Genomic DNA, 47,900 nt, shown 5'->3' with positions numbered 1-47,900 from the left:
TATTTCCTCTGCTTTCGCGGGTATTTCCTCTGCTTTCGCGGGTATTTCCTCTGCTTTCGCGGGTATTTCCTCTGCTTCCGCGGGTATTCGTCCTGCTTCCGCGGGTATTGCTTTGCTTCGCGGGTATTCGTCCTGCCTCCGCGGGTATTTCCTCTGCTTCCGCGGGTATTTGCCTTGCTTCCGCGGGTATTTGTCCTGCTTCCGCGGGTATTCGCCTTGCTTCCGCGGGTATTCGCCTTGCTTCCGCGGGTATTCGCCTTGCTTTCGCGGGTATTTCCTCTGCTTCCGCGGGTATTCCTCCTGCTTCCGCGGGTATTGCTTTGCTTCGCGGGTATTCGCCTTGCTTCCGCGGGTATTTCCTCTGCTTCCGCGGGTATTTCCTCTGCTTCCGCGGGTATTCGTCCTGTTTCCGCGGATATTTCCTCTGCTTCCGCGGGTATTGCTTTGCTTCGCGGGTATTTACCTTGCTTCCGCGGGTATTCGCCTTGCTTTCGCGGGTATTCGTCCTGCTTCCGCGGGTATTGCTTTGCTTCGCGGGCATTTACCTTGCTTCCGCGGGTATTCGTCCTGCTTCCGCGGGTATTTCCTCTGCTTCCGCGGGTATTCGTCCTGCTTCCGAGGGTAAGTAGATTTGTAAGATATTCTCTTTTTATATTGACATTTACCAATTTTCATCTTATAGTACATTACAACACTAATGCACTATGTTACGTAGGAATGAAGGGGGGTTTTTCGATGCACGTTCATCTAGATGGTACAACACCGATTTATATTCAAATTGCTGAATGGCTACAGCACGAAATCATTGCCGATCGATTACAGGCTGACGAGAAGGTCTATTCACAGTATCAACTAGCTGAATTATTCAATATAAATCCTGCTACAGCTGGTAAAGGGCTGACAATTTTACTTGAAGAGCAACTTTTATATAAAAAACGGGGGTTAGGTATGTTTGTCGCTACGGATGCAAAGGAACGAATTTTAATGAAACGTCGAAACGAAATATTGACGAAAATGGCACAAGAAATCGTATTAGAGGCAAAACGTTTACTTGTATCTGATGAAGAATTGCTAGTGCTTATTCGAAAAACACAGGAGGGATTGGCATGAATATTATTCAATGTGAGGAGTTATCTAAAAGCTTTGGACGTCGTCATGCACTACAGCGCGTAACTTGCGCTATTGATGCAGAGAAAATTATCGGTATTATTGGTCGCAATGGTGCTGGTAAGTCGACATTACTTAATATTTTTGCAGGCTATATAAAGCCTACAACTGGGTCATGCAAAGTGTTTAATGAAAATCCCTTTAATAATATTCAAACTGCTGCCAATATGATTTTTATCGATGATCGATTAAGTTTCTCTGATTACTTATCGCTCGAAGATATTCTAAAGATGGGGGCCGATTTTTATCCTAATTGGCAAAATGAATTAGCTTATCGCATGCTCGATTATGCAGGGATAGATCTCACAGCAAAGCATCAGCAACTATCTAAGGGGCAATTGGCAACCTTTAACCTTGTTTACGGATTAGTAAGCCGCTGTGCACTAACGATTTTAGACGAACCGATGAATGGCATGGACGAAGTGATTCGTACAGATTTTTACAGGGCGATTTTAAAGGAATACCTAGCCTTTCCACGAACGTTTTTAATTACTAGTCACCATTTGCAAGAGATGGAATCTATTTTAGAAGAAATATTATTGATGGATGAAGGCTCTGTCATTGCCCACGCGCCATTAGATGAATTTAAGGAACAGCTCATATCACTTAGCGGACCAAGTGATGCACTTGCAGATCTGCTCTCTGAGACGGAAGTATACGCTCAAAAGATTATGGCAGGAATGACCTCAGCAATAATAGATGCTAGTAAACTATTCGTCTCAGAAGAAATACTTCGAGCAAAAGGCATTACGGTATCATCCCTTAACGCAAGTGAAGTCTGCAAGTATTTAACAAGTAAAAAAGGAAGTGATATTGATGCAATCTTTGACTAATATTTCACTGAAAACAATTGTAATAAAACAGGTGAAATGGAAAGCAAAATTATATATTTCTGCCCTCAGTTCCTTAGTTATTGTACAAATCATTTTTGGCATTTTAACATTTGGCTCTGGGAGTGGGTCTTCTGGGAGTGGGCAGGGAAGTTTAAATGTTCAGTTCTCTAATTATTCACTCGATATGATTCTTATAATTTCAGCAATTTGGGCATTTATTGTAGCACTTCTCTTTACGACAAAAGCGCATCGCATTGATGATTTATCCGTTATTTCTAGTCGGACATCTAGCGCCATTGCAAATATATTTGTCATAATTATTTACAGTTTTTTTGCAGTCATCATTATGATTTCCACTTACTATTTACAAGCATTAGGAATTGCATTAGCAGAAAAGAATTCTTTAGTAATAGACAATCTATTTATTTCACCATCAATATTAATATTATGTTTCAGTAGCATTTGTTTATTTGGCGCAATGGGCTTACTACTAGGCACCATTTTCAAGGGACCAGCAGTTATAAAAATATTTGTATCTATGTTTATATTGTTAGGCCTCATATTAATTTTTATGTCACCAGGGTCTATTAACCTTTTGCCAATAATAATGTTATCCAATCTTATGATTAGTGTTCTTTATTTGTTTGTGGCTGTATTATGCTTTAGCCTCACTATTCGGATTGCTGATAAATCGGAGGTGTCTCGCAAATGACAACGACATTCTTCTTATTTTTTATACCACTGCTATTCATAGCGGCTATTGTTCTATTACTTGGTAAATTAAGTAAAAAAATTAAAATTTGGACCCCTAAGCGTATTATAATTGGCATTACTAGCTATATCGTACTTGGACTTATTGCTTTCCTTTATATTAGCTTTTTTTCAGAATCAAAAATACCATTACTTTCCTTTTCTAAAATTAAACAACTTGAGATAAAATTAGATCAAATACAAAAGTACGATCAAGAAGACGATTCTTCTTATTTAACAGAGGAGTACAAAAAGAAAACATGGGACTTGAAATATGAAGGAAATACATTACCTGTTGTTATAAATGAAGGTGACAGTGGTTCAAGCATTAATTTTCGAGTGCGTTATAATGACAATATTGAATCTGGAAAAGCTCTTGTTACCTATTATCAATTTCCTGTCATTGTAGAAGGTATTGATCTTTCAGACGAAGTACCGCTACCGAACGTATACGTGGCACAAAACCAATTATTTATTGAAGCTCTTTCTAAACAACAAATAAATTATTATCGTATAAATGCAACATTAGGTATTTTAGATATGAATCGTGAGATAGAGCATAAACCATATGCAATGTTCTATTCAAATGTCATCGTTATCGACATTCCACGAAGTACAGTTCTGGAAGATTCCCAAGGTCTTTTTTAGATAGTAAAAAAACAAGGACAGTCCTAAGTGATTTTTCATCACATTTGGACTGTCCTTGTTTTATTTTCTACTTGTTTTTGCTTTAATAGCACCAATAACAGCTGGTACAACTGAAAGCAAGATAATTAATATAAGAACCGTTGAGAAGTTATTTTTAATAATAGGAATATTACCAAAGAAATAACCTAGTAATGTACAGCTGAGTACCCATAACACTGCACCTACAACATTATACATGATGAAGTAGCTATACTTCATTTTACTAGCCCCTGCAACAAATGGTATGAATGTACGGATGAAAGGCATAAAACGTGCGATGACGATCGTTTTTCCACCGTGTTTATTAAAGAACTTTTCTGCTGCTTCCATACGCTCTTTTTTAACGACTCTACCAAGAAAGCTCTTTGGTGGAATGGATGTTCCCACTTTTTGACCAATATGATAGTTCATCGTATCCCCTAAAATTGCAGCCGCTAAAAACACGGGAATTAATATCCACATATTAAATGCGCCCATTGCTGCTGCTAATGTACCACTTGCAAAAAGCAATGAATCACCTGGTAGGAATGGGAAAATTACGACACCTGTTTCAACAAAAACAATTGCAAATAAAACGAGATAACTCAAATTACCAAATTTATGAATGATCTCCTCTAAATGCACATCAATATGCATAATAAAATTTATTAACTCCTTGATGAGTTCTATCATTTTTTCGTATGCTCTCTTTCAATTGAATTTTCTAAAGGCTTTGACGTAGCTAGACACCAAAGGGTTCCATTTTTGTTTACTGTCTATAGTGTTACTTCTCCCTCACTATATGACAAGCCCTTAAAAAGTATGTAGATTTCACAAGTTTGATTTTATCACTTACAGACATACACACTCAACTTATTTAAATAAGAGGCCATGTTTTTTTACATTGCTGTAATATTTGCCTCAAGTGAATTCTCTTAAATCTTGAACTGTGAATCTAACTGTTCATTTATGCTGGATAAAAAAAGCTACTATTTTTCAATAGTAGCTACAGTTTCTTATACTTTTTCTTTTAATGACCGACGTAAAATTTTTCCTGTCGTATTTTTTGGTAATTCATCGATAATCTCAATTACTTTAGGCACCTTGTATTTCACCATATGCTTTGCACAGTATGCGATAAGGTCTTCTGCTGAAGTTGCATCTGTATCTTTTAAAACAACATATGCATGAACTGCCTCACCTAAGTTAGGGTCTGGGTAACCTACAACTGCCGCTTCAACGATATTATTATGAGCAAAGAGTACTTCTTCAACCTCTCTTGGATAGACGTTAAATCCGCCTACAATAATCATATCTTTTTTCCGATCAACGATGTAAAAGTACCCTTCTTCGTCCATTTTTGCTAAGTCCCCTGTGTATAACCAGCCATCACGTATCGCCATCGCTGTTTCTTCAGGTAACTTATAATAGCCCTTCATAACGTTAGGCCCTCGTACAATCAGCTCCCCTACTTCGCCAACGGGCACTTCTTGACCATTAACATCCACCACCTTATTTTTAACATTGGAAATGGATGTCCCAATAGAACCTGCCTTACGCTCACGTTCCAACGGGTTAAAGCACGTTACTGGTGAAGCTTCCGATAAGCCAAAGCCCTCTGAAACACGCACATTAAATTTCTTCTCGAAATTATGTAATAGTGCTACAGGTAGAGACGCGCCACCTGAAATCGCTAAACGTATTGTTGAGAAATCTTCAGGATTACTTTCAGGTAATTGATACAAGAAGTTATACATAGTTGGCACACCAGCGAAGACGGTTGCCTTTTGTTCCTTCGTTAATTTAAAGATTTCAGTTGGACTAAAACGTGGTTCAAGTAAAACCGTTGCTCCACTCAATAAAGGTGCATTGACAACGACAGTTAACGCAAATACATGGAAAACTGGTAATGTCGCAATAATACGATCATCTGCTTGATAGCCTAAATAATGTGCTACATCTCGTGCATTTGAATAGATATTTTTATGAGTCAGCATTGCACCCTTTGGAGTACCTGTCGTTCCTGAAGTATATAAAATAATTGCATTATCATCGTCAGCTACTTCTACTGGTTGTACAGAGTCCGATGCACTAGCAATTACTTGTGAAAATAAATGAATTTTCGCCTTTGCCTCTTCGGATAAAGTCGTTACTTTTTCAGCAACATCTGCTGTTGTTTCACAAACAACAAATGTTTTTATTTTTGGAAAAGCATGTACACCCATTTCTACTAATGGAAGAAGTGCATCAAGTGCAATAACAGCTTTTACATCACCATTATGCAAAATATACGAAATTTCATCCGGTGTATAGATTGGATTAATCGGAATTGCCGTTGCCCCTAAACGCATTGTTGCATATAACGCAATTAAATAATGTGGTGTATTGCCGAGTAAAAACGCCACATGGTCCCCTTTTTCTACCCCTATATCTTCTAACCCCTTTGCAAAGCGACCAACTGTGTGTTCAAACTCACCGTACGTCGTATCTTTCCCCATAAAATGATACGCAATTTTATCCGGTTGCTCTAATGCTTGTTGACGAACACTTGAAACTAAATTCAATTACACCATCCCCTTTATCGTATCAATTTCGCCTTGGCGTAATTGAAGTCCGGATTTTGAATTGTGTCCAGGCCTGCACGAGGGCCGACACGATGTCGGTCATTTCGGTAATGCCACAGGACGTGGCGCTTTTACCGATGCAGGTCAGTTAGCCGTTTTCGCAGGATGCGAAGGTTTTAGGCTAACATCCTTTGTGCATTCCTTTTAAAATCCGTGACATCCGCCGGAGGCTTTATCTTCATTCAGTAGACATATGGACATCCCTTAAAAAGGAATCACACCCGAATCCACCTCACCACCTTAGAGGTGGGAGTCTTCTACTGAATGGAGATAAAATGAATCATTATTCAGTAATATTATATAAGAAATATATGTAAAAGACAACGAAACTTTTTATTTCATGTCTAAAATTACGTCAAATAATTCATTTTTTTCTCTTTCGTACATTTTGATCACGAACGAATATGCGAGATGTATCGCCAACGAATCAAATAAAAATAGACCACTTGTATTAAAACAAAAAATCCAAAAGCAAAGACAACTTCTTTGACAATGGAAATATTAGCAATATCCTTCAAGATACCTTGAACCATAAGAAATGCAAAGGCACTATGCATCATTGCAACACCCCATGGCAAGAAAAATTGTGGGAATAAATGACGATTCACAAGCTTTTTGAGCTCTGTATCTGTTAAGCCCATTCGCTTTAAGACATCGAATTTACGCTTTTCTCTTTCTAGAGAGGTATGCAGTTTAAAGTAAACGAAGCTACCTGCTGCTAATAAAAATACCGTTGCTACTAAGACCCCTACTAATGTGAATAATGAGTAGGTAGCTAATATATAAGAATAATTTAATCCTGCATTTTCAAAGTAAAATGGGCTAAATCTATCCTTCTTATTAAAATATTGAGTTGCTGCTAACTCGTCTATGTCTTTGCCAATATCTTTCGTTTCCATCCACTGTGGAATATAGAAGGTAAATAAATGATAGATTGGCTGTGCAACGTCTTTATCAGCAATCGGCTTTCTAAGCTTACTAAAATCCTCATCGCTGATCACTATAGAATTCACACTAACGATAGACCCTGGGAATACTATTTTAGGATATACGCTATCAATTGTTATCGGGATAGCGTTTTCCTCTAGTACAGTATGCACAACTTTATTTTTTAGTTTTTTTAGAGATTCTTCCGAGTATGGTATAAATACTGCCTCTCCTGAAGCCAAATCAAGTAATGGGTAGCTATAGGAAGAAAGCAATACATTCATATCGGATTCCCTAAAAACCTCAACCTCATTGTGAGTATATGAAGAGGTTTGCTTGATCACAACAAAACGAGATAGATGATAGGACAAGCCCTTTTCCTCTAATTCAATTCGTAAAGAGGCGATATGATTTCGCTCATATGGATTGTCGACATCTCCCTTATAGACAAGCCCTAGTGGATTTAAACGATCATATTGTATTGTATAGGAAGACATCGTTGCTAAAACACCGACTGATAAAAAGGCCAATGTTGACACCATCGTTACTACAAAAAACATTTTCACATTGTCCATCATAATATGAGTTTGCTCAGCTAACGAAAGAAGGCGATAGCGTTGCCAATGAAATTTACGTTTGCCCCGTGCTTTATCCAAAAAACAAGGTAAAGAATCACTGAAAAAATAATATGTTCCAAAGGTTGCTAAAAACGGGATTAATAGTGTTAAACCAATGAAAGATGTTTTCGGTACGATAAATGATAGTAAGTATGCTGATAAAATAAGAGCAATACCAACTACTGCGCGGATTTTAGAATAGGTTGAAACACTATTTAAATATTCACTTCCCCTAAGGAGATCGCGTAATTTTCTTTCACGTGTGAAATACACACTAATAAAGGAAATGACCACAAAAGCACTTGTAAAGACACCAATCGTTAGTAGAAATGGCTGCCATGAGACATATAAGGGTAAACTATCTAAATGTAAAATTTCTCGAACAATCATGAAAAAGAATTTCGAAAATGAGAAACCAAATATAATCCCAACAAAAATAGAACCCGATCCAATAATCATTGTCTCCAAAAAGACAAGTTTATTCATCTGGCGTTTTTCCATTCCTAAATGTAATAAAATTGCAAACTCATGTGATCTTGCCTCTAAAAAGGCACTCATCGAATAATATAAAAAGAATAATGTAAAAAGGACAAGTACGATTTCCGCACCTATCATCCCAATTAACGAAGCCTCTCCTAAAATTCCTTGTTCAATATCCGGGTGAAACATGAGCATTGAATAGATAAAAAACACAGCCACAGAAAAAAAGCTTGCCATGAAAAAGGCACCGTATATACGGCTGTTCCGTACGACATTACGGTAAGCGAATTGTCGAAAGGTCACCTACTTGTCCTCCTCCTAGTAAGCTCAACACATTTAATATTCGCTGGAAAAACATTTGACGACGGTCATCTTTGTAAATTTCATTGAAAAATTCCCCATCTTTAATAAATAACACGCGATCACAGTAGCTAGCTGCAATTGGATCATGTGTTACCATGACAATCGTTGTTCGTTTTTCCTGATTGATTTTTGTTAAAAGTTCAAGTACATCACGCGAAGAATTCGAATCCAAATTTCCGGTCGGCTCATCTGCTAAAATGAGACTTGGATTATGAATAAGTGCCCGACCAATAGCTGTTCTTTGTGCTTGTCCACCTGATATTTCATTTGGGCGTTTATGCAAGAATGAGGTTAAATCGAGCTTTTCCACAATGCTTGCAAGACGCTCCTCCATTACTTCTAACGGTTGTTGATCTAATGTAAGTGGTAGCACAATATTCTCTTCTACTGTCAGCATATGCAATAGATTAAAATCCTGAAAAATAAAACCAAGTTGTCTTCTTCTAAAGTAGGCAAGCTCAGTTGCTTTCAGTGTATGAGGATTCATGTCATCTAAAATGATTTCTCCACTCGTTGGTTCATCAATCGTAGAAATGATATTCAATAATGTTGTTTTTCCACTTCCTGATGGACCCATGACTGCTAAAAACTCACCTTCCTCCACGTCAAAGCTTAGTTGATTTAGCGCACGATGAGTTACTTTACCTTCATACACCTTCGTCACGTCTTTTATTTGTAAAATAGGCATACCTTGTTCACCTTATTTCTTGATTAATTCCATGGATTCTGGCAAAAGCCACTGCAATACTACCTCAAAGCCAATTTGAAAATGCGGCTCTGTTAATGATTCAGCTGACTGATTACCATCCTCCTCCACTAGACTAAAGCAATGCGACCCAATAATTACATCCCAGGCATCCATTTCACCTTCAATTACTTCTCCACAAATCGTATAATGCCCACTGTACATCACCTGTTCACCTTCTACAGGAAAAGCATTAAGTGAAGTCGGTTTATGTAAGTCTAGCCCAAGCTTATTCGAAAAATGCATTACTTCTTCATTCAGCAAAAGACTTGCTGTACGAAAATTTTTGCAAGATAAACAATCACAAACATCGTTATGCGACTCGTATAATGCCTCTGTTTTTTTTGTCTCTACATGTAAAACCCATTCATCCAAGCGTACTTCTGTCATTTCTAATCCCCCTAATTCGTAAATGTCACTGTAACAACAGTTCCTTTACCAACCTCTGATGTAATGTTTAATTCGTGACCGAGCTTTCCACAGATTTCTTTCGCTAAATACAAGCCCATCCCTGTGGATTCTCCAGTTTTACGGCCATTCTCACCAGTAAAAAAGGCTTTAGTGACACGAGAAAGATCGGAAGCTGGAATACCAATACCTTCATCACAAATGGCTAATTGTACGTAGTCATTCTTTTTAATGGCGGAAATGATTATTTTTTTGTTTGCCTCAAACGTATATTTTACCGCATTCGTAACGAATTGCCCGATAATAAAGCGGAGCCATTTTGAATCACTTGCTACGATGATGTCATCCTCAATATGGATTTCTGGGAAAACACGTTTCGTAATAAATAAACGTTTATTTTCATTAACAGTTGCAGTCACAATCGTTTTTAAAACAACCTGTTCTACTTGCATATCCTCTTCAAAATTTTCTAATCGAGCATTCACCAACACCATATCCAAGCCTCTCCTCAAGCGATCAATTTCCTCTTGTACATTCTTTTTATCAAGAGGACGCTCATCCTGTAATAAGAGTTCAATAACAGAAATTGGTGTTTTCATCTGATGTACCCATTGATTCATAAACTGATCATGTCGTTTTTGGCCTGCATATAACGATTGCAGCTCATGTTTATATAGTCGATATAGTTCATGCATATATTTCTCAACCTGCGTCGCCTCAGGTGTTTTAGCATTTTTTTGCAACACATCCTCCATAGTTTTAGGAAGCTGCGATATTTTCAATAAATAACGTTGACGCATTAAGTAACGGATAAGTAAAAACGAGGCTAGCAACACTAAACTAATACAGAAGGAATAAATAGCCGTATCAACATTTCGAAAGCCGTCCAGCCAGTATAGAACCATGATGAAGCCGACTAAAAAGAACTGGAAAACGATGAACGATGCGTAATCACGTAAAAATAATTTCCAGTCCACTATAACTCACCTGCGCTTAATATAAAGCGATATCCTGCCCCGCGCACCGTTTCAATTGATGACGTAATATGATAATCCGCTAGTTTTTTACGTACTCGTGTCATATTGACGTTCAATGTATTTTCATCAACAAATGCCTGATCGTCCCAAAGCTCTTCTAATAGTTGCTCACGCGTCACTACTTTTGGCGCATTTCCCATTAATAGTTCTAAAATGATACATTCTTTTTTCTGAAGTGGAATCTCTAAATCATTTTTATGAAGTTCCATTCTTTCTAAATGAAGAACAAGCTGTCCTTGTTTAATTGTCCGTTCCTCTTGTCTTGCTGAATATTCGCCATATGTACGACGCAAGTGACTACGGATTTTAGCCAGTACAATTTCGTAATTAAATGGTTTCGTAATGAAATCGTCGCCCCCATTTTCTAGCGCAAAAATTTGATCCATTTCCCCAGAACGAGCGGAAATGAAAATAATTGGACAAGTTGTATGTTGACGTAGTTGGCGACACCAATAGTAGCCATCGTACGAAGGTAAATTTATATCAAGCAACACCATATGTGGATTAAATGCTGTAAATTCTTCAATGAGATGATCAAATTCTTTGATCGTTTCAACTTCGTATTGATATTTTCTAAGCGTTTCTGCGAGCAATGACGCAATCTTTACATCATCTTCGACAATAAATATTCGATGCTTCTCCATACCAACACTCCTTTCTATCCTATATTGTATCAAAAAAAGGTTCGATGACATAACTGTCAACGAACCTTTTGTAGCAAAAGTTAACCCGAATCATCAGCTAGAGATTTTTGTGTCAAAACATACCTGCCTCAATAAGGACATTTGCCAGTTTCTACATAAGCTTTTCTTAATAAATTAATTGTAAAAACTCTTCTGTTGCAATTCCACCAAAGTATGTTGGAATATCAATATCCGTTAATGCCTCAGCAATTGCAGTTCGATCATAGTTTGTCCCAACTAATCGTTGTTCAACATCTGCCATGTCGCCTACACCGAAGAAATCACCAAAAATATGCGCTTCCTCTATAATTCCGTGATTCACCTCTAAGCGAATATCAATGCCTCCTGTTGGGAAACGATGTGTTTTTTGAATATTAAAGCGTGGTGATTTGCCAAAATTCCATTCCCATACTTGATAACGCTCAGCAGAAAGCTTGTGAATATTAGCCCAATCTTCCTCCGTCAGCTCATAATAGCGAATATTTTCTTCTCCACCGAAAATCGATTTTAAAATTTCTAAGCGGAATTCTTCGACTGTCATCTTATCCTTCAAAAACTCAGAAATATTAGCTACACGTGAACGAATCGATTTAATGCCCTTTGATTCAATTTTATCTTTCTTCACCTTTAATGCGGATACAACAGCATCAATTTCTGTATCAAACAGTAACGTACCATGGCTAAACATACGGCCCTTTGTAGAAAACTGTGCGTTCCCCGAAACTTTACGTCCTTCCGCTAAAATGTCATTGCGGCCTGAAAGCTCAGCATGAACGCCCATTTTTGCAAGTGCATCTACAACAGGCTGCGTGAATTTTTTATAATTCATAAAGCTATCGCCATCGTCTTTAGTAATAAAACTGTAGTTAAGATTCCCTAAATCATGATACACTGCGCCTCCACCAGAAAGACGACGTACAACGATAATGCCATTATCCTCCACGTAATCTGTATTAATCTCTTCGATAGTATTTTGATTTTTACCAATAATGATTGAAGGTTGATTAATGTAAAAAAGTAGCACTGGCTCCTTCTCTACATCCATCGTTTTTAATAAATACTCCTCAATGGCAAGGTTAATGCGTGGGTCATGAATCCCTTTATTATCAACGAATATCATAAAATACGTTTCCTCCTTCACAAAATATCCATATTTATTTTAACGTAAATTAGGCATTTTGTGTTGACGAAATACTTCTGTTATAATACACTAGGAAATATCAAAACAGTAATAGTACAGATGAACTTAAAGGAGGAGTCCACAATGTTAGAAAATGTAGTTGAATTTTTCAAGAACCTACCTGCAAAGCAATGCACAGAATGCGGTGAAAAAATTGAAGAACAAAGTGAATGCTACAGCAACACTTGTGAAAAATGTAACCACCTATAAGCATTTGCCTATTCTGTAATTGTCATATACGTGCCCCACACGTACTAATAATGACACCCCTCATCATATTTTGATGAACCATTAATTAAATCTCTTACACTTACAAAACAGCAGCTGATACGCTCATATCGGCTGCTGTTTTTTTGTATGTTTTTTTGTAAGTGGCGATTTTTTTTGGAGGCGAGCAGTTATTCCTGGCACCTGATCAGTTTTCGGGGATACCCGAGCAGTTTTTGGGGATACCCGAGCAGTTCTCATTTAACCACAAAAAACACCCACCAATATTGGTGGGCGTAAAAATTCCTATTTTTAGTTTTCTTCGGCTACTTTTGAGTAACGTTTTGTGTGTAGTAACATGAAATAACCGAAAGTAATAGCTAAGAATGCTACTAGGAAGCCTGCTAGAATTCCGTAGTTTTGCATTAAGAATGATGTATCACCAGTTGAGATACTTGCTTTAAATGCTGAAACAGTATATGTCATTGGTAATCCTTTATTAAACCATTGTAATGGTGTTGGGATTAACTCAAGTGGGAATGTACCCGCACTTGTTGTAAGTTGTAAAATTAATACAATTATCGCAAGGAAGCGTCCTGGATCACCGAAAATAGATACTAACATTTGAATTAAAGCTAAGAAAACATAGCTTGTTAATAATGCTGTTAGGAAGAAGTATCCTAAACTGTATACTTCAAGGCCTAAGCCCCATTTTACAATAATCACTGTTAATATAGTTTGAATTAAGCCGACTATTGCTAAAACTGAGATTTTACTTGTAAACCAAGCTGCCCCATTTTTTGGACGAATCGCTGGTTCCACAAATGGGAAAACGATAGAGATCATTAAAGCACCAACGAATAAGCCTAAAGAGATAAAGTATGGTGAGAAACCTGTTCCATAGTTAGGTACATGGTTAACAGATTCTTTCTCAACCTCAACCGGGCTACCTACCATATCATATGTGTCTTTACCTGCATGAACTCCTTTTGCTGTTTCACTAGCTTCACCTAGTTTACTAGATAAAGTTGATGTACCATCTACTAGTTTAGTTGTACCATCAGCAAGCGTTGCAGAACCTGCTGCTAATTCACCTGATTTAGATGCAAGCGTTGATGTACCTTTATTTAATGTTGTTGAACCACTTGCTAGCTCATTTAAACCTGAAGCCAATGTTTTAGAACCTGTTACGGCTGTCTTAACACCAGTATTTAATTCACCTAATTTTTGAGCAAGTGTTGCGTTACCAGCTTGAAGACCTTTTGCTCCTTGGACTAACGCACCACTTTTTGATGTTAACTCATTAGCACCTGCTAACACTTGTGATTGACCTGCTGCAATTTGTGATGCACCAGAACTTACTTGTTTAGCACCAGCTTGTAATTTTTCTGTACCAGCAGTTAAAGAACCTAAGCCATTATGCACACTTGCACTTCCTGCTTGTAGCTCTGCTAATGTTTGTTTTAATACTGCAGCTTGTTCTTCTGGCAATGAAGCCATCATGCCTTGTAATTGATTAGATAAAGCAGTGATACCTGCTTCTACTTTTGCAGAACCCGCTGTTAGTTGGCCGGCTGCACCATTTAATGCACCTGCATTATCAGCAATTGATGCTGCACCTGCACTAATTTGTTGTTGTTTATCGTTAATTGTAGCTAAACCTGCTTGAACCTTTGATACACCCTGTGTATATTGTGATACACCTTGCTCAAGAGATGTTGCTCCAGATGCTGCTTGCTGTGCACCTTGGTGTAGCTGTCCAGTACCGTCTTGTATTTTTACTAGACCAGTAGATAAGTCATTCGCACCTTTTGCAGCGGCTCCAGCACCTTTAGTAATTTTATCTGTACCATTTGACAATTCAACTGTACTTGATGCTAGTTGCGCAAGATAACCTTTTAAATCTTTTGCTCCATTTGCTACAGACTTAGCACCTTCATCTAGCTTATTCGAGCCATCAGCAGCCTCTGTAAAACCATTTCCAAGTTTTGTAATAGAATCAAATAATTTTTCAGCATAAGTAGTTGAAACTTGTTTATTCACTTCCGCACGTATTTTTCCCATTGCTGAATCACCAATTTGTGCACTCAGGAAGTTTAATCCTTCATTAGGAATATAATTCATGACTAATTTAGAAGGTTTTTCATCTAATAACGTAGTCGCATGCTCAGAGAAATTTGTTGGAATTTCTAGAGTCATATAATACTCTCGACCATTTAGGCCTTTTTCAGCTTCTTCTTTGGATACTTCAACGAATTTAAATTGCTCACTCTTGACAAGATTTTTAACCAAGTCTTTCCCTATATCTAATTTAACGCCTTCCATTTCAGCGCCCTTATCTTGGTTGACAACTGCTACTGGTAAATTCGGCAGGCCTGCATACGGATCCCAGAACGCCCATAAAAACATGCCTGCGTACATGACTGGGATAAATAATACAGCGATTATTGAAACAAGCATTTTTCTTGTTTTAAAGATATTCAGCCACTCAGCTTTAATCATAAGTTTTCTTCACTCCTATACTATTTGACCAAAAACGTCAGTCGGTCATTTTTATTCAAAAAAAAACCTAAATCCTCACTAGACTGTCCTTGATTCACCTTTTAGCTCAGCAAATCAAGTTAAAACTAGTCCACGGAAAATTGTTTCCTTGAAAAGATTTAGTATCTTTTCTTCAGGAATAATGTCGCCATGTAGCTCATGCCAATCAACGACAAATGCTAGATACGCCTTTAACAACAGAAAGCTTACTAATTCTGCATCACAATCTTTAATTTCTCCTTTATCGATACGTCTTTGAATTAATACAGTAACGTAGGATAAAATTTCAGTCTCAATGCGAACTAAAACTTGTTTAACTGCCGGCGTTCGTAGCTCCTTTTCTTCCTCTAATAACTTCGCAAATAAAAGATGTTTTTCACGGAACTGTAGCATTTTCATTAAAGCATTGTGCGCATTGTCCATAAAGCTAGCTGATGCATCCAACACTGCATTTGCTTCTGCTTGCATCTCTCGTATAAGTGACATAGCTATCTCTTGAAATAAAATTTCTTTATTCGCAAAGAATGTGTAAATCGTCCCTTTACCGACATTGGCGATTTTAGCCACTTGCTCCATCGTTGTTGCCTTGTAACCAAACAATGTAAAGGATTTTGCAGCTGCTTCAAGAATTTCCTGCCTACGATCCATTAGTAACATCCTTTCTTGTTATGTTATGTACATGCCTTTGTACACGAAAACGATAATGACCAGAAAACCATTTCGGTCATCTGGTCATTATCATATTCCTATTTTAAAAATAATGCAAGCATTTAATGGGTATTTTTTTTATTTTTTTTCATGATCACTATGCTCAGAATTATCATTACCGTGATTCATCATATTATGATCCATGCTGTTGTTATTTGCTTTTTCATCCTCTGGTAAAACTTTCGTCATATCAGGGCTACCAGCAGTAATTTGTTGCTTCGGCATACTATGAACACCATTGCCTGTAGTAGTATGAGCATACATATAATATACCCCATCGTGGTCAAATTTAGTCGTCGCTTTATAAACGCCATCTTTCTCTAATTTACCGTCAATCATTTGCCCTTGATCACGTTTACCAGATTCCCATACCTCAAATTGTACAACTGCATCATCAACTTTTTTGCCACCTTGTTCAACCTGCGCAGCAAGATCAATCGTTTCATTGATCGCTACTTCTTTCGGTGTTAAAATTTCAACTTCTGGTATTTGAGCCACCTCAGGCTCTGGTAAAGCTGCTGGCTCTTTCTTTTCTCCGCAACCTACTAATAATGCAGGTACTGCGACTAATGCCAATAACCATTTTTTCATGTTTTTTATTCCTCCATTAACGGCAACGTAATTTTTACAACTGTGCCTTTTTCAACTTCACTCTCAATCTCTATCTTGCCATGTAACTGCTTCAACAATTGTTCAACAATCGACAAGCCTAGTCCACTGCCACCATCTGCTCGGCTCCGCGCTTTGTTAACACGATAAAAGCGCTCCGTTACATGCGATAAATCCTCTTGTGGGATACCCATGCCATAATCCTTAATGAGTATTTGTGCACTGCCATTGTCCTCAAAAGCAGTAATTTCAACCTTTGACAGCTCATACGAGTAATTAATGGCATTTTCAATAATATTAATAAAAATTTGTTTCAGCTTTACTTCATCAGCTTGGATGATTAATGCATCATCAGCATCCAAATGGAGTGCAATGCTCTTCTTCTTTGCCTGATGCGTTAATATTTTTTGAACCTCACGTAATGTTTCGGCAAGAGGAATTGGATATAAAGTAATTTCTGTTTGTTCATTTTCCATACGAGCAAGTTGAAGTAATTCATTCGTTAAGCGTTCCATTCGATTTGCCTCACGCACAATCAGCTGGATCGTTTCCTCTTTTTGGTTTTCTGGTATAATGCCATTCTGCATTGCTTCACTATACCCTTTTACATAACTAATGGGTGTCCGTAGCTCATGTGAAACTGTCGCTAAAAACGTTTTTTGAGCTTCATCCTCTTGTTGAATCGCCTCTGCCATTTGATTAAAGGTGCTCGATAGCTTTCCGATTTCATCTTTTGAATGAACTGGCACACGTGTTTCATAGTTTCCGTATGACATTTGCTCAACGGCTCTTTGTAAATTACTTAATGGTCGCATAATGTGACGAATTCCTTTATAAATTAAATAGCTGATGACAATTAAAAATATAAAGGCACTGACAAATAAGAAAATGACTTCATTATTCGCTAACTCACTAATTTTTGCTAGAGGGAAGTAAATATAAATAATCCCTTCAAGCCTATTTTGATCTACTAGCGGAAGTACTACCGAAATTAGCTGTCTATCAAATCGGGGTTCATACCCAATTTTTTGTACGTATTCACCTGCAAGTAATTGCTGGCGCTCTTCTGAGCCAATTAATGTTTCGAAATCAATATCAAATGGTACACAGGCACTTAGTTCTCGCGGATTTCTTACTGCAAAAATATTCAAATTCGAATAATTAGCAAAATGTTCAATGTCTGCAATAAATTCATCCTTCACCTTACTACCGGTATACATCGTTTGTAGCTTTGTCCCTACTTCTACCATCATCTCTTCCGTGTCTTCTACATATAACCGTTCATATAAATAATTAGTTAGGACATACATAAAGACAACGGTAATGATTAAAAATGCAAAGATTAATAGCCAAATGCGTGTTGAAATCTTTTTCATTCGCCAGGATCAAAACGGTAGCCCACTCCCCAAACGGTTTGAATATGCCCTGCCGCTTCCTTTCCAAGCTTTATACGCAAGGTTTTTATATGAGTGTCAACAGTTCTTGTGCCCCCTACATAATCAATATCCCAAATGCGTTCAAGTAATTGCTCCCTCGTATAAGCATTTCCAGGATTTTTCATAAATAAATGTAATAACTCAAATTCCTTTAAAGTAAGCGGAACACTCTTTCCATCTACAGATACCTTGCGTGCTGTCTCATCTATTTTAATAGGGCCAAGCATCACATATTTTTGCTGCAACTCTTCAATATTAGTACCACTTCTTCTTAACACAGCTTGGATTCGCGCAACGAGTTCATCGTTTGTAAAGGGTTTTACAATATAATCATCTCCGCCAATTGTTAGGCCTTTAACTTTATCCTCATTCGCATCACGTGCTGTCAAGAAAATAATTGGTATATTCGACATCGCACGTATACTTTGACACACTGCAAAGCCATCTTCATGCGGCATCATCACATCAAGTAGTACTAAATCGATTTTTTCACGTACAATAATATCATAGGCTTCTGTTCCACTCGCTGCTGTTAAAGTCTCAATTTTTGCATTATGGAGCATCATTTCTATTAAATTACGCATATCTTGCTCATCATCAACAATTAATATAGTTGTCACATTTTTTCCTCCCTCACTAACAGTTGAAATGCACCTTTCCCCACATCAACTGTTTTCTTCACCTGACCTTCTTTTATGAAATACAAAGTATGGTCATCATAGCCAGCGACAACAATATAATCTTTAAACTGATTAACGGCAAATGGATTAGCTCCTACCTCTTGCTGCCATTTCACATTTCCATCAAAGTCGGCAACATACAAATCATTATGGCCATGACTTACAACGAGGATTGCATCCTTTGTTTTTGTTAATCCAACAGGCATTAAAGGCATTTTTATCTCCCCTTTTTTTACGCCTGTCATAAGATCATATTTTTTAACAGAGCTATTCGGTTTACTTCCTTCTCCATGACCGCCAAGCCATAGTTCATTTTTCTCTTCAAGAATGGCTATTCCATGTGATGATTTTTGAATCGGCCACTCTTGCTCAACCTTTAGATTTTCTATATTTAACACCGATAATTTCGTATCTTTATAATTAATCACATATAGCTTATCTTTATAGGCTGCCATTGACATAGGATAATTACCTAGCTTCTGTGTTGCCAGTTCGTTACCCTTCTCATCAAAGCTTGTCACTGTATTTGTTTTGCTATTCGTAATAAAAAACTGTTTTTTATTTTCAGCATAATATACATTCGTTGTACCAAGCTGTACTTTTTTGGAATAGAGCTTCTTTCCGGTTGAAAGTGTATAGACGTCTATTTCATTTAATTGATGACCATACAATAACACACGATCATTCTCGAGCAGTATTGCCCCTGAGTAAGCTTTGTCAAATAACCATGTTGCCATCACATTCCCTTGTCCATCTATAAAATCTAGCGAAGGCTCTTGTATATTTAAGGACGCAATAAAATTCTGATCGCGTTCAATAGGCTCAAACGATTTCTCCGTACACCCTGCTAGCCATAAAAGCTGTACTAAAGCAAAAATGAAGAATACCCATTTTTTCAACATCATCACCTCTGTTTCTTAACTATACTTCACAATTGTGAAATTCGAGTGAAACTTGAGAGGTAAATTTATGACAAAGAAAACTAGCAAATTTCACGATTATTATGATGTTATGCTACATCTACGAGCATTTGTTCAACCAACAAATTAGTTGCACATTTACTGCATCGATTATAGTAAGGAGTATGTTGTCAATTAGCTTATGTATGCATGTGAGAAATGAAGAAGTTGTCGTCGGTAGATGTCTAGCATTACCGAATTTCCTATAAGCAATAAAAAAGTAGTACAAACATTGATTTTCATGTTTGTACTACTTTACTAGTAACCATTTATTCCTTACAAATCCGCAAACATTTCCTTTACTATTTCGTCAGCAACATTTTTGCCTTGCTCAACGCACTCAGGTATTGATATTCCTTCGAAGGAACTCCCCGAGAGCTTGACAGTCGGAAAATGTTCACGTAATTCTTGTTTTACACGCTCTACCTTCGCCTCATGTCCTACCGTATACTGTGGCATGGCATTTTTCCAGCGGGAAACGACTGTCATTAACGGTTCTCCATCTACACCAATTGTTTTCATTAAATCCTGCAATACGGTCTTTTCAATTTCTGTATCAGATAACGCTACAATTGCTTCGTCGCCCACTCGGCCAATATAACTGCGTAACAGCACGTAATCATCTGGCGTTGTGCCAGGCCACTTTCGATTAATCCACGTACAAGAGGTTATTGAAAAATCACTATTTCGAGAGACAAAAAATGATAACGCATCTAAATCGCCTAACTGTTCTTTTTTAAATGCCATTGTCACAGTAGCAATAGTAGCTGCCTTCATCGTACTCAATTCCGTTAATAACTGGTGTTTACTGAACATTTTTCTTGCTACATTAAATGGTGTAGCAATAATAACAGCATCTGCTTTTAATTGTGTAAAATTGTTAAACACAACTTGGACAGCCCCATCCTTACCATGCTCAATTTCCTCAACTTTAACACCCTTCATAACTGTCCCGGGAAGTAGTGATTCTTCAAGTTTTTCGATAAGTGTCTCCAGACCATTATTAAATGTTTGAAAAATCCCCTTATCTTTCGTCTTGAGATTGTTACTTAAAAAATTCGTACCAGATTTTTTCATACCAATTAGTAGGCTACGATATTTTTGTTCTAATCCATAGAGCTGTGGGAATGTTGAGCGCATGCTTAACTGCTCAATATCACCAGCAAATGTTCCTGCAAGTAATGGCTCTACTAGATTTTCTACGATTTCAGCACCGAATCTTCTTCTAAAAAATTGCCCTAATGGTTGATCATCATCCTGTGCAGAGCGAGGAATGAAAAAATCCCCCGCTGCACGAACTTTCCCGCTAAGTGAAAACAAACCTGAAGCAATAAATGACGAGACATGTGGTGTTGCCCCGGACAAAAGATTGCTCGGGATTGGATACAATTGACTACCAACGGCAATGTAAGTCGGTCCTGTATTGCTTGTAATCATTTCCTGCTCAATGCCTAAATCCTTTGCCAAAGCATATACATAGTTCTCACGATCAAAAAAAGATTCTGGCCCGCGCTCGATAATTAAGCCATCTTTTCTCAGTGTTTGTATTTTTCCGCCAAGACGTAATGACGACTCGACAAGTACGATATCTAACGGCAATTTTTTTGCGCTTGCTTCTTTTTGCAAATAGAACGCAGCTGTGAGGCCAGTAATACCACCGCCTACAACAACTACCTTTCGTCTTTTCTGAGTCACCAACATCATCACTTTCTTTTCGCTTAGCTTAATTTTTTATGAATGGCATCCACCATTGCATCGATAAATAACGGGTGTGTATTTGGCATTGCCGGACGATAATATTTCGCGCCAAGTTCATCACAAACAACTTTACATTCATAATCGTTGTCATATAAAACTTCTAAATGTTCTGTTACAAAGCCAACTGGCGTATAAACGAATGAACGGAAGCCCTTTTGCTCGTAAAGTTCACGCGTTAAGTCCTGAACATCTGGACCAATCCATGGCTCAGGTGTTTGACCTGCTGACTGCCAGCCAACTTCTACATTCTTTACACCTGTCGCTTCTTTGATTAGTTGAGCCGTCTCAATTAATTGATCTTCATATGGATCGCCCAGCTCTTTAATTTTCTCTGGAAGTGAATGTGCAGATACGATTAAACATGCTTTTTCACGTTCTTCATCAGACATTGCATGAAACGTTTCATTCACTTTGATTTTCCAATACTCAATGAATTTTGGTTCATCATACCAAGATTCTACAGAAGTAATTGTTAATCGATCTCCAGCTGCTTCTGCTGCACGACCATTATATGATTTAATAGAGAATGTTGAGAAGTGAGGAGCTAATACGATAGAAACCGCTTCTTTAATACCTTCCGCTACCATTCCTTCTACAGCATCTTCAATGAATGGGTGAATATGTTTTAATCCGATAAATAATTTGTATTCCACATTATCTTGTACTTCATTTAAACGTGCACATAAAGCCTCAGCCTGCGCTTTCGTAGCAGCAGCAAGTGGCGATAATCCACCGATCGCTTCATAACGACTGCGTAAATCTTCTAAATGCTCTTCTGAAGGTTTGCGACCGTGGCGAATATGCGTATAGTAAGGTTCGATGTCTTCTTCTTTGTAGGGTGTTCCGTATGCCATAACTAATAAGCCTTTAACTTCTTTCATTAACCTTTTCACCTCTAAATAATAGTTAAATATATCTTTAATCGTACAGTATGTGACAAAAAGAAGCTGTCCAATTCATTAGGTTGGACAGCACCCTTTCTAGGATGAAATCGAGATATCATTCTAGAAAAGAATATGAAAATTTATATCTTGTTCACTTCTACATTAAGAACGTGCTTGGATTTGTTGAGCGCTATACTCATGAACAAGAGCTGTTAAACGTTTTAACACCGCTGGGTCTACCTCTGGGAATACACCATGACCTAGGTTAAAGATATGCCCTGGCATTTCTAAGCCTTGATCGATAATATCTTTCGTGCGTTTTTCAATAATTGACCAGTCCGCAAGTAATAGTGATGGATCTAAATTACCTTGTACGGGTTTAGTTATACCGTTTGCACGTGCTTCTTTAATTGGTAAACGCCAATCTAAGCCAACAACATCAACCGGTAAATCATTCCACTCTTTCGCTAAATGACTTGCACCGACGCCAAACTGAATAAGTGGCACATTTTCTTTTCTCAGCTCCGCAAAAATACGTGTCATAATCGGTTTAATGAAAACACGATAGTCTTCAACATTTAAAGCACCGACCCAAGAGTCAAATATTTGGATAGCTTTTGCCCCCGCTTCTACTTGAGCAGAAATATCAGAAATAATCATGTCAGCTAACTTGTCCATTAATGCAAACCAAGCTTGAGGCTCTGATACCATAAATGACTTTGTTTTATTATAGTTTCTTGAAGGACCACCTTCAATCATATAGCTTGCAAGAGTAAATGGCGCACCTGCAAAGCCGATTAGAGGTACATTCAATTGTTCCTCTGATAACATTTTTATCGTTTCTAAAACGTACGGTGTATGTTCTTTCGCATTGAATTCGCCTAATTTTTCTATATCAGCGATTGAGCGAATAGGATTTGAAATGACAGGACCTACGCCTGCTTTGATTTTTACATCTACCCCAATACCAGGGAGTGGAGTTACTATATCTTTGTATAAAATTGCCGCATCAACATTGTAATTTTCTACTGGCAATCGTGTTACATATGCACATAGCTCAGGTTGAAGTGTTATTTCCTCTAAAGAATACTTTTCTTTAATCGCACGATATTCAGGCTGAGAGCGTCCTGCTTGTCGCATATACCAAACTGGTGTATGTTCCGTTCTTTCTCCTCGTGCAGCACGTAGAAGAGTATCATTAAAAGTTGTCATGAATAATTCCTTCCCCTCAATAAAATTCATATCGTAAAATTCTTTTGTTTATTTCGTTATTATTGATATCCGTTTTCAATAGTAAACGCTTCCTCTGTTATTGTATAGTTTTCATAGGGAAATGTCATAAAATTGTTCTTTCTAAGGGATTTCTTTTTGACAAAGCTATAGACTTTCATTTTAATGGAGATAATCACGCTATAGTACGAAAATCCATAAGGAGGTCAATTTTATGTATATTTATTTAACTTCTGGTACAGGTGATTTTTTAGAACAACTAAAGAATAAATATCCAAACGAGGCAATGATTTTAATACACGGAGAAGGAAACTCTGTGCTTATACATGAAACCGAAAGAAAATCTGTCTTTGCCACACCACGTAAATTTGAAGTGCTAGATTCAGTAAATGATTTAGAAGAACGTGGCTTCTTTGTATTCAACAATATTCCCGTTACAGATGAAGGTCGACCAGTTTTTGAACATCGCTTTTTAAATCGAGCACGTGCTATTGAAGATGAACCAGGCTTCGTAGCATTCCGACTACTTCGTCCAATAAATAGTGAAACATACATCGTCATGACACAATGGAACGGTCCTCATTCATTCGAAGCATGGAAGAGCTCAAAGGCCTTTGCATCAGCACATGCCGAACGTAAAGAACCAACTGGTGTGAATCAGCAAAACATGTTCTCAGCAGCTTCCTATGTTACAACCTATAGCGCTGCTCCAAAAGAAGAAAACGAAGCTTAGTTAGGGTGGGCAGGGATTCACTAGCTTTCCGGGTATTCTTCCGGGGGCGCGGGTATTTGTTGTTCTTCCGCGGGTATTCTCCGAGGGCGCGGGTACTCGCTGTTCTTCCGCGGGTATTCTCCGAGGGCGCGGGTATTCACTGCCCTTCCGCGGGTATTCTACTCAGTTTCGCGGGTATTCTACTCGGTTTCGCGGGTATTCACTGCCCTTCCGCGGGTATTCTACTCGGTTTCGCGGGTATTCGCTGTTCTTCCACGGGTATTCTACTCAGTTTCGCGGGTATTCACTGTTCTTCCGCGGATTTCTCCGGGGGCGCGGGTATTCGCTGTTCTTCCGCGGGTATTCTCCGAGGGCGCGGGTATTCACTGCCCTTCCGCGGGTATTCTACTCAGTTTCGCGGGTATTTACTGCTCTTCCCCGGGTATTCTACTCGGTTTCGCGGGTATTTACTGCTCTTCCGCGGGTATTCTACTCGGTTTCGCGGGTATTCACTGTTCTTCCGCGGGTATTCTACTCGGTTTCGCGGGTATTTACTGCCCTTCCGCGGGTATTCTCCTCGGTTTCGCGGGTATTCGCTGTTCTTCCGCGGGTATTCTCCTCGGTTTCGCGGGTATTCGCTGCCCTTCCGCGGGTATTCTACTCGGTTTCGCGGGTATTCACTGTTCTTCCGCGGGTATTCTACTCGGTTTCGCGGGTATTTACTGCTCTTCCGCGGATATTCTCCGGGGGCGCGGGTATTTACTGCTCTTCCGCGGATATTCTCCGGGGGCGCGGGTATTTACTGCTCTTCCGCGGGTAATATCCTCGGTTTCGCGGGTATTCGCCGCCCTTCCGCGGGTATTCTCCTCGGTTTCGCGAGTATTCACTGTTCTTCCGCGGGTATTCTACTCGGTTTCGCGGGTATTCGCTGCTCTTCCGCGGGTATTCTACTCGGTTTCGCGGGTATTCACTGCTCTTCCGCGGATATTACTGCCCTTCCGCAGGTATCCATTTCCTCTCCCAGGACGCGCGGAATTTATTACTCTTGCCAAGAATATTTTATGGTGAGGAGTGCTGACCCGCTGTTTATCCAGTTAGTGAAACTATTATGTTGTTAATAAAAATATAGGATAATCTGTTTAAGGAGGTTTTACTTTGAACCAACATTTACTTGAAAAGATTGATGCCCATTATGATGAAATGGTGGCGATTCGCCGTCATCTACATATGCATCCGGAGCTGAGCTTCCAGGAGCAAGAAACTGCTAACTATATTATTCAATTTTATAAAAATCTGGGCGTACCGCTTGAAGCGAATGTCAGTGGCTACGGTTTAATTGCCCGCATTAAAGGAAGCAAGCCTGGCAAAACGATTGCCTTACGCGCAGACTTTGATGCACTGCCTATACAAGATGAAAAAGACGTACCATACAAATCAACTGTGTCTGGCGTTATGCATGCTTGCGGGCATGATGGGCATACAGCTACTTTGTTAATTATCGGTAAACTATTGTGGGAAATGCGCGATGAATTAGCAGGACAATATGTACTAATTCATCAGCATGCTGAAGAAGTCGATCCAGGTGGAGCAATTGGGATGGTACAGGCTGGAGCTTTGAATGGCGTCGATGCTATTTTTGGTACTCATCTATCTTCCAACCATCCGACAGGCATGATTGGCTACCGCGTAGGGCCGATGATGGCCGCTGTTGATAGTTTTGAAATAAAAATCCAAGGTCAGGGTGGGCATGGTGCTCATCCGCATCAAACAAAGGATGCCATCGTTATTGGCTCTCAGCTCGTTATGAATTTACAACAACTTGTCGCACGTCGTGTTGACCCAATCGAATCGGCTGTGTTATCGGTTGGTTCATTCGTAGCATCTAATGCTGACAATATTATTGCCGATACAGCCTATTTAAATGGCACGATTCGAACATTTGATAAGGATGTTCGTGAAACGATGGAGCGTGAGTTTAAACGGGTTATCCAAGGTACAGAAATTGCACATGATTGTACAATTGAGCTTGATTATCGTCGTGGCTACCCTGCAGTTGTCAATCATGAGAAGGAAACATTATTTGTGCGTACTATCGCACAGGATATTTGTGATGTTGCTGAGGTTGAAGCTACTATGGGGGCTGAAGATTTCTCTTACTATTTAGAAGAAAAGCCAGGTACATTCTTCTTTACTGGAGCCGAACCAACTGAATATGCACCACATCATCATCCAAAATTCGATATAGATGAAAAAGGCATGCTCATTGCTGCAAAGGTATTATTAACAGCAGCACTAGACTATCAATTTGTTGAATAAAAAATAAAGCTCATTTCTCCAATTCTTTTATCGGAGAAATGAGCTTTTGATTTCATTATCAAGATTTTGAGACCTTAGCAGTCAATTCACTTACAACTAGTATGATAATAAAGATTACATAAAACATTGGCTGTGTGATACCACATAGACCAACTATAATAGCTTGAGTGATCATCGCAAGACGCACAATTTGATTGACTGCTACCTTGCGAGCTTCATCAGGTAAAGGATACAGCATGTCCATACGGAATTCACCGCTGGATAATAAAGCCTGCTTTAATTGAATGGTTGTCGCAAAACTTAATGCACCTGCAACAATCCATGTAACGACTGGGATATCTACAAAGGCTGCAATAACAGCTGAAATCACTGTTAATCGGAGCCATAAATAAAAATGATCATCTGTTCGGACGAATGTACGGAACACCAAGTACTTTTGAGCATTGCCCTTGTTGTATGGCACAGATTTGTAAAGCCAGTCAAGCCAACCACGACGACGGATGCTACCACGTAAATGCGGAACGTCTGTGAAATAATTAGCGAAACGATAGAAACTCATCATGCGATTTTGTTCCAGCTTCACAAAATGCTCGTATGGGACAGGCTCACCCGCACATTTTTTCTTAAATATAACAATATACACACAGCCAATAACAACAGCAACAAGTGCTAAGATGAGTTGCATATTGAGCCCCATGTACACAGCAACACTAAAGATAACAGCTCGAATTAGCTTGTCCACCCAAATCATTTGACCACGTTCACTATAACGATAACTAAATTCACCCTGAACGCTCAAATACTTCAATATAATAATAAGTAAAAACACTGACCAAATTTCAAATGTTGTTAATTCAGTAACAGCCTTTAGTAAAGGGATACTAACAATATAAACAATTGCCACAATCCATACCTGTGACCAAAATGTCCACGCTAACGCCTTTTTAAAATACTGTGACATTTTTGATTCTAAAGGTAATAAATACACTTGGTCTGGCTCTCTCAAAAGTGAAGTTGGACGACTAAATGCAAGTAAAATCCCCACAAACACTGCGATTAATACTTCTGCCGGAAAATCAGACTGTACAATTTTCAGCCATTCACTATATTGATAGCCCCCTGCTCCGATAAGAAATACTAGTACAATCGCTAAATGCCCTGTAAAAATAAATCGCATATATTTTTGTACTTCACCTATATAGTGCATGAAGCGAGAGGACCATACATCACGCAAGTTCTTCATGGTCGCGCTCCTTTGTCATGGCAATATATAAATCATCCAATGTCGCATGTGGCATCGCAAATGCCTTGCGTAAATCCTCCATTGTTCCTTGTGCTCGCACACGTCCTTCATGCAATAAAATGATGCGGTCACAATGCTTTTCTGCGGTCGATAAAATGTGCGTGGACATTAATATAGAGGCGCCCTCTTTTTTCTTTTCATCCATCTGATCAAGCAATGATTGAATCCCAAGTGGATCAAGCCCCACAAAAGGTTCATCAATAATGTAAAGACTTGGATTGACTAAAAAGGCACACATAATCATAACCTTTTGACGCATCCCCTTTGAGAAATGCGAAGGGAACCAATTAAGTCTCTTTTCCATTCGAAATTCTTTTAATAATATTTGTGAACGAGCTGCAAGTGTTGCTTCATCAAGACCGTAAGCCATTGCGGTTAATTCTAAATGTTCACGTAATGTTAGCTCATCGTATAATACAGGTGTTTCAGGAATATAGGAAAATGCCGTACGATACTTGTCTGTATTTTCCTTTAACGTCACACCATTTAAACGAATGTCTCCTTCTTTTGGAAGCATTGTTCCGATGATATGCTTGATCGTTGTACTTTTACCAGCGCCGTTCAAGCCTATTAAGCCAACAAGCTCTCCTTTTCCAATCGTAAATGATAAATCTTTAATAACAGGCTTTCTTGTATAACCACCTGTCACATGTTGTACCTCTAATACCGTCATGCCCTCACTCCTCTTCTAGTTTATATTTTATCAAAAATTAGCAAATGATACAGTTATGAGTATGATAGAATGTACTTACATATAAAATAAGGAGGAATTTTCAAATGAGCGATTGCCTATTTTGCAAAATCATTGATGGATCTATTCCAAGTACAAAAATTTATGAAGACGAGCATGTCTATGCATTTACTGACATTTCGCCCGTGGCAAAAGGTCATACACTATTAATTCCTAAACATCACTGTAAAGACATATTCGAAATGCCTGAGGATGTAGCTCGTAATTTATATGCAGTAGCACCGAAAATTGCAAATGCTATTAAGGCTGCTTTTAATCCAATTGGACTGAATACCATTAATAATAATGGTGCTGCAGCTGGACAAACTGTTTTCCACTATCACTTACATTTTATTCCTCGTTACGATGAAAAAGAAGGCTTGGGCTTAATTTGGCAAACACAAAAATATTCATCAGAGCAATTAACTGAAGTTGCGGAAAGCATTAAAGCTAACCTTAAATAATCGATGTTCTGACCACTCGAATTATCAGAATTGTCTATTGCAATTTTCAAATTTATAGCGTACAATCACAAATAAGTTTCGCTAACGGTCATGAGGACACGTTAGGAGACAAAAAAGATTAGCATAGTCGAGGAGAGATTAGAAATGAATACAAAGAATTTAGTATTAATGGCACTTTTAGTTGGTGTTGGTGCTACCCTTTATGTGGTCACACCAGGTATGGTAAACGGCATGAAGCCTGATTTCATGCTAACGATGATGTTTATTGGCATTTTATTGTTCCCTACTATTAAAGAAACGTTCTTACTTTCTTTAGCAACAGGTGTACTTTCAGGATTATTTACAACGTTTCCAGCTGGCCTTGTTCCAAATATGATCGATAAAGCAGTAACAGGCTTTGTCTTTTTAGCTGCCTTCATGATATTGAAAAAATTGGCAAGCAATTTCGCAGTATCTGCTGTCTTAGTTGGTTTAGGAACAATTTTATCTGGAATTGTCTTTTTAGCAGTGGCACTTTTTGTATTCAATGCAAATGTTGGTGCAACATTCGCTGTTCTGTTTGTAGGCGTTGTATTACCTGCTGTAGCATTTAATGTTATTGCTTTTGCAATTATTTATCCTATAGTTGCAAAATTAGTCAAACGTTCTAAATTCCAAACAGCTATTTCAATTTAACTTCTAAAAGGTGCATAAGTTTAGAAAATGCACGTTTATCTCAAAGGAAACTAAACCGTGATACAAAATCACTCGTTTAGTTTCTTTTTTCTTTTTGTAAATGTGCTTTTCATGGTTTAATAGTAAGTAACAATGATCATTACAGAAATGAGGTATTCAATATGAAAGCAAAACCATTTTTATTTGGACTGACAGCTGGGATTGTCGGTGGTACAATCGCTGTACTTTTTTCAACTCCTCAATCAGGACAACAATTACGTGCCAATTTGCGAGCAAATACTGCAAGCACAAAGGACAAGCTTTTAGATGTAAAACAGCAAGCAGGCACAGTTAAACAATCCGTTGATTCACTCACAAATGAAATAAAAAATAATATACCACTAATAATAAATGATTTAAAACAAACTATTACTACATTTACTGAAGAAATCGAACCATCAAAAAATAACTTACAACAAGAAATAGAAGCATTACAGAATTCATTAAGCGAAATCGAGAAAAACGTTGCACAATTTACAGAAAAAAAGAAAAAACCGCAAGAAAAAATTGGCGACTAAAGTCCTTGCACACTGATAAAAAATCATATTTTCATCAAATTCAATCTCTATAATATTATTTTTTAGCCACTTTTCAATTTTTTAATTTTTCTAACTTTAAACTTTTTTCCTTTATTGCTATAATATTTTTAAAATGTTAAAGAAAGCAGTAGGTGATGGCTTTGTCAGAGGACTTATACACTCAAAAAGAAGCGATGCTTTATAGTCAAAGAATTGCGCAATTATCAAAAGCCTTATGGAAAGCAGTTGAAAAAGATTGGCAGCAATGGATTAAACCCTACGATTTAAATATTAATGAACATCATATTTTATGGATTTCGTATCATTTAAAAGGGGCTTCAATTTCTGATGTGGCAAAATTCGGGGTTATGCACGTTTCCACAGCATTTAATTTTTCAAAGAAATTAGAAGAGCGTGGATTCCTTAAGTTTTCAAAGAGAGATGACGACAAGCGTAATACGTACGTTGAGTTAACAGAAGCAGGTACAGAACTTATTGTTGAAATGAATAGTAATTATCATAATACGTATCATTCTGTGCTAGAAGGCTCACTAGCTTTAAAAGACCTATACGGCCGCTTCCCAGAATTTTTAGATGTTATGGCTGTTATTCGTAATATCTATGGAGAGGACTTCATCGACATTTTTGAACGTTCCTTCCAGCACTTCCGTGATTCCTTTGACACGATAGAAGAACGTTCAGCTGTAAAAGGATGAAAGTGAAACTATTAGGCATTTAGGGTCAGTTGTTCGTAAACTATAACTTAATGGCCGTAGTAGCTTATAAAATCATGCTAAAAGAGGTACTTCAGAAATTTTTCTGAGATACCTCCTTTTTCTTGCAATCTAACATAAATCAATTTACATTAAATAGGACCATTCATATTACGGAGTTGATAAACATGCATTGTTGGAAAATATTAAATCTTGAACATCATTACGGAACAACGCGTATTATGATCATGTCTATATTTGTTTTTTTTACTGTCTTTTCTCTTTCCTATGTGACATTAAATTTATTTAATGACGAGCACTATAATGATCAGTTGTTTTGGTTATTTGTTATTACTATATTTGCAATCTATCCAATCCATAAATGCTTACACTTTCTAGCATTGTATGATTTACGTCAACATTTAAAATTGCGTGTGCGTACTCAATTTTATGTTATTCCGGTTCTACACATGCGTATCCGTGAACCTTTATCGAAAAATCGTTATGTTTTAGCTTTACTCACACCATTTATTGTTTTAAATACAAGCATTTTATTAGGTACACTACTATTCCCTGCGTATACCCATTATGGTACGTTACTTTTAGCTTACCATTGTAGTCTATGTGTAATTGATATTCTATATGTGAAATATTTATTGAATTCACCTAAAGACTCCCAGATTGAGGAGACGCCTAAAGGTTATGAAATTTTAGTGCCGCCTACTGTTCACTAAATTGCTTGTACTTGTGTTTTATTGACGTTTTTTGTTATGCTAATAATACTGAAAGAGGGGAGGAATAGACTTGCTTTTAATGATTGTAGTTCTATTCTCGGTATTCTATTTATTTCAAATAAACCGCATGACTTATGCGCTGTGCATGCGACGTGAGATTCCCGAAGAAAAACAACCAAAAGTATTCCGAACTATAAATATACTTATTACAATTTTACTTGTCTCATTTTATATTGAAGTTTTATATGCAGTATAGTTAAAAAGAAAAGTGCATCTCGCACGTATAGAGATAAATTGTACACCTTATGTGACAACTCAGCCTGACCAATCATATTATTGCGGACGTGATCTCAAGCATACTGCGCGAATGCTTACATTGTAAAGAAAAGCTAAGGACGTTAAACCCTTAGCTTTTCGCCATTTTTATTAATTAGTATAGGAACGCTGCACCAACAATAATTAATAAAATAAATAACACAACTAATAAAGCAAAGCCTGAGCCGTAGCCACCGCCACCGTATCCTCCGCTGCTCATAACTTCACCCCCTTTCTTTTCTATATCCTATGCGCTTGAAAATTTGAAATATAGGCTATACTCAAGGGGGAACCATTTTGTTTTTAAAACGTTTATGTTATAGTAAAAAATGGACGAAACCATTGTAAGGAGAGAATATCCACTATGAAAAAGACAGTTTTATCTTTAACATTAGCTGCTTCGGTATTAGCGCTTGGTGCTTGTAGCGGAGGGGACAACAAAACGATTGCAACTTCAAAAGTGGGCGACATTACAGTTGCTGACTTTAACAAAACATCAAAATCTTTAGCAGGTTCTAAGATACTTGAACAAATGTTGACTGAAAAAGTATTAGCGGACAAATATAAAGTATCAGATAAAGAAATCAAAGAAGCATATGACGCAACTGCTTCACAATTCGGTGCTAACTTTGCCGAAACACTTGCTCAGAACGGCTTGACTGAGGAAGGCTATAAAGATGCTTTACGTATTCAGCTTCTTTCAGAAAAGGCTTTAAAAGATAAAGCATTTACAGAAAAAGATGTAAAAAAACATTATGAGCAAATGAAAACAGAGTTAAATGCTCGTCATATTTTAGTAGCAGATGAGAAAACAGCTAAAGAAGTTATTGCCAAAATCAAAGGCGGCGCTAAATTTGCAGATGTAGCAAAAGAATACTCAACTGATACTGGCTCTGCTCAAAAAGGTGGAGAGCTTGGTTGGTTCTCTGTTGGTGCAATGGTAGATGAATTTAATGATGCTGCTTATGCCCTTCCTGTAAATACATTAAGTGAACCAGTTAAAACAAACTTTGGTTACCACGTTATTGAAGTTACGGACAAGCGTGATGTAAAAGGTGTTGGCTCATTCAAAGACGAAGAAGCAAACATCCGTTCACAAATGCTACAAAAATTAGTGCAAACAGGTCAAGAACAACAAGTTCTTAAAGATATCGTTGCAAAAATGGCTAAAGATGCTGATGTAAAAACATCTGATAAAGAATTAGAACCAGCTATCAAGGCCCTTACAACAACAAGTGAAGAGCAAGCTAAAGCTGCTGAAGAAGCAGCTAAAAAAGCTGAAGAAAAAGCTAATAAAGAAAGTAAAGACGACAAAGCTAAAGATACTGAAAAGAAATAATCTAAACAGTTGTTATTTTACTATATGAAGAAGGGATACGCTTATACAGGCGTATCCCTTTTCTATATTGCCGCTTTGAAATAATATTGATCAAAAGTATCTTAAAAACACGTATGTAATGCAAAAGAAGAGGATTCATTTTGAATAAATTTTTGTCAAAATGAATCCTCTTTCTTTTTACATGCTATTTCATTTTTTGATTTAAGGGATAAAGCTTACATCTTTTTCACATTTACTAAATAGTCGGCTTATAAAACGATCGATTATCAAGTGGGAATAGTCGCTCAGTAAATTCACCTGGCGCAGTTTTGCCTAATGCTCGTGTTAGCATATTCATCTTTGCATCAATATTATCAATATAATGCAAGATTTCCGCTTCTTGAATCATCGGTTTTTTCGGGCTGCCCCATTCTTCTTTACCGTGATGAGATAGCACCATATGTTGCAATAGCATGACTTCCTCGCCCTCGATTTCTAGTTCACTAGCAATTTTGGCAATTTCATTGACCATAATAGTAATATGACCGAGTAAATTTCCTTCAACAGTATACATTGTTGCAACTGGCCCTGATAGCTCAACTACCTTGCCGATATCATGCAGAATAATCCCTGCATATAACAGATCTCGATTTAATGTAGGATATAAATCAGCAATTGCTTTTCCGAGTCTTAACATTGACACCATATGATCCAATAGACCAGACGCATAATCATGATGATTTTTCGTTGCAGCTGGATATACTAAAATAGCATCCTGATGTTTTTTAATAGTTGCACGTGTAATTCGTGATATATTCGGATTTTTAATATCAAAGAAAAATTGCGTCAATTCTTCATATAATTCTTCTTTTGGAGTTGCTGAGGAAGGAACTAAATCATTAATTGCAATTCCCTCCTCTGGTTTTGCTACACGGATTGATTTTATACGCAGTTGATTTTTGCCGCGGTAGTCATGAATTTCTCCACCTACACGGACAATCGCCTCAGCGTGATACATTTTTTCATGCTCTTCATTTGTATCCCATAGCTTTGCCTCAATATCTCCACTTTTATCTTGTAATAACAGTGACATAAATGGCTTTCCAACTGTAGTAACCCCTTTTATCGCCTGTTTAATTAATAAAAATTGATCAACTGATTCTCCAACCTGGAGCGTCGTAATACCCTTCATGTTGACGCCACTCCCCTTTCATTTGCTAGTACTCCTACATCGACAATTTGCTCTTTCTGCCAATGTTCGAGCATCACGTCATGGCAAGTAAAATATAAAATTTGACGTTCATATCCTACTTCTTTCATTAATTGTACCATTTTGTCTGTACGGTTTCGATCAAAATGGACAAAAGGATCGTCCATAATAAATGGAAATGGAGCAGAAGTTGTAAGCGTTTTTGCTAATGCCATGCGCAACGAAATATAAGCTTGCTCCTTCGTTGCCTGTGATAATTCCGCCATTTGATAACGTATTCCAGAAACATCCTGTGTAACAAAATAGCCTTCATCATTAATGAAAAGCTTATCGTAACGTCCACCTGTTAACAAATTAAATATTGCATTAACCTCTGTCAAAACATATGGTAGTTTTTCTTCTCTTAGGCGGAACAATGTTTCATGAATCGCAGTAGCCAATGCCTTTTTCGTAGCCCATTGTCCTATGAGCTGTTGCAACACTGATTTCTCTTCTTCAAACTGTTGAAGCAACTGACCATATTTCTCGTCATTTAGAAGATTCTCCTTTTGAATTTGTAGTGTCGCGCGTTGTTCTAAGCAATGATCTATTGCAACCTGCATTACGCCCCGCTCTTCTTCTAAAGTAAGTAGTTTTTCATTAAACTGTTCCTCATCTATCAATGTCTGTTCGTTGTCTACATTCAGCGAGGCTAGCTGACTCTGAATGGCTTGAAGTTCTGTTGTTATTTTTTGTTGTTGCTCAAATTGTTCATGAGTTTCATAATAAACCTTCTCTGATTGAACATTCGCGGCCTTAAATAACTGAGTAATTTCAGACTCATAGCTGTCTATATATGATTGCACTCCTTGAATTTTGGTCTGAAGGCTAGTCAACTGCTCTTTTGCTTGTTGGGATATCTGTTGCTCCTGCTGTAAAGTAAGAAATGTATTACGAACATGCATAAAGATTTCTTGCTCACTATACTCTGCCTTTAAGACTCGCTGTGCTTGTTCTAGGAGCTCGATTTTCTCCGTTTGTACTGTTTGTAGCAGCGTAAATGTGCTCTTCTTTTTGGCTGCCAATTCTTGAGCACCACGAATGCGCATAAACAGCTCTGGTAATAATGTTTTCGGTATATTCCCCTCTAGCCGATAGCGTCCTAAAAAATGTTGAAGCGACTGAGTGGTCTCTTCATTGACCTGCTCAGCCCGCTGAATTTTATATTCAAGTTTCACATATTGACGTTCTTTTTCTTGTTGTTGCTCATTTACATGTAACCAGCGATCTTCAAGTTTTTGTTTTTTTAGCAGGATGGCTTGAGCCATATTTTCCTCCTGCTCTAACTCACGTATTTGCTGATTCTGTTGTTTACTCGGCGCTTCATGTGCTTGTCTAGCAAATTTCAAATATAAAATTATGATCAGTGACATAACCACTCCTACAACGATTACAGCTATATTCTTTTCCATAACACCATAGATAAACGAAAGTACACTTATGGCTAACACAATAAATATAAAAACACTTGGTTGTTGTTGTTTCGAGCGTTGTGACCTTCCAAAACGCAATTGTTCAAGCTTTCGCTTACGTTGAGGCCACTCTGCTAAAATATGTTCTTCCTCTGTAGATAATGACTCCTGTTGAAGCTGTTGTTTCAGTTGAGCGATTGTATCTAATTCTGCATGTAGTTGCTCCAACGAACGCAAATGAAATTTCAGCTCGTCTTCTGCTTCTTCTAATAGGCTTAACTGTTGTTGGAATTGTTCCTCTTGCTGTAATGATACTGTTTCTTCAAGCAAAATATCCTGCGCTGTTTTTTCCTGAACACCTAATAAACGGAACTGAGCTTCTATTTCTTGCTCGATTAAATACAGCTCATCCATTAAGTTCTGTTCCTTAACAACTAACTGATTCCATGTTGCTTCCTTATTCACAAGACGAGCCATTTCAGTAATAGCTTGCTCGTCCATTGTTAATTGTAGCTTATGTTGTAGTGCCTGATACTGCTCCTTCAGCTGCTCCATTTGTAGTGTTTCATGCATAAGCCGATCTTTTAATTGCTCATAACGTCGAATCCCTTCTGGTGGAAACTGAACATGTTCATAGCTTTTTTGCGCCTGTTCGAAAACTTTTTGCTGTTTGATAAGTGGCATAGCCTGCTTAAGAATTGTGAGCTGCTGCCAATGTTGCTGCTGTGTTTTTTGCTGACTATATAACCCCTCTAGCCTTTGATCGAGCTTTTGTAATTGTAATAATTTATCCTCAAAGGTCTGAATATTACCTTGCTCTTGTTTAATGGTGCGTTCCAGCCTTTTTAAATGCTCCAATTTTTGATTAATAAGTGGCACTTTGCCGGCTTTTTTAAAAAGCTCACTAGCATCTTTGTCCAATTTCTTTTCTACAGACGATAGCTGTTGAATCCCTGTTGTCCCAGAGGCAAGCAACAAATGTGTTAACTCTTCCTCTGACATTTTTTCAATGCCCTGTAGCTCATGTAATGAAAAGGAGAAAATGGACTCAAAGGAGGCTTTTGAATAACCATATAATAGTTTTGCTAACAGCTCCTCATGCCCCATTGTTCCGTCTTCTAGATAAACTGTGACATCTCCAGCTGCCTTGCCTTTAATACGTTCTATCGAGCATTGCCCATACGTTGGATGCCAAATCGTAAGCTGACCACCGAATTTAGTCGATACTTTCGGCTCATATTTACGTTGTGTCTGCTGCCTCGTAGGAAATCCGAAAAGCATTTGTAAAATAAACTGTTGAATGGTCGTTTTACCCGCTTCATTCATACCATAAAAAATGGTAACACCTTCATGTAAAGTAATGGTGATATTTTCATGCTTGCCAAAGCCATAAATTTGGATTTTTTGTATCGTTAGCATGTTATTCACGCCCTTTGAATTTCTTCTGCTAATAATTCTTGCGCGTTGTGCATTAAATTTTTAATGTCCTGTTCTGTTAAAGGTTCAATCAGTCTTGCACCACCAGCATGTTGGTACAATTCCTTTAAAATATCCTTCCATTCAGAAATATCCCATTGCTCCATTAAATTCATCACCGATTCAGTCGCAGCAGTATGCTCATACAATATTGCCGATTGATGTAACACGAGCTTTTGTACCCAGCACATCGGTTCAATCCCATCCTCGGCTTCTCGAATAGTTTCTAACCATGCATCAACTGTAGCATGTTCAAATAAAGATTGTGATTGTTCATCTATATTTTTTAAATGGAGTTCAATAACAGATGCCCCATACTCCCCGCGATTAAGCATTAGTACTTCTTCACATTTTTTTAGTAGTTCATTTGCATGAAACACATTCGTACAATCCACCTCTACCTTGTTATAAACAACAGTAGATGTCGGCACAAATTCCAGGTCAGTTGAGGTTTGTGACAAGGTTACGTCATAGAAGCCCTTTATTCCCTGCTCTTTCCGATGTCGGCTTTGAATATTGCCGGGATAAACAATCGGTGGATTTTGATGTAAAAGTTGACGTTTATGAATATGTCCTAAAGCCCAGTAATGATAGTTTTTTTCAAGAAGTTGATCTTTTGTGAAAGGGGCATAAACAGCATGCGAGGTATCGCTAGCCTCACTACCATGAAGCATACCAATATGAATAACATGCTGGTCCTGTGCAACAGGATAACTATCAATCATTGATTTCGTTATATGACGGTCACTATAGCTGAAACCATAAATATTAACTTGCTGACCACGTATTTTTAGTTGCACAACACTTGTTTCAGCTGGTAATTCATAAACGTTGCTCGGTAAAGCAAAGCGTGTCCAAGCACCATTTAAGTGATCGTGATTACCATAGCTTAAAATGACCGGGATATTATGCTGAAAGAGTTTCTCCATTGCTTCTTGAAATCGTCTTTGTGCCTGTAAGCTACGATTTTCACCATCATATATATCACCGACAATCAGTAAAAAATCAGGTTTCTCCTGAATAGCTTTTTGAATAATTTTATCAAAAGCTTCAAAAGTACTTGTTCGAATCTTTTTAAAGTTTTGCTCTGGTAAACCAAATAAGCCCTTAAATGGACTATCTAAATGTAAATCCGCCATATGGAAAAAACGAATTGCTGACATCCAATCACCTCAAATAATCAATTATTCCTCGGCATAATTGCGTCCAGAATCGGCTTTGTGCTTAGGCCTGCCGAGGGCCGACACGACGTCGGTCATTTCGGTAATGCCACAGGACGTGGCGTTTTTACCGAGGGCCAACACGATGTCGGTCATTTCGGTAATGCCACAGGACGTGGCGTTTTTACCGATGCAGGTCAGTTTGCCGTTATCGCATGGATGCGATGATTTTAGGCTAACATCCTATATTGAACTCCTTTCCGATTCCGTGACATCCGCCGGAGGCTTTAGGCCAACATGATGTTGGTCACTCAGTCGTTGCCACAGGACGTGGCGTTCTTAGACTGAGTTCCTCTTTTTCAGCTGTGTTTGAACACCTACTGAAAAGTAACTTAAATTCACATTCATTTGCTGAAAGAAGTTCAATAATCTATACCTTGTCGTCATTCTTTCATCACTCGTAATGCAGTCATTAATTCAGTACATTAGAATTGCTACTTCAATAATTTACTAACTGCTATTCGTCTCATTTCTCTAATGAGACATTCGTGAATCACGCTAGAACCGAATATTTGTTCTATTTTATCATACTTCACGCTTGTTGAGAAATGTATTCAAAGAATGTTCATGAATAGTATTGCCTTAAATTTTCCACAACTTTCATAATTTATCGAAATATTCGCTAGTTTTACCGTGAAGTTTATAAACCTTCTATGTATAATAGATATATATTTAAGTAAAGGGTGGGGTTTGTATGGAGAATTATCGTTTTACAGCTTTTGAAAAAACTGGGGAAACTTTGTTTGATGAAACATGGAAATTCGAAAACGATGAGGCTGCAAAAATCAACGGTCTACAACAAATCGAAGAAAAAGGTGTTGCCAACAAAACTCATCGCCTTGTGAACTCCTCAGGTAAATTAATTTTATTCCATGTCTAAACATGGCTAATAAAAGGCACGTAGTAAACTTTACTACGTGCCTTTTAGACCAACAGATGTTTTTTGCGCGAAAGCGTAGCGTCAGCGGCATGATGTTGGTCACTCAGTCGTTGCCACAGGACGTGGCGTTCTTAGACTGAGTTCCTTCATTTTCCTACAAAGGCAGGTGCTCTTTTCTCTACAAACGCATGGATTCCCTCTAAATGATCGGCCGTTTTACGCATCGCCGCTTGCCCCTCTGCTTCCATTGATAAAATACTCTCTAATTGCGGTAAATTTTGAGCATGTAGAATTTTTTTAGTCGTAATCATCGATGCAATTGGAGAAGCAAGCATTTTTCCAACTAGTTGGTCCGTAATTGCAAAAACAGTTCCATCTGGTGCAACGTAGTCAATTAACCCTTCATCATGTGCTTCCGATGCAGTTAATACTTTACCTTCCCAAATCATTTGTTTAGCTTTGACAGTACCCACACGTTCCTTCATAAAGAAATGACCGCCACCATCAGGGATGAGCCCTATGCCTATGAAATTCATAGCAAGCTTACTATTTTCACATGCCACAACTATGTCTGCCCCTAGCGCTAGACTAAAGCCTAATCCAGCTGATGCTCCATGAACTGCTGCAATGACGATCATCGGTAACTGATAATATGCTTTGACAATACGTGTTAAATAAACCATTGCCTCATTAATATCAAGTGGCTTATCTGGATCCATCATCGCTTTAATATCGCCACCTGCTGAAAAGACTTTTCCTTCCCCACGAATAACGAGAACTTGTATGTCTTGTTCTTGCTGCAGTGCCTCAAAGCATTCCGCTAGTTCACGCATCATCATACCGTCCATAGCATTCATGGCATGTGGTCGATTTAAAGTTAATGTTGCACGGCGTTCTAATTTTTCTAATGTAATCGTTGAAAATTCCATCCCAACACCCCCAAATATGAATAGTCATTCACTATGTACTATTCGCGTTTTTTTAGAAAACTCCTTCTATCCTACGCAAAATAGCACTTGATATGCTATATTTAAGGTCGAATATCGATTTAAAAGGTGGTTAATGATTGTGACACAGCAAGACTATCGTGTATTACTTTATTATAAATATATAGCTATTGAAGACCCTGTAGCATTCGCAGAGGAACATTTAGCAGTTTGTCAAGAAATCGGACTTCTTGGTCGAATTTTAGTTGGATATGAGGGCATTAATGGAACGGTTTCAGGTACAGTCGAGCAAACTGATGCATACATGAAACATATGAAAGCAGACCCTCGTTTTAGCGATATTATGTGGAAAATTGATGAAGTTGAAGGGCATGCCTTTAAAAAAATGCATGTGCGCCCTCGTCGAGAGATTGTACATCTTGGTTTGAACGATGATATTAATCCTTTAGAAATAACAGGAGATTATTTATCACCAAAAGAATTTATGGAACGTATGCAGGAGGACAATACAGTAGTTATTGATGCACGTAATGATTATGAATATGACCTTGGACATTTCCGTGGTGCCGTGCGTCCAGATATTGAAAACTTCCGTGACCTACCTGCTTGGATGGAAGCTCATAAAGAAGATTTTGCTGATAAGAAAATTTTGACTTACTGCACAGGTGGTATTCGCTGTGAAAAATTCTCTGGCTGGTTAAAACGTGAAGGCTATGGAGAAAGTGTTGGTCAGTTACACGGTGGAATTGCCACGTATGCTAAAGACCCTGAGGTAAAAGGTCAACTATGGGATGGACAAATGTTTGTCTTTGATCGACGCCGTAGTGTACCGATTAATCAGGTTGAGCATGTTATTGTCGGCAAGGATTTCTTCACTGGTGAACCGACAGAACGTTATACAAACTGCGCAAATCCTGAATGCCATAAATTAATGCTTTGCGAGGAAAAGCATGAGTCCTTCTATATGCGTAGCTGTTCAGACGAATGCCGCCGCGCAGAACGCAACTTCTTTGTTGAAGAGAATGGTTGGACAAAAGAGCAGATTGAGGAACAAATCGCTAAAATCGCTGAACTTCAAAATCCTTCTTTATAAGAAAAGAGAGCATCATCCATTTTTGGTGATGCTCTTTTTTTCGAGTTACTCTTCCTTGTCTGTAAAGGGCGAGCGATTGCGCGTTTACCTGAGCAGATATTTTTGGTACCTGAGCGATTTTCTAGGGGACCCGATCACTTTCTAGGCCTACCCGAGCGATTTTCCGCGGGACCCGATCACTTTTCCGGCCTACCCGAGCGATTTTCCTCGGGACCCGATCACTTTCCCGGCCTACCCGAGCGATTTTCCTCGGGACCCGATCACTTTTTCGGCTTACCCGAGCGATTTTCCTCGGGACCCGAGCGTTTCCTCTCTCACTAGAGCTTGCTAAATCTCACTTAAATTTTTCTTCATTCTCTTTTTGCCAAGTAACGCCCTACCTGTCGACCACTAAATAAACACCCACCAACAAATGTCCCTTCTAAAGCACGGTAACCGTGTACACCACCACCACCAAAACCACTAACTTCTCCAGCTGCAAATAAACCCGGTACAGGTTGACCGTCTATTCCTAACACAGCACCATTCAAATTTGTCTGTAAGCCTCCTAATGTTTTACGCGTTAAAATATTTAAGCGTACCGCAATAAGTGGCCAATTTTGGGGATCTAATATTTTATGGGGCTTCGCAACGCGCACAAATTTATCACCAACATAGTTTCTTGCACCATGAATAGCATTAACCTGTAAGTCCTTTGTAAATTTATTGTCCATTTCGCGATCCCTTGCTAAAATTTGCTCTTTTATTTTGATAAAATCAAGTAGGTCATTGCCAGCCAACTTGTTCATTCCTTCGACTAACTCCTTTAAATCATTAGCAATCACAAAATCCTCACCATGATTTTTAAATGCCTGAATTGGACCCGGTGCTCCTGGCAAAACACGTTTTAGAACATCACTAATACTTTTATTTGTTAAATCAGGATTTTGCTCAGAGCCTGATAATGCAAATTCTTTTTCAATAATTTTTTCAGTTAAAATAAACCACGAGTAATCATAACCTGTTTTTTGAATTGCCTCTAATGTGCTTAACGTATCAAAACCAGGAAAATTTGGTGCTCCAAATCGATTGCCTTCTGCATCAAACCATAATGACGAAGGGCCTGGTAAAATTCGAATGCCGTGATTTGGCCAAATAGGGTCCCAATTTTTCAAGCCTTCTGTATAATGCCACATGCGGTCTCGATTAACGATACGTCCTCCCGCATGCTCAGTAATTTCTAACATTCTTCCATCTACATAAGCAGGTACACCACTGACCATATTTTTAGGTGGTGAACCAAGTCGCGCTGGCCAATTTTTTCTGATTAAATCAAAATTTGCACCTATTCCACCGCTAGCCACAATAACCGCTTCAGCTTCATAAGAAAATTCTCCAATGCCCAGCCTTGAGCTTTTTTCACCACGATTTGCATAGCTTTGAGCCAAAACTGTTCCACTAATCCCTGTTATTCTTCCATCTTGTAGAATAAACTCATCTACACGCTGTCTTGGTTTAAAATCTATATAACCATCCTTTATGGCCTTTTTCACTTTTTCAGCAAACGGCTTTACAATCCCTGGCCCAGTTCCCCAAACAACATGAAATCTAGGTACCGAATTACCGTGGCCGCCTGCTAATGATCCCCCACGCTCTGCCCAACCGACGACTGGAAAAAACTTAATCCTCATAGACTTTAACCATCTATATTTTTCACCAGCTGCAAAATCTACATAAGCCTTGGCCCATTTATACGCCCACGAATCTTCATCCTCCAAGCGATCGAAGCCAGCCGTTCCTTGCCAATCTTGCCATGCAAGCTCTTTACTATCCTTAATACCGAGCCTTCTTTGCTCGGGTGAATTCACTAAAAAGATACCGCCAAAGGACCAGAATGCCTGTCCTCCCATTGAATTTTCAGGTTCTTGATCTACTAAAACAATTTTTTTCTTTGCATCCGCTAACTCACAGGCAGCTACTAATCCTGCCAGTCCTGCACCGACAATTGCTACATCATACATCATTCTATACCCCCTAAAAATCAATCTTTCATTACTTACATTCTTCTCTAAGGGATCATTCACCTTCTAAATTTGACGAAAATGTGACAAGAAAAAAACGTTCGCTTTCCTCCACTAAACAACGAAAGTTCGTATTTATATTATCCATTTAATACCAATGCATTCCCGTATAATTTTCGCCCTCAAATATTTGTTGAATGCCCATGTAATCTGACTTAACATCTATCGGTAGCGCTTTCATTGTCCTTCCCAAAAAGACGAACAATACGAAATATAAAACACGATAATATTCGTGTTTGGGTATTTTTCGGACTTTTGAAGTCACGTTTTTTAATCTTTTTCAGAAATATTGTTGACAAAGGTGAACAATAGGGATTATGATGGTAACAAATTTAATCACACGAAAATATAACGACGGAGACATGCTAGTCGCAAGAAAATCTAAAGAGAGCTGATGGTTGGTGTAAATCAGCGATTTCTACGATAATAGTTCCACTCCTGAATAGATAAGCCGAACACTCCCAAAGTAAGCTTATCCGTCACATGCACGTTACGCATATAGCTAAGACTGCAAGAAATCTTTCAAGCAGTGATTAAGGGTGGTACCGCGAACCAAAGTTTATTCAGCCTTTCGCCCCTTACAACACAATCTTTGTGTTTGTAAGGCGCGGAAGGCTTTTTATATTGTTCTCATTATCAGAAAGGAGATTGTTTGTATGCTGTAAGATGTACTGGTTTTACAAAATTCTGACTGTTTCGTATATAAAGAACACTAACAATTTTTTTTAAAAGGAGCTAATTACAAATGACTACTGCAACAAAAACAAAAACAATTAACGTATTTATCGCTGACCCACTAAGTGAAGATGGTATTTTCCCACTACGACAAGAACAAGATTTAGACTTAAATATCATTGTCGATACTGGTCTTGCACCAGAAGAATTAATCGCAAAAATTGCGGATGTAGATGTTTTACTAGTACGTTCTCAAACAACGGTAACACGCGAAGTAATCGAAGCAGCTAAAAACTTAAAGCTTATCGGACGTGCAGGTGTAGGTGTAGACAACATCGATCTAACTGCTGCAACTGAACATGGCATTATCGTTGTAAATGCACCAGACGGTAACACGAACTCTGCTGCTGAGCACACTATTGCCATGATGACTTCACTTGCTCGTCACATCCCACAAGCATTCAATACACTTAAAAATGGTAAATGGGATCGTAAATCTTATGTTGGCGTTGAGCTTAAAAATAAAACGCTAGGTGTTGTAGGCTTCGGTCGTATCGGTGTTGAAGTTGCTTATCGTGCAAAAGGTCAACGTATGAACGTTATGGCATACGATCCATTCCTAACAGATGAACGCGCTAAAGAGTTAGGGGTAACAAAATCAACAGTTGAAGAAATTTGTGCAGCTGCAGATTTCATTACAGTACACACACCACTTCTTCCTGAAACACGCAACCTTATTAACAAAGAAAAATTCGCTATGATGAAAGATGGCGTGCGTATCATTAACTGTGCACGTGGCGGTATTATCAATGAGGATGATTTATACGATGCAATCGTAGAAGGTAAAGTAGCAGGTGCTGCTCTTGACGTATTCGTAACTGAGCCTGCAACAGATCACAAGCTACTTACTTTACCACAAGTAATCGCAACACCTCACTTAGGTGCATCTACAATTGAAGCACAAGAGTCTGTAGCTGTTGACGTTTCAAACGACATCATTAAATTCTATAAAACAGGTACTGTAACTAACCCAGTGAACATGCCATCTATTCCAAAAGAGTTGCTTGCACAAGTCGAGCCATTCTTTGAATTAGCTGAAAAACTAGGTTCATTCTTATCTCAGCTTACAACTGAGCCTGTAAAAGAAATCAACTTATCTTATGCTGGTGAAGTAGCAAATTATGATGTTCGTCCATTAACGTCAAACGCGTTAAAAGGCTTATTATCTAAAAACCACGGTAATCATGTTAATGACGTAAACGCTCGCTACCTATCTGAACGTATCGGCATGAAAATTAATGAGCATAAAACAACAACTGCTAAAGGTTTCACAAGCTTAATTACGATTGAAATTAAAACAGTGAACGAAACACACACAGTTGCTGGTACATTATTAAATGGTTTAGGTGCACGTATTGTTAAAGTAGAAGACTATGTTGTTGACGTTATTCCACAAGGTCACCTTCTTTACATTAAAAATACTGACAAACCAGGTGCAATCGGTCGCGTAGCAACAAAGCTAGCAGAAAAAGAAGTAAACATCGCAACAATGCAAGTTGGTCGTGCACAAGTTGGCGGTACAGCTGTCATGATGCTAACAATCGACAACGCTGTAACAGAAGAAGATCTAACATTCGTTGCACAGCTTGAAAATATTGATGAAGTAAAAGCGATTAACCTATAATATATTGATTTATAAGCAGGGAGTACAAATACTCTCTGCTTTTTTATTTTTGAGATTATCATCTTAACGTAGGGTTGATTTCCGTTCCGACTGGGCGCTTTGCTTTCGCTACAGAAAACATTTGTTGTTGCTGTCGCTACGCTTTCGCACAGATAAAACATTGTTGCTGTCGCTTCGCTTTCGCACAGAGCAGAGCTTCCTGGGGGCGTCCGATGATCCCCAAGGAGTCGCCCAGCCTTCACTCCAATCAACTTATATACATAGTATACGTTTCAACAATGCCATACCTAATTTTTAATGAGAAGCTTTTTTTTGGTAAAATGATACTTTTCAGAAAGTCACTCGTCTTTAAGATAAAGGAGGTGCACATTTTGACGATTGAAGAGCTGTTTTACTTACATAATCAAACCATTTTTAAATACTTATACTACTTACTCAATGATGAGAAATTAGCGGAGGATTTCACACAGGAGACATTTGCCCGCTATTTAAAATATCAGCAGACAATCAAAGAAGGTGCAGAGCTCGCTTGGCTTAGGAGTACTGCACGTAATCTAGCTTACGATCATTACCGCCGGAAAAGACTTATTCAATTTGTACCGTTTTTAAACAAACATGAAGAGCTTGAACCAACATCACCACACCAATGGCTCATCCAGCGAGAAGATGCAAAGACGCTTTATCTTGCCATTAGTAGACTTAAGCTCACTTATCGAGATGTCATTATTTTACGTAAAATCGAGGGTTTATCCATTCAGGAAACTTGTGATGTTCTAGGCTGGAATGAAGGAAAAGTAAAAAACACATTAAAACGTGCACTTGTTGCATTAAAAAAGCAGCTTGGAGGTGAATTTGATGAAGAACAATGAAGAATCCTGGCAACATTTACGCGATCTCAGATTAACTAAGCAGCAGCAGGAAAAAATACTGCTCAATATTACTACACCTACTACAATAGAAAAACGACCAATTAAAAGGTCTTGGAAATTGCCTGCAGTATCTTTGCTATTTATCATAGTTCTTTCTATTTTAATTTTGTCCTTTATCCAAGGGCCGACTAACTCTCCACTAACAACAGATACAAACAAAACAATTGCAAAAGTCTATGTACACAGTAATGAAAACAAAGAAACGTTCATCGCAAAAGCTTCATGCCTTTATGTACCTCAGGAATGCTATACAAATAAGCAACTTTTAAGTCAGCTACAAGAACAAATGGAACATGCACCTTCAATTTCATTAACCGCTCAGCAGTGGGAAGCTAACAGTAACTCACCTCATGATGTGTTGATTGTCTATTCTGATGGTACTCACGAGAAATGGAAGGTGCTTAATAATGATATTTTCCTTAATGTCGTAACAGAACAAGCAATTCAATTCGACAATGCATTTGATTCACTAATGTATTACTTTGATGATAAACAATTAACCAAGTTCATTTTTATGTATATCTTTATATCACTTAGTCATGTAACACTATGGCTTGCAAAAAAAAGAATGCCTCATATTGAACGACGTTTTGTTGCGGCTACAGTTGAACATGCTATCGCTAACGCTATCATGTTAGTCTTGTTTGCAGGTATTTTATACGCAATTTATTTACTGATGCATTCCATACACGCTACGATTATATACAGCTTATTTACGCTCTACTCTATTATGCAAATTTATTATCGTAAAAAAGCAGGTGAGCCCCGAGGTTACCTAGTAGCAAGTGCCGTTGTTCAACTATGTATTGCAATAGCTTTTTCATTGCTATACCTTACAAATTATATACATTACTAGCAATAAGTTATTGGACCAGGCGTGTTGATTAGGAAAAAATAAGTTTATTATTGAGCGATAAAAGGATTTTTTCGTTACCACTTTGCCAAT

45 protein-coding genes are annotated in these 47,900 nt (G+C 38.2%); 19 read left to right on the top strand and 26 right to left on the bottom strand.

The features are described 5' to 3' along the window. Window positions 1–668 (bottom strand): hypothetical protein (locus AMS59_RS26000; protein ID WP_234007877.1); only part of this gene is annotated, 668 nt, incomplete at its 3' end. Window positions 669–735: 67 nt separating this feature from the next. Between AMS59_RS26000 and AMS59_RS21765 the strand changes: the two genes are divergently transcribed. From AMS59_RS21765 to AMS59_RS21750, 4 genes are read left to right on the top strand one after another with little or no spacing between them, the layout of a single operon-like run. Continuing rightward, complete coding sequence (locus tag AMS59_RS21765) at window positions 736–1,110, top strand: GntR family transcriptional regulator (RefSeq protein WP_053485795.1); 375 nt, start codon at window positions 736–738, stop codon at window positions 1,108–1,110. After that, the gene (locus tag AMS59_RS21760; protein ID WP_082337666.1) at window positions 1,107–2,000 is read left to right on the top strand and encodes an ATP-binding cassette domain-containing protein; all 894 of its coding nucleotides are present in this window, start codon (window positions 1,107–1,109) and stop codon (window positions 1,998–2,000) included. The genes AMS59_RS21765 and AMS59_RS21760 overlap by 4 nt, the downstream gene beginning before the upstream one ends. Then, window positions 1,984–2,712 (top strand): hypothetical protein, encoded by a 729-nt coding sequence (locus AMS59_RS21755; protein ID WP_053485794.1) that lies wholly within the window; start codon window positions 1,984–1,986, stop codon window positions 2,710–2,712. Before AMS59_RS21760 ends, AMS59_RS21755 begins: the two co-directional genes overlap by 17 nt. Next, window positions 2,709–3,398, top strand: a complete 690-nt coding sequence (locus AMS59_RS21750) for a hypothetical protein (RefSeq protein ID WP_053485793.1) — start codon at window positions 2,709–2,711, stop codon at window positions 3,396–3,398. The genes AMS59_RS21755 and AMS59_RS21750 overlap by 4 nt, the downstream gene beginning before the upstream one ends. Window positions 3,399–3,458: 60 nt before the next feature. Here AMS59_RS21750 and AMS59_RS21745 read toward each other — a convergent pair whose 3' ends face one another. The 8 genes from AMS59_RS21745 to AMS59_RS21710 form a co-directional block, all read right to left on the bottom strand. Then, complete coding sequence (locus tag AMS59_RS21745; protein ID WP_234007881.1) at window positions 3,459–4,106, bottom strand: VTT domain-containing protein; 648 nt, start codon at window positions 4,104–4,106, stop codon at window positions 3,459–3,461. 326 nt (window positions 4,107–4,432) lie between these two features. Further along, window positions 4,433–5,980 carry a fatty acid--CoA ligase family protein gene (locus AMS59_RS21740; protein WP_053485791.1) on the bottom strand — a complete coding sequence of 516 codons (1,548 nt, stop codon included), beginning with the start codon at window positions 5,978–5,980 and terminating at the stop codon, window positions 4,433–4,435. A 452-nt stretch (window positions 5,981–6,432) separates the two neighbouring features. Next, complete coding sequence (locus AMS59_RS21735; RefSeq protein WP_053485790.1) at window positions 6,433–8,367, bottom strand: FtsX-like permease family protein; 1,935 nt, start codon at window positions 8,365–8,367, stop codon at window positions 6,433–6,435. Next, window positions 8,339–9,115, bottom strand: a complete 777-nt coding sequence (locus AMS59_RS21730) for an ABC transporter ATP-binding protein (protein ID WP_053485789.1) — start codon at window positions 9,113–9,115, stop codon at window positions 8,339–8,341. Before AMS59_RS21730 ends, AMS59_RS21735 begins: the two co-directional genes overlap by 29 nt. 12 nt (window positions 9,116–9,127) lie before the next feature. Beyond that, window positions 9,128–9,562: a hypothetical protein gene (locus AMS59_RS21725; RefSeq protein WP_053485788.1), complete on the bottom strand. Its 435-nt coding sequence runs from the start codon at window positions 9,560–9,562 to the stop codon at window positions 9,128–9,130. Between the two features lie 11 nt (window positions 9,563–9,573). Further along, window positions 9,574–10,557, bottom strand: a complete 984-nt coding sequence (locus tag AMS59_RS21720; protein ID WP_053485787.1) for a sensor histidine kinase — start codon at window positions 10,555–10,557, stop codon at window positions 9,574–9,576. Beyond that, the gene (locus AMS59_RS21715; protein ID WP_053485786.1) at window positions 10,557–11,261 is read right to left on the bottom strand and encodes a response regulator transcription factor; all 705 of its coding nucleotides are present in this window, start codon (window positions 11,259–11,261) and stop codon (window positions 10,557–10,559) included. The genes AMS59_RS21720 and AMS59_RS21715 overlap by 1 nt, the downstream gene beginning before the upstream one ends. A gap of 166 nt (window positions 11,262–11,427) precedes the next feature. Beyond that, window positions 11,428–12,420: a lipoate--protein ligase gene (locus AMS59_RS21710; RefSeq protein ID WP_053485785.1), complete on the bottom strand. Its 993-nt coding sequence runs from the start codon at window positions 12,418–12,420 to the stop codon at window positions 11,428–11,430. Between the two features lie 144 nt (window positions 12,421–12,564). On the opposite strand from AMS59_RS21710, the gene yhfH reads away from it, so the two are divergent. Continuing rightward, entirely contained in the window at window positions 12,565–12,690 is a 126-nt protein-coding gene (yhfH, locus tag AMS59_RS24555; RefSeq protein ID WP_012292204.1) for a protein YhfH, read from the top strand. 309 nt (window positions 12,691–12,999) lie between these two features. Here the strand turns inward: yhfH and AMS59_RS21705 are convergent, their stop codons facing one another. The 9 genes from AMS59_RS21705 to hemE form a co-directional block, all read right to left on the bottom strand. Next, the gene (locus tag AMS59_RS21705) at window positions 13,000–15,189 is read right to left on the bottom strand and encodes a YhgE/Pip domain-containing protein (protein ID WP_053485784.1); all 2,190 of its coding nucleotides are present in this window, start codon (window positions 15,187–15,189) and stop codon (window positions 13,000–13,002) included. Window positions 15,190–15,303: 114 nt separating this feature from the next. After that, window positions 15,304–15,876: a TetR/AcrR family transcriptional regulator gene (locus tag AMS59_RS21700; protein ID WP_053485783.1), complete on the bottom strand. Its 573-nt coding sequence runs from the start codon at window positions 15,874–15,876 to the stop codon at window positions 15,304–15,306. A gap of 138 nt (window positions 15,877–16,014) precedes the next feature. Beyond that, window positions 16,015–16,527, bottom strand: a complete 513-nt coding sequence (locus AMS59_RS21695) for a FixH family protein (protein ID WP_053485782.1) — start codon at window positions 16,525–16,527, stop codon at window positions 16,015–16,017. Window positions 16,528–16,532: 5 nt separating this feature from the next. Next, window positions 16,533–17,921 carry a cell wall metabolism sensor histidine kinase WalK gene (locus tag AMS59_RS21690; protein WP_053485781.1) on the bottom strand — a complete coding sequence of 463 codons (1,389 nt, stop codon included), beginning with the start codon at window positions 17,919–17,921 and terminating at the stop codon, window positions 16,533–16,535. After that, window positions 17,918–18,601, bottom strand: coding sequence for a response regulator transcription factor (locus AMS59_RS21685; RefSeq protein ID WP_082337663.1), 684 nt, complete (start codon window positions 18,599–18,601; stop codon window positions 17,918–17,920). The genes AMS59_RS21690 and AMS59_RS21685 overlap by 4 nt, the downstream gene beginning before the upstream one ends. After that, a complete protein-coding gene (locus AMS59_RS21680; RefSeq protein ID WP_369814349.1) occupies window positions 18,598–19,563 on the bottom strand; it encodes a YncE family protein in 966 nt (321 codons plus the stop codon). The genes AMS59_RS21685 and AMS59_RS21680 overlap by 4 nt, the downstream gene beginning before the upstream one ends. 333 nt (window positions 19,564–19,896) lie before the next feature. After that, complete coding sequence (hemY, locus tag AMS59_RS21675; protein ID WP_053485780.1) at window positions 19,897–21,324, bottom strand: protoporphyrinogen oxidase; 1,428 nt, start codon at window positions 21,322–21,324, stop codon at window positions 19,897–19,899. A 14-nt stretch (window positions 21,325–21,338) separates the two neighbouring features. After that, the gene (gene hemH / locus AMS59_RS21670; RefSeq protein ID WP_053485779.1) at window positions 21,339–22,259 is read right to left on the bottom strand and encodes a ferrochelatase; all 921 of its coding nucleotides are present in this window, start codon (window positions 22,257–22,259) and stop codon (window positions 21,339–21,341) included. A gap of 165 nt (window positions 22,260–22,424) precedes the next feature. Next, a complete protein-coding gene (hemE, locus tag AMS59_RS21665; protein WP_053485778.1) occupies window positions 22,425–23,474 on the bottom strand; it encodes a uroporphyrinogen decarboxylase in 1,050 nt (349 codons plus the stop codon). 232 nt (window positions 23,475–23,706) lie between these two features. Between hemE and AMS59_RS21660 the strand changes: the two genes are divergently transcribed. Beyond that, a complete protein-coding gene (locus AMS59_RS21660) occupies window positions 23,707–24,225 on the top strand; it encodes an antibiotic biosynthesis monooxygenase (RefSeq protein WP_053485777.1) in 519 nt (172 codons plus the stop codon). A gap of 1,134 nt (window positions 24,226–25,359) precedes the next feature. Further along, window positions 25,360–26,520: an amidohydrolase gene (locus AMS59_RS21655; RefSeq protein ID WP_053485776.1), complete on the top strand. Its 1,161-nt coding sequence runs from the start codon at window positions 25,360–25,362 to the stop codon at window positions 26,518–26,520. A gap of 58 nt (window positions 26,521–26,578) precedes the next feature. Here AMS59_RS21655 and AMS59_RS21650 read toward each other — a convergent pair whose 3' ends face one another. Next, the gene (locus AMS59_RS21650; RefSeq protein ID WP_053485775.1) at window positions 26,579–27,763 is read right to left on the bottom strand and encodes an ABC transporter permease; all 1,185 of its coding nucleotides are present in this window, start codon (window positions 27,761–27,763) and stop codon (window positions 26,579–26,581) included. Continuing rightward, window positions 27,747–28,496 (bottom strand): ABC transporter ATP-binding protein, encoded by a 750-nt coding sequence (locus AMS59_RS21645; protein WP_053485774.1) that lies wholly within the window; start codon window positions 28,494–28,496, stop codon window positions 27,747–27,749. Before AMS59_RS21645 ends, AMS59_RS21650 begins: the two co-directional genes overlap by 17 nt. A 104-nt stretch (window positions 28,497–28,600) precedes the next feature. Here AMS59_RS21645 and AMS59_RS21640 point away from each other — a divergent pair, with 104 nt between their 5' ends. The 6 genes from AMS59_RS21640 (at window position 28,601) to AMS59_RS21615 (ending at window position 31,952) form a co-directional block, all read left to right on the top strand. Continuing rightward, on the top strand, window positions 28,601–29,017 hold the full coding sequence (locus AMS59_RS21640; RefSeq protein WP_053485773.1) for an HIT family protein: 417 nt from the start codon (window positions 28,601–28,603) through the stop codon (window positions 29,015–29,017). 144 nt (window positions 29,018–29,161) lie between these two features. Next, on the top strand, window positions 29,162–29,692 hold the full coding sequence (locus AMS59_RS21635) for a tryptophan transporter (RefSeq protein ID WP_053485772.1): 531 nt from the start codon (window positions 29,162–29,164) through the stop codon (window positions 29,690–29,692). Between the two features lie 161 nt (window positions 29,693–29,853). Further along, window positions 29,854–30,249: a YtxH domain-containing protein gene (locus AMS59_RS21630; RefSeq protein WP_053485771.1), complete on the top strand. Its 396-nt coding sequence runs from the start codon at window positions 29,854–29,856 to the stop codon at window positions 30,247–30,249. 155 nt (window positions 30,250–30,404) lie between these two features. Then, window positions 30,405–30,965, top strand: a complete 561-nt coding sequence (locus AMS59_RS21625) for an HTH-type transcriptional regulator Hpr (RefSeq protein ID WP_053485770.1) — start codon at window positions 30,405–30,407, stop codon at window positions 30,963–30,965. 185 nt (window positions 30,966–31,150) lie between these two features. After that, window positions 31,151–31,696, top strand: coding sequence for a DUF3267 domain-containing protein (locus AMS59_RS21620; RefSeq protein ID WP_053485769.1), 546 nt, complete (start codon window positions 31,151–31,153; stop codon window positions 31,694–31,696). Window positions 31,697–31,766: 70 nt separating this feature from the next. Next, on the top strand, window positions 31,767–31,952 hold the full coding sequence (locus AMS59_RS21615; protein WP_049668928.1) for a hypothetical protein: 186 nt from the start codon (window positions 31,767–31,769) through the stop codon (window positions 31,950–31,952). Window positions 31,953–32,126: 174 nt separating this feature from the next. On the opposite strand, the gene AMS59_RS24545 is transcribed toward AMS59_RS21615, so the two are convergent. Continuing rightward, entirely contained in the window at window positions 32,127–32,231 is a 105-nt protein-coding gene (locus tag AMS59_RS24545) for a YjcZ family sporulation protein (protein WP_082337661.1), read from the bottom strand. 144 nt (window positions 32,232–32,375) lie between these two features. On the opposite strand from AMS59_RS24545, the gene AMS59_RS21610 reads away from it, so the two are divergent. Continuing rightward, window positions 32,376–33,350: a peptidylprolyl isomerase gene (locus AMS59_RS21610; RefSeq protein WP_053485768.1), complete on the top strand. Its 975-nt coding sequence runs from the start codon at window positions 32,376–32,378 to the stop codon at window positions 33,348–33,350. Window positions 33,351–33,585: 235 nt separating this feature from the next. Here the strand turns inward: AMS59_RS21610 and yhaM are convergent, their stop codons facing one another. Genes yhaM through AMS59_RS21595 form a run of 3 tightly spaced genes read right to left on the bottom strand, consistent with a single transcriptional unit; the run spans window position 33,586 to window position 38,629 of the window. Continuing rightward, window positions 33,586–34,521 carry a 3'-5' exoribonuclease YhaM gene (yhaM, locus tag AMS59_RS21605; RefSeq protein ID WP_053485767.1) on the bottom strand — a complete coding sequence of 312 codons (936 nt, stop codon included), beginning with the start codon at window positions 34,519–34,521 and terminating at the stop codon, window positions 33,586–33,588. Continuing rightward, complete coding sequence (locus tag AMS59_RS21600) at window positions 34,518–37,409, bottom strand: AAA family ATPase (RefSeq protein ID WP_053485766.1); 2,892 nt, start codon at window positions 37,407–37,409, stop codon at window positions 34,518–34,520. Before AMS59_RS21600 ends, yhaM begins: the two co-directional genes overlap by 4 nt. A 5-nt stretch (window positions 37,410–37,414) precedes the next feature. After that, complete coding sequence (locus AMS59_RS21595; RefSeq protein ID WP_053485765.1) at window positions 37,415–38,629, bottom strand: DNA repair exonuclease; 1,215 nt, start codon at window positions 38,627–38,629, stop codon at window positions 37,415–37,417. A 751-nt stretch (window positions 38,630–39,380) separates the two neighbouring features. Here AMS59_RS21595 and AMS59_RS21590 point away from each other — a divergent pair. After that, the gene (locus AMS59_RS21590) at window positions 39,381–39,566 is read left to right on the top strand and encodes a YhzD family protein (protein ID WP_053485764.1); all 186 of its coding nucleotides are present in this window, start codon (window positions 39,381–39,383) and stop codon (window positions 39,564–39,566) included. 146 nt (window positions 39,567–39,712) lie between these two features. Here the strand turns inward: AMS59_RS21590 and AMS59_RS21585 are convergent, their stop codons facing one another. Then, window positions 39,713–40,495, bottom strand: coding sequence for an enoyl-CoA hydratase (locus AMS59_RS21585; RefSeq protein WP_053485763.1), 783 nt, complete (start codon window positions 40,493–40,495; stop codon window positions 39,713–39,715). Window positions 40,496–40,634: 139 nt separating this feature from the next. Between AMS59_RS21585 and AMS59_RS21580 the strand changes: the two genes are divergently transcribed. Beyond that, window positions 40,635–41,606 (top strand): rhodanese-related sulfurtransferase, encoded by a 972-nt coding sequence (locus AMS59_RS21580; protein ID WP_053485762.1) that lies wholly within the window; start codon window positions 40,635–40,637, stop codon window positions 41,604–41,606. Between the two features lie 350 nt (window positions 41,607–41,956). On the opposite strand, the gene AMS59_RS21575 is transcribed toward AMS59_RS21580, so the two are convergent. Beyond that, window positions 41,957–43,609, bottom strand: coding sequence for an FAD-binding dehydrogenase (locus AMS59_RS21575; protein ID WP_053485761.1), 1,653 nt, complete (start codon window positions 43,607–43,609; stop codon window positions 41,957–41,959). Window positions 43,610–44,411: 802 nt separating this feature from the next. Between AMS59_RS21575 and serA the strand changes: the two genes are divergently transcribed. From serA to AMS59_RS21560, 3 genes are all read left to right on the top strand, one after another. Then, on the top strand, window positions 44,412–46,025 hold the full coding sequence (gene serA, locus AMS59_RS21570) for a phosphoglycerate dehydrogenase (RefSeq protein WP_053485760.1): 1,614 nt from the start codon (window positions 44,412–44,414) through the stop codon (window positions 46,023–46,025). Window positions 46,026–46,396: 371 nt separating this feature from the next. Continuing rightward, a complete protein-coding gene (locus tag AMS59_RS21565) occupies window positions 46,397–46,894 on the top strand; it encodes an RNA polymerase sigma factor (protein WP_053485759.1) in 498 nt (165 codons plus the stop codon). Next, window positions 46,881–47,810, top strand: coding sequence for a hypothetical protein (locus AMS59_RS21560; RefSeq protein WP_053485758.1), 930 nt, complete (start codon window positions 46,881–46,883; stop codon window positions 47,808–47,810). The genes AMS59_RS21565 and AMS59_RS21560 overlap by 14 nt, the downstream gene beginning before the upstream one ends. Window positions 47,811–47,900: the final 90 nt, after the last annotated feature.

Source organism: Lysinibacillus sp. FJAT-14745, from assembly GCF_001275675.1.
Lineage (GTDB): Bacteria > Bacillota > Bacilli > Bacillales_A > Planococcaceae > Lysinibacillus.
The sequence above is the reverse complement of the archived record's forward strand: the minus strand, read 5'-3'. Positions and strand labels throughout refer to the sequence as shown.

What these genes read in the sequence shown, in the direction of transcription:
- AMS59_RS24545 (WP_082337661.1), bottom strand. Translation starts at nt 32,231, where the DNA reads ATGAGCAGCGGAGGATACGGTGGCGGTGGCTACGGCTCAGGCTTTGCT.
- AMS59_RS21560 (WP_053485758.1), top strand. Translation starts at nt 46,881, where the DNA reads ATGAAGAACAATGAAGAATCCTGGCAACATTTACGCGATCTCAGATTA.
- AMS59_RS21705 (WP_053485784.1), bottom strand. Translation starts at nt 15,189, where the DNA reads ATGATTAAAGCTGAGTGGCTGAATATCTTTAAAACAAGAAAAATGCTT.
- AMS59_RS21730 (WP_053485789.1), bottom strand. Translation starts at nt 9,115, where the DNA reads ATGCCTATTTTACAAATAAAAGACGTGACGAAGGTGTATGAAGGTAAA.
- AMS59_RS21635 (WP_053485772.1), top strand. Translation starts at nt 29,162, where the DNA reads ATGAATACAAAGAATTTAGTATTAATGGCACTTTTAGTTGGTGTTGGT.
- yhfH (WP_012292204.1), top strand. Translation starts at nt 12,565, where the DNA reads ATGTTAGAAAATGTAGTTGAATTTTTCAAGAACCTACCTGCAAAGCAA.
- AMS59_RS21760 (WP_082337666.1), top strand. Translation starts at nt 1,107, where the DNA reads ATGAATATTATTCAATGTGAGGAGTTATCTAAAAGCTTTGGACGTCGT.
- AMS59_RS21620 (WP_053485769.1), top strand. Translation starts at nt 31,151, where the DNA reads ATGCATTGTTGGAAAATATTAAATCTTGAACATCATTACGGAACAACG.
- AMS59_RS21610 (WP_053485768.1), top strand. Translation starts at nt 32,376, where the DNA reads ATGAAAAAGACAGTTTTATCTTTAACATTAGCTGCTTCGGTATTAGCG.
- serA (WP_053485760.1), top strand. Translation starts at nt 44,412, where the DNA reads ATGACTACTGCAACAAAAACAAAAACAATTAACGTATTTATCGCTGAC.
- AMS59_RS21715 (WP_053485786.1), bottom strand. Translation starts at nt 11,261, where the DNA reads ATGGAGAAGCATCGAATATTTATTGTCGAAGATGATGTAAAGATTGCG.
- AMS59_RS21725 (WP_053485788.1), bottom strand. Translation starts at nt 9,562, where the DNA reads ATGACAGAAGTACGCTTGGATGAATGGGTTTTACATGTAGAGACAAAA.
- AMS59_RS21710 (WP_053485785.1), bottom strand. Translation starts at nt 12,420, where the DNA reads ATGATATTCGTTGATAATAAAGGGATTCATGACCCACGCATTAACCTT.
- AMS59_RS21640 (WP_053485773.1), top strand. Translation starts at nt 28,601, where the DNA reads ATGAGCGATTGCCTATTTTGCAAAATCATTGATGGATCTATTCCAAGT.
- AMS59_RS21765 (WP_053485795.1), top strand. Translation starts at nt 736, where the DNA reads ATGCACGTTCATCTAGATGGTACAACACCGATTTATATTCAAATTGCT.
- AMS59_RS21585 (WP_053485763.1), bottom strand. Translation starts at nt 40,495, where the DNA reads ATGGAATTTTCAACGATTACATTAGAAAAATTAGAACGCCGTGCAACA.
- AMS59_RS21700 (WP_053485783.1), bottom strand. Translation starts at nt 15,876, where the DNA reads ATGGATCGTAGGCAGGAAATTCTTGAAGCAGCTGCAAAATCCTTTACA.
- AMS59_RS21625 (WP_053485770.1), top strand. Translation starts at nt 30,405, where the DNA reads ATGGCTTTGTCAGAGGACTTATACACTCAAAAAGAAGCGATGCTTTAT.
- AMS59_RS21645 (WP_053485774.1), bottom strand. Translation starts at nt 28,496, where the DNA reads ATGACGGTATTAGAGGTACAACATGTGACAGGTGGTTATACAAGAAAG.
- AMS59_RS21630 (WP_053485771.1), top strand. Translation starts at nt 29,854, where the DNA reads ATGAAAGCAAAACCATTTTTATTTGGACTGACAGCTGGGATTGTCGGT.
- yhaM (WP_053485767.1), bottom strand. Translation starts at nt 34,521, where the DNA reads ATGAAGGGTATTACGACGCTCCAGGTTGGAGAATCAGTTGATCAATTT.
- AMS59_RS21660 (WP_053485777.1), top strand. Translation starts at nt 23,707, where the DNA reads ATGTATATTTATTTAACTTCTGGTACAGGTGATTTTTTAGAACAACTA.
- AMS59_RS21595 (WP_053485765.1), bottom strand. Translation starts at nt 38,629, where the DNA reads ATGTCAGCAATTCGTTTTTTCCATATGGCGGATTTACATTTAGATAGT.
- hemY (WP_053485780.1), bottom strand. Translation starts at nt 21,324, where the DNA reads ATGATGTTGGTGACTCAGAAAAGACGAAAGGTAGTTGTTGTAGGCGGT.
- AMS59_RS21650 (WP_053485775.1), bottom strand. Translation starts at nt 27,763, where the DNA reads ATGAAGAACTTGCGTGATGTATGGTCCTCTCGCTTCATGCACTATATA.
- AMS59_RS21590 (WP_053485764.1), top strand. Translation starts at nt 39,381, where the DNA reads ATGGAGAATTATCGTTTTACAGCTTTTGAAAAAACTGGGGAAACTTTG.
- AMS59_RS21750 (WP_053485793.1), top strand. Translation starts at nt 2,709, where the DNA reads ATGACAACGACATTCTTCTTATTTTTTATACCACTGCTATTCATAGCG.
- AMS59_RS21690 (WP_053485781.1), bottom strand. Translation starts at nt 17,921, where the DNA reads ATGAAAAAGATTTCAACACGCATTTGGCTATTAATCTTTGCATTTTTA.
- AMS59_RS21680 (WP_369814349.1), bottom strand. Translation starts at nt 19,563, where the DNA reads ATGTTGAAAAAATGGGTATTCTTCATTTTTGCTTTAGTACAGCTTTTA.
- AMS59_RS21755 (WP_053485794.1), top strand. Translation starts at nt 1,984, where the DNA reads ATGCAATCTTTGACTAATATTTCACTGAAAACAATTGTAATAAAACAG.
- hemE (WP_053485778.1), bottom strand. Translation starts at nt 23,474, where the DNA reads ATGACAACTTTTAATGATACTCTTCTACGTGCTGCACGAGGAGAAAGA.
- AMS59_RS21695 (WP_053485782.1), bottom strand. Translation starts at nt 16,527, where the DNA reads ATGAAAAAATGGTTATTGGCATTAGTCGCAGTACCTGCATTATTAGTA.
- AMS59_RS21575 (WP_053485761.1), bottom strand. Translation starts at nt 43,609, where the DNA reads ATGATGTATGATGTAGCAATTGTCGGTGCAGGACTGGCAGGATTAGTA.
- AMS59_RS21600 (WP_053485766.1), bottom strand. Translation starts at nt 37,409, where the DNA reads ATGCTAACGATACAAAAAATCCAAATTTATGGCTTTGGCAAGCATGAA.
- hemH (WP_053485779.1), bottom strand. Translation starts at nt 22,259, where the DNA reads ATGAAAGAAGTTAAAGGCTTATTAGTTATGGCATACGGAACACCCTAC.